Genomic DNA, 49,063 nt, shown 5'->3' on the forward strand with positions numbered 1-49,063 from the left:
AAGACAGGGAGGCACCTGTTTGAACTGAAAAAGACAGCATAATTTTTAAAATTTCAAAATACATATCAGGCCGATCTTTTGTCTAAGACAGAAGGCTTAGATAAGTGCGCTTTTTCAGCAGTACAAGTGCTGTAACGGTAGCCAAAGCAAGCAGATTCTGCTGAAAATGCACACAAAAAGTCCGTCGGCAGTTACGGTCGTTAGACCGTTACTGCGACGGAACCTTCTTTTTTTGCTGAAAATTCGTAGAATTTTTTATTCAAATGAAGGAAAATGGATGGTTTAATTCATTTTTAAGAAAATTTTTTTAAGAAATACTCAAAATTACCTTGATTTATGAAATAAAGAGGAGTATTATAACGATTGAAATTCTTATCAGAAGAGATGAAATCAATTTTGGTAATTGAATAAATTAATTTTTATAATTATTACAGGAGGAACAAAAAATGGCAGCAAAAATTTTTTATCAGGAAGATTGTGATTTATCTTTATTAGACGGAAAAAAAATTGCGATTATTGGATACGGCAGCCAGGGACATGCTCATGCGTTAAACTTAAAAGAATCTGGTTGTGATGTTATCGTTGGTCTTTATGAAGGAAGTAAATCCTGGGCAAAAGCTGAGAAGCAGGGATTAAAAGTTTATACAGCAGCAGAAGCTGCAAAACAGGCTGATATCATCATGATCTTAATCAACGATGAGAAACAGGCAAAACTTTACAAAGAAAGTATTGAGCCAAACCTTGAAGAAGGTAATATGTTAATGTTCGCTCATGGTTTCAACATTCACTTTGGATGTATCGTACCACCTGCAAATGTTGATGTAACAATGATCGCTCCTAAGGCTCCAGGTCATACAGTACGTTCTGAGTACTTAGCTGGAAAGGGAACACCTTGTCTTGTTGCTGTTGAGCAGGATTACACAGGTAAAGCTCAGGAACTTGCATTAGCTTATGGTGCTGGTATTGGTGGAGCAAGAGCAGGTCTTCTTGAAACAACATTCAGAACAGAGACAGAAACTGACTTATTCGGTGAGCAGGCAGTACTTTGTGGTGGTGTTTGTGCTCTTATGCAGGCTGGTTTCGAAACACTTTGCGAAGCTGGTTATGATCCACGTAATGCTTACTTCGAATGTATCCATGAGATGAAGTTAATCGTAGATTTAATCTACCAGTCAGGTTTTGCTGGAATGAGATATTCTATCTCTAATACAGCTGAGTACGGTGACTACATCACAGGTCCTAAGATCGTAACAGCTGAGACAAAGAAGGCAATGAAACAGATTCTTTCCGATATTCAGGATGGTACATTTGCAAAAGACTTCTTACTTGATATGTCTGATGCAGGATCTCAGGTACACTTCAAAGCTATGAGAAAGCTTGCTTCTGAGCATCCATCAGAAAAAGTTGGTGCAGAGATTCGTAAGCTGTATAGCTGGAGTGATGAAGATCAGCTCATCAACAACTAATTGAAATGTCACCTACATAGTTGCTGAATATTTTATAAAAATAGAAAGAAGGTTTTACTTCGGTAAGACCTTCTTTTTTTTGTTTACTTGTGTTATGATATTAAATAGTCTGCAATGTATTTGTAAATTCACTGCATGATTTAAAGTGCATTGTATAATGGCATATTGGAATAGGAAGCCATAAAACAGGGACATACTATATATGATTCTGAATAGTTGTAAATTATAAAAAGCAGGAGGAAGATAGCGAATGCTAAAAGAAACAGATTTTAAAAATTATTCCTTTATACAAAAGGAAGAAATAGAAGAGCTGAATGGATATGGCTATGTATTGGAACATAAGAAGACTGGGGCCAGAGTTCTTCTGGTAGAGAATGATGATACGAATAAGGTATTTAGTATTGCATTCCGTACTCCGCCGGCAGATGATACCGGAGTTGCTCATATTCTGGAACATTCCGTTTTATGTGGTTCAGACAAGTTCCCATCAAAAGATCCTTTTATTGAATTGGCAAAAGGATCGCTGAATACATTTTTAAATGCGATGACATATCCGGATAAGACGGTATATCCGATCGCAAGTTGTAATGATCAGGATTATCATAATCTAATGCATGTTTATCTTGATGCAGTCTTTCATCCTAATATTTATAAGAGAGATGAGATTCTTAAACAGGAAGGCTGGCATTATGAGATTGCTGACAGAGATGACGAACTGAAGTTTAATGGTGTTGTATATAATGAGATGAAGGGAGTATTTTCTTCGCCGGATGATGTTCTGGCAAGAAAGATTCAGGAAGCACTTTTAAAAGATACGCCATATGCATATGAGTCCGGTGGTGATCCGGATGCGATTCCTGAACTTACGAGAGAGAAGTTTTTAGATTTTCACAGTAAGTACTATCATCCATCGAACAGTTATATTTATCTTTACGGAAATGTTGATTTTGCAAAAGAACTGGAATTTATTGATGAAGAGTATTTAAGTCATTATGAAAAGAAAGTTGTTGATTCTGAAGTCGCACTACAGAAACCTTTCTTAACTCCGGAGACATTGAAAGATACCTACTCTGTTTCTGAAGAGGAAGAAGAGGGCGTGTATTTAAGTTATAATGTAGCTGCAGGGGACAGTTGCGATAATGAACGCGGACTTGCTATGCAGATTCTTGATTATGTACTCTTCACTATGCCTGGAGCACCGGTCAGAAAGAAGCTGATCGATGCTGGTCTTGGAAAAGATGTGGATAGTTATTATGATGGAGGAATTCAGCAGCCCTTATTTTCTATTATCGTAAAGAATGCCGGCAAAGGAAAGGAAGATTTGTTTATTCAGACCGTAGAGGAGGCTCTGAAGGAACAGGTGGAAAAAGGTCTTAATAAAAAGGCAATTTATTCTGCAATCAATAATTATGAATTTAAGTATAGAGAAGCTGATTTTGGACGTTTTCCTAAGGGATTGATCTATGGCCTCAATTTCTTAAACAGCTGGCTTTATGATGATGCCAAAGCGTTGGAGCTTGCGGATTCTTTGACTCCACTTGCTACGTTAAAAGAAAAAGTAGATACGGGTTATTTTGAACAGCTTATTAAAGAGAGTTTTTTAGATAACACACATAAAGCTTATGTATATCTGTATCCGGAAGAAGGCAAGAATGAACGTCTGGAAGAAGAATTAAAAGCGCAGCTTGCTAAGATGAAGAATAAATTAAATAGCAAGCAGTTAAATTATCTGATTGAAGATACGAAAAAGTTAAAAGAATTTCAGGAAACACCATCGACACAGGAAGAATTAGAAAAGATTCCTACTTTGAGCCTGAGTGACATCTCAAGAGAGGTGCGTCCGTTTAAAAATAAAGAGATGGTGATTGGAGATACAACAGCGGTTGTACATGAATATCATACGAATGGAATTGTTTATTCAGATTTTTGTTTTGATATGTTAGAACTTCCTGAGGAATTGATTCCATACGCAACATTATTGACAGAGATTTATCGTTATGTAGATACAGAGCATTTTTCTTATAATGATCTGGCAACAGAGATTAATTTGAAAATCGGAGGGCTGTCATTCCAGACAGGTATGAATGTACTTGTATGGAAAAAAGATGGATATCGTCCTTATTTCAGTATCCAGATGAAGTGTATGGAAGAACAGGTTGCTGATGGAATGGCTTTGCTTAAAGAAGTTCTCCTGAATTCAAAAGTAGATGATAAGAAGCGTTTAAAAGAGATTATTTCTGAACTTCGGACAAAGATGGATACGAGAATTCCGGCATCAGGTCATGTTTATGCGGCTAATCGTGCACTTTCTTACGTTGACCCGATGATGAAATATAAAGATACAGCAGAAGGAATCGGTTTTTATGAATTTATAAAGAAGCTTGATAAGAACTTTGATAGTAATGCAGAACTTCTGGTTAAACAGCTGGTGAGAGCCCAGATGTGCATTTTCCGTAAAGAGAATCTGACGCTGTCTCTCACAGGAGAATTTAATTTTAAGTCTCTTCTTGAGGGGGAAATGTTACAGTTTAACCGTATGCTTTACGAGATGCCTTGTGTAAAAGCAGTTCCGACGTTCAATATGGAGAAAAAGAATGAAGGATTTAAAACAGCAAGTAAGGTACAGTATGTAGCAAGCGGTGGCTGCTTTGAAAAGGAAGGACAAGAGTATACCGGAGCATTAAAAGTGTTAAAAACAATTTTTTCCTATGATTATCTTTGGGTGAATGTCCGCGTAACAGGTGGGGCATATGGATGTATGTGCAGCTTTTCCAGAAATGGATACGGTTTCTTTACTTCCTATAGAGATCCGAATTTATCAGCGACTCTTGATGTATATAAAAAGGCAGCAGAGTATGTAAGGAATTTTGAAGCAGGACAGCGTGATATGACAAAATATATTATCGGAACGATTAGTGGAATCGATCAGCCATTAGAACCGGCTGCATTAGGAGATCGTTCTTTTCATGCATACCAGTCCGGTGTTACAGTAGAGATGATTCAAAAGGAGAGGAATCAGGTTCTTGATGCTACGGAAGAAACGATTCGTTCTCTTGCAGGTTATATTGAGACAATGATGGATGCAGGAACAGTATGTGCGATTGGTAATGATCGCAAATTAGAAGAAGAAAAAGAATTATTTAAGCAGGTAAGCAGTCTGACACAATAGAGAGGGAAAAAGAAAATATGAACAGAGTTTTTAAATCAGGATTTGTAACTATTATTGGACGCCCAAATGTTGGAAAGTCTACGTTGATGAATCAGTTGATCGGCCAGAAGATCGCTATTACTTCGAGTAAGGCGCAGACAACGAGAAACAGGATTCAAACGGTATATACAAGCGAGGAAGGCCAGATTGTCTTCCTTGATACACCAGGAATTAATAAAGCAAAGAATAAGCTGGGAGATTATATGCTTATGGCTGCGGAGCGCACATTGAATGAGGTTGATCTGATTTTATGGTTAGTCGAGCCGACAACGTTTATTGGCGGAGGAGAACAGTATATTATCGAGAAGCTTCAGAATGTAAAGACACCGATTTTCCTTGTTATCAACAAAACGGATATCGCTTCAGAGGAAGAAGTGTTAAAGGCGATTGTTGCATATAAAGATCAGTGTAATTTTGCAGAAATTATTCCGGTAAGTGCGTTAGAAGGGAATAATACCGACGATCTGGTACACTCTATCTTTAACTATCTTCCAGAAGGACCGATGTACTATGATGAAGATACGATTACTGACCAGCCGGAACGACAGATCGTTGCAGAACTTGTCAGAGAAAAAGCGCTTCGTTTGTTAAGCCAGGAGATTCCGCATGGTATCGCTGTCGTTATTGAGAGAATGAAGAATAGAAAAGGCAGAGATATTGTAGATATTGAGGCGGTTATTGTTTGTGAAAGGGAATCTCATAAGCGGATCATCATCGGGAAAAAAGGTTCCATGATTAAAGAAATCGGTACACAGGCAAGAGAGGAAATGGAGAACCTGCTTGACACGAAGGTAAATTTAAAACTTTGGGTAAAGGTCAGAAAAGACTGGAGAGACAGTGATATCCTTCTTAAAAACTATGGATATAATAAGAAAGAACTGTAAAAGGCAGCGATGAGTGAACAGACGAAGGTGACAGGAATCATTCTGTCAGTTTACCCTGTTGGGGAGAATGACAGACGCCTTACGATTCTTACAAAGGAAAGAGGAAAGTTACAGGTATTTGCCAGAGGAAGCCGAAGACCAAAGCATCCGTTGTTTGGTGTAACACAGCCGCTTATATATTGTGAATTTATGGTTACAGATACAAGGAATTATACATATTTAAATTCTGCGGAATGTAAAGATTATTTTCATTTTTTAAAAGATAATTTAGAGGATATTTATTATAGTTCCTATTTTGCAGAAGTAGCAGAATATTTTACAATGGAAGGTCAGGATGAGAGAAATATACTGAATCTTTTATTTGTGACTTTCCTTGCAATGAAAAAGAAACTGATACCATTATCTTTGATACGAAGAATTTATGAATTAAAGATATTACAGTTTGCCGGATTTGGTCTTCAGTGTTTTCAATGCGTCCACTGTGGAAATGATGAGAATCTGCTCCGAATCTCATTTGAGGATGGCGGAATGCTTTGCAGCACGTGTGCAGCAAAAGGACAGGGAAGAGAAGTTTCTTCTTCTGTGCTTTATGTTTTACAATATGTATCCTCTGTTCCTTTAAATCAGCTCTATTCTTTTGGCTTGAAGGAAACGATAGAAAAAGAATTTGAGTGGGTAGTGAATCGCTATTTTACAATTCATGTCGAACATAAATTTAAGGCGGCAGAAATGCTTGCTATAGTATAAGCTCTATTCCTTAGACAGGAAAGTTCTGTCATTTTTAGATTAATCTTTTTTATGTCTGACAAAAAGGACTTGCATTGGCAGAAGAGACAGGGTAGAATAAAAGACGAGAATATATCGAATAAAGAAAATGAGGTAGAAATCATGGAAAAAACAATGGACAAGATTATTGCAGTTGCAAAAGCGAGAGGATTTGTATACCAGGGTTCTGAAATTTATGGCGGTCTGGCGAATACATGGGACTACGGAAATCTTGGCGTAGAATTAAAGAATAATGTTAAAAAAGCCTGGTGGAAGAAGTTCATTCAGGAAAGCCCTTATAACGTAGGTGTTGACTGTGCGATTCTGATGAATCCACAGACATGGGTTGCTTCCGGTCATCTCGGAGGATTCTCTGATCCGTTAATGGACTGTAAGGAGTGTAAAGAAAGATTTCGTGCAGATAAGATTATCGAAGACTTTGCACAGGAACATGATATTGAATTAGAGTCTTCTGTAGATGGATGGTCTCAGGAGAAGATGAAAGCGTTCATTGATGATAATAATGTACCATGTCCAAGCTGTGGAAAGCATAATTTTACAGATATCAGACAGTTTAATCTGATGTTTAAGACATTCCAGGGTGTTACAGAAGATGCAAAGAATACTGTTTATTTAAGACCGGAAACGGCACAGGGTATTTTTGTAAACTTTAAGAATGTAGCTCGTACTTCCCGTAAGAAGATTCCATTTGGTATCGGACAGATCGGTAAGTCATTCCGTAACGAGATTACACCAGGTAACTTTACTTTCCGTACAAGAGAGTTCGAGCAGATGGAGCTGGAGTTTTTCTGTAAGCCTGATACAGACTTAGAATGGTTTGCATACTGGAAAGACTTCTGTGTAAGCTGGTTAAAAGATTTAGGATTAAAAGATGAAGAATTAAGAATCAGAGATCATGATAAAGAAGAATTATCTTTCTATTCTAAAGCGACAAGTGACATTGAATTCTTATTCCCATTTGGATGGGGTGAGTTATGGGGAATTGCTGACCGTACAGATTATGACCTTACTTGTCATCAGGAAGTATCTAAAGTAGATCTTACTTACTTTGATGATGAAGAGAAGAAGAAGTATATTCCTTATGTTATTGAGCCATCATTAGGTGCAGATCGTGTAACCTTAGCATTCTTATGTGCTGCATATGATGAGGAAGAGATTAAAGATGGTGATGTGAGAAATGTTATGCATTTCCACCCGGCAATCGCACCTGTAAAGGTGGGTATCTTACCACTTTCTAAAAAGCTTAATGAAGGTGCTGAAAAGATTTACCATGAATTAAGTAAGCTTTATAACTGCGAATTTGATGACAGAGGAAACATCGGTAAGAGATATCGCCGTCAGGATGAGATTGGTACACCTTATTGTATTACTTATGATTTTGATTCAGTAGAAGATGGTGCGGTTACAGTACGTGATCGTGACACCATGGAACAGGAAAGAATTAAGATTGAAGATTTGAAGGATTACTTCGCTGAAAAATTCAATTATTAGTAAGAATTTTACGAAATATTCAGCGGGATAATTGGACGTCATCCCCCGCAAAAACCGGAACAACATACTGCCAATGGTTTTTGTGGGGGCTTTTTTGTGGGATATTTGAGATTGGATTAACAAAATTAAGTGAAAAGTAAGTCAATTGTTTAAAATATAGGAATTTAATTTATAAAGCCAAGTTGTTTTTGTCTAATTTCATGAAAGTGAAAAAAAACAGAAAAACTACTTGCATTTTTTAACAAATAGAGGTATTTTATATTTAGCAATTGCAAAAAGTAAATAATTCAATCTCGATGAGAACAATGGCGTTCGCGAATCACAAGGATTCTCGGGCGCTTTTTATATTTTTTAATCTTCGAGTAAAAATCAGTAATTGTCGATGAAAAGAATACACATGAAAGGATGTAATAATTATGAAAACAGATGTGAAGAAAATTTTTGGTTCCAATGTTTTTAATGATGCAGTAATGAAAGAAAGACTTCCTAAAGCTGCATATAAGAAGATGAAGGCTACCATTGATGCCGGTGCGGAACTTGACCCGGAAGTAGCTGATATTGTTGCACATGAGATGAAAGAATGGGCTCTCGAAAAAGGAGCAACACATTATACTCACTGGTTCCAGCCATTAACTGGTATTACTGCTGAGAAGCATGATGCATTTATAGATCCTCAGAGTGATGGAACAACTTTACTTCGTTTTTCCGGTAAAGAGCTGATCAAAGGTGAGCCGGATGCTTCTTCCTTCCCATCTGGTGGTTTAAGAGCAACATTTGAAGCAAGAGGATATACAGCATGGGATTGCACTTCACCTGCTTTCATTAAGGAAACACCACATTCAACTATTCTTTGTATTCCGACAGCATTCTGTTCTTATAAAGGAGAAGCTCTTGATAAGAAGACACCTCTTCTTCGTTCCATGCAGGCATTAGAGATACAGGTACTTCGAATTTTAAGATTATTTGGAAATAAAACAGCAAAACATGTTACAACATCCGTTGGACCGGAACAGGAATATTTCCTTGTTGATAAAGAAAAATTCTTAAAGAGAAAGGATTTAATCTTTACAGGAAGAACATTATTTGGTGCGATGCCTCCAAAAGGACAGGAGATGGACGACCATTATTTTGGTGTTATTCCAGAAAGAGTTCTTGGATTCATGGAGAAATTCAACGAGGAATTATGGAAGCTTGGTATTTCTGCAAAAACACAGCATAATGAAGTTGCACCAGCTCAGCATGAGATTGCTCCAATTTATGATCAGAACAACATTGCTACTGACCATAATCAGTTAGTAATGGAAACAGCACAGCGTGTTGCAGATGAATTAGGTCTGAAATGCCTCTTACATGAAAAACCATTTGCAGGAATTAATGGTTCTGGTAAACATAATAACTGGTCTATCTGTACAGATGAAGGGGAGAACCTCTTAGATCCAGGTGAAACACCACACGAAAATATGCAGTTCTTATTATTCCTTGCTGCAATTCTTCGTGCAGTAGATGAACACGCAGATTTACTTCGTCTTTCTGCTTCCACTCCAGGTAACGATCATCGTTTAGGAGCGAATGAAGCACCTCCTGCAATTATTTCTATCTTCTTAGGAGAACAGTTAGAGGACGTTGTAGAACAGTTCGTAGATAATGGAGAGGCTACAAGTTCTTTAGAGGGAGAAGAATATATCTCTGGCGTACATTCTCTTCCACATTTCCAGAAGGATGCTACTGACCGTAACAGAACATCCCCATTTGCTTTCACTGGTAATAAGTTTGAATTCCGTATGGTTGGTTCTACACAGTCTATCGCAGACCCGAATACAGTACTTAATACAATTGTTGCAGAAGTATTATCTGACATGGCAGATCGTCTGGAAGCATCTGATGACTTACCAATGGCTATTCATGACATGATCAAAGATACAATTGCAGCACATAACAGAATTATCTTTAATGGTAATGGCTACTCTGATGAATGGGTTGCTGAAGCTGAAAGAAGAGGACTTCCAAATATCAAATGTATGGTAGATGCTGTTCCTGCTTTAGTAAAAGAGGATGCCGTTGAAATCTTTGAAAAACATGGTGTATATACAAAGGCTGAGATGGAATCTCGTGCAGAAGTTATGTATGAGACATACGCTAAGACAATCAATATTGAAGCATTAACCATGATTGATATGGCAAAGAAACAGATTGTTCCTGCAACAATTAAGTATCAGACAAGCTTAGCAGAATCTGTTAATGCGATCAAGGCAGCAAGCAGTGCGGTAGATACTTCTGTACAGGAAGCATTAATGGCAGATATTTCTGTTAACTTAAAGGCGATGTACGGAGCTCTTGCACATCTTGAAGAAGTAACGAATAAAGCAGAAGAAATGGAAGAAGGTGCAGAACAGGGTCATTATTATCATGATGTTGTATTTGCAGCAATGGATGAGTTAAGAAAACCAGCAGATAAGCTTGAAATGTTAGTTGCAAAATCCGCATGGCCATTCCCAAGTTATGGTGATTTAATCTTTGAAGTTTAAGAAACAGTCTAAGAAATAAATTAAAAAACGAACCCCGAAGGTAGTATATCGTATCTTCGGGGTTCGTTTTTTCTTGATTTCCATCTTATGAATTAAATCATACGCTGGATTTCTTCCTCATAGTGTGCTATGATAATTCTCGATTGTATACGCAGTAAAATGAAGGAGCGTTAGAGATGAATTACATTTCTTTAATAGAAGAGTTAAAAAAAAGGGGCAGTGTTCCAGGGCTTGATGCCATTGAAGGTTTGTTAGAAGAACTTGGACATCCGGAAGATAATTTAAAGATTGTGCATATTGCCGGAACGAATGGAAAGGGCTCCATCTTTGCCTATCTTTCTTCTATATTAATAGCAGCAGGCTTTAAGGTTGGAAGATATATTTCTCCTACCATTTCCTGTTATGAAGAAAGATTCCAGATTAATGGGAAATATATTACAAAAGATAAGTTAGCGCGGTTATATAATATTGTAGAAGAAGCAATGAAAAGAGAAGAAGAAAAAACAGGTCTAAAACCAACTCTTTTTGAAGTGGAAACAGCCATTTCTTTCTTGTATTTTAAGGAAGAAGAAGTGGATTATGCACTAATCGAAGTTGGAATGGGTGGAAGAATGGATGCGACCAATGTAATCAGGCATCCAGAACTTACTGTTATTTCATCAATAAGCTATGATCATCAGGCATTTTTAGGTGATACTTTAGAAGAAATTTCCTGGCAAAAAGCCGGAATTATAAAAGAGAGCTGTCCGGTTGTTTTGTCTGAGAATTCGGATGAAGTTTGTAAAGTTATAGAGCAGGAAGCAAAGAAGAAAAGGGTGAAATGTATTGAGATAGAACCGACGGACTATGAGGTACTATCGGAGACCCCTTATGGAAGTACGTTTTTGTGGAAAGAACAAAGGTATGAGACAAAGCTTCCGGGGAGACATCAGGTTTCAAATGCGGTTACAGCACTTGCCGCATCCGAATATTTATTTCATAAAGATTATGAGAAAAATAATGCAAGGAAAGCTATTGCTAAAAAATTAGATGAGATGAATGTGAAATCAGCACAGCAGGGAGGTATTATCCGCACGTGCTGGCCGGGAAGATTAGAAGTTCTAAAAAAAGAACCCCTATTTTACAGAGATGGGGCGCACAATCCGGATGGAGCTAAGAAATTAGCTGCATTTTTACAAAAATATTTTACAAATAAGAAAATCATTTATATAATGGGAGTGTTAAAGGATAAAGAATATAAGAAAATGCTCCGATATCTTATGCCGATGGCAAAAGAAGTTTATGTATTTAAGCCAAACAATGAAAGAGGATTGTCAGCGCAGATTTTAGCAGATACGATAAAAGAAGTGGCAGATGTTTCTGTCACGATTGAATCAGATGTAAATGCAGCAGTTTTTCGGGCACTGGATACCGCTAAGCCAGATGATGTACTTGTGGCTTGTGGATCCCTTTCTTTTATGGAAGAAATGGAGGATATATTGTGAAAATAGGAAAGTACGAATTTGACCTTTTACATAAAGGGTATATCATGGGAATTTTAAATGTGACACCGGATTCTTTTTCAGATGGTGGAAAGTTTCAGTCTGTGGATCTTGCATTAAAGCAGGCAGAAAGAATGATAAATGAAGGAGCAGCTATTTTAGATATCGGTGGGGAATCTACAAGACCAGGACACAAAAAGATTACAGATCAGGAAGAGATAGAAAGAGTTGTACCGGTTATTGAAGCCATAAAAAAGAATTTTGATATTGCGATATCATTAGATACTTATAAATACGAAGTTTCTAAAGCAGGAATTGCTGCGGGAGCGGATATGATTAATGATATCTGGGGATTAAAATGGGATGAAAGGCTTGCGCCTCTGCTTGCGAAAGAAGATGTTGCCTGTTGTCTGATGCATAACAGAGATAATCATGAATATAAAGATTTTATTGAAGATTTTTGCTCAGATATAGAGGAAACTCTTGCTATCGCAAAAAAAGCAGGAATTAAGGAAGAAAGAATTGTTCTTGATCCGGGGGTAGGTTTTGGAAAGAACTTTGAACAGAATCTTTCTATTATGAAGCATATGGACGTTTTTTCAAGATGGGGGCTTCCGGTTCTTCTGGGCACTTCGAGAAAGTCTGTGATTGGTCTTGCTTTGGATTTACCGGTAGATCAAAGAGAAGAAGGAACTGCTGCAACAACGGTTCTTGGAAGAATGAAAGGTGCTTCTATTTTTCGTGTACATGATGTAAAGACAAATTACAGAGAAATGAAAATGATTGAGGCAATTCTGGAGGCAAAATAAATGGACGAGATAAGTGTAAAGAATCTGGAAGTCTTCTGTCACCATGGGGTGTACAAGGAAGAGAATGTTCTTGGACAGAAGTTTCTGGTAGATATTATATCTAAAGTGGATACAAGAGAAGCCGGGAAAACAGATGAACTTGCTCTGTCTGTAAGTTATGGAGATATCTGTCGGTGTGTTAAAAAAGAGATGACAAAGCAAAATGATAAGCTTTTAGAAAGAGTAGCTGAACGTCTTGCCGAATGTATTCTTTTACAATTTCCACAGATAAATGAAGTAGAGATTGAAGTGAAAAAGCCATGGGCGCCAGTATTAATGCATATGGACTATGCTTCCGTTAAAATTAAGAGGAGCTGGCATAAAGTATATATTGGTGTTGGTTCGAATCTTGGAGAGCGGGAAGAATATATGAAACTGGCAAAAGAACGGGTAAGTGGATTGCCCAAGACAAGAAATTTTAAGTCTGCTGCCATTATTGAGACGGAGCCTTATGGTTATACCGAGCAGGGAAAGTTCTTAAACACAGTATATTATATAGAAACCCTTTATACTCCGGAAGAGTTTCTTGACAAGCTTCACCAGATTGAGAATGAAGCAAACCGTAAAAGAGAAATCCACTGGGGACCAAGAACATTAGATCTTGATATCCTTTTATATGATAATCTAATAACGGAAGATGAAGAGTTAACCCTTCCACATCCGGAGATGACAAAGCGGCTTTTTGTATTAGAACCACTATGCATGTTATATCCAAGAGGAATACATCCGTTAGAACGAAGAAGATACGCAGATATTTTAGAGGACTTAAAAGGAAAAGAACAATAAAGGAAGCAGTTATAGAATGGACAAAGAAATAAGAAAAGTAGATGATATACGAGATGATATTAGTAAGATAGATTATCAAATTGCAGAACTGTTTGAGAAAAGAATGGGATTTGCGGCAGAATTGGCGCTTTCTAAAAAAGCCTTCGGCGAATCCATTTATAATAAAAATAAAGAAGATGAAAAGATGTCTGATATTACAAAGAACCGTTCTAACCCATTTGTCGTAAAAGGGTTGGAAGAAATTTTTATTCAGATGATGTCTATTAGTCGAAAGTATCAATATCATATGGTACATCAGAGAGACCGTTATATTGAAAATTATTTTACGGAAGTTCCGGAACTTGTTATGTTTCCGGACACAAGAGTGGTATATCCGGGTGTTCCAGGCTCTTTTTCAGAGATGGCATGCGAAAAGTTTTTCGGGGCAGATGTTGACCATTATGCAGTTGTTAATTTTAAAGATGTTGCAATGGCTTTAAATAACGGAGATGCAGATTACGGGGTACTCCCAATCGAGAATTCCTCCGCAGGAGATGTTACCGGCGTTTATGATATCCTGCTTGAGAATGATGTATGCATGGTGGGAGAAGTTTTTGTAAAAGTCGAGCACTGCCTTTTAGGCTGTCCCGGTAGCAAGATTAAAGATATAGAACTTGTTCTCTCTCATCCGCAGGGTTTGATGCAGTGTACTCCTTATTTAGAAAAGCTTGATGTAAAGAAAGTCAGTGTAGAAAATACTGCCATTGCAGCAGAAAGAGTAGCCAGAGAAAAGATTATGACACAGGCAGCAATCGCAAGCCGCCGTGCTGCAAAACTCTATGGTCTTGATATTTTAGATGCAGGTATTAATTTTGATAAAAATAATGTCACACGTTTTGTGATTCTTTCCAAAAAAAGACAATATACACAGAATGCAAACAAGATCAGTATTTCTTTTTCTCTGCTTCATGAGAGTGGAACACTTTATAATATATTATCTCATTTCTTATATAATGATTTGAACTTAAGTCATATTGAATCTGTTCCGTTGCCGGATCAGCAGTGGGAATATCGTTTTTATATTGATATCAGCGGGAACTTACATGACCCGGCAGTGAAAAATGCACTTCAGGGTGTTCGTACGGAAGTTGCAGATTTTAAAATTTTAGGAAACTATTAAACGGTCTATAAAAGGAGCATAGAGTACATGAGTGAAACAGTAAAAAATAAGCATGTGAAAAAGAAAAATCCTATAGGACTGGTTTTAAAGACAATAATTACAGTGTTTCTTCTTTTCCTCACCGGGTATGTATGTACTCATTTTATGGAATATCAAAAGAATGCGACAAATCAGGTAAATAAATATCGGATTGATCAGGTCTGCCAGTTGTCATCCAATTCTATAGTGAGTCAGAAATTTGTGGCAAAGCATAAGCATTTAAAAACAGTAAAAGTTTATTTTGGAAATGATTATTCCGGACAGGCAAAGGGAAAGGTAGTTCTTAATATTATTGATTTAAATACCGGAAAGAGTCTGGTGGAGCTTAAAAAGAATATCGGTGATCTGGTAAATAATGATTATACAGAGTTTAAGACGAACCTTCAGCTTACGAAAAAGAAAGAGTACAGTATTCAGCTTACGACAAGTGGAGCAGAATCTGGAAAAGAACCATTAGTATTTCAGTGGACAACAAAAGAGAGTGGTTTTCGCGGTAAATTAAAGATTAATCAGGAAGAACAGGGCAAATACCTTGTTTCTAAATTATATTATCCGGTAACAATTTATCGGCAGTGGGCAGGAATCTGTGTAATGATGGCATTAGTGCTTTTCCTTTTATGGTTTGCATTACCGGCTCCGGAGGCAGCAAAAAAAGTAATAGGACAGATTTTATTTTTTGCTGCACCCCTATTTACATTCTGGTTTGTGGAACGATTTACAGATAATCCAATCCTTCGAATGAGACAGGCGGAGTTCTGGTTGAATATACTGGTGTATTATCTCTTTTTTGGATTATTATATCTTATATTTAATTCAAGAAAAGTATCCGTTACGGTTGGAAGCATTTTGTGGTGTATTATCGGGATTGCCAATTACTATGTATTAAGCTTTAAAGGAGCGCCGATTGTTCCGTCAGATATTATGTCAGCACAGACGGCAGCGAACGTGGCGGAAAATTACACATACAGCATACAGCCAATTTTTGTATGGAATGTTTTATTCCTGCTATTGTATCTGGCTGTATTATGGCGTTGTCCGTCTTCAAAGAAGCTGACCTGGAAAAAGCGTATTGTTATGCTGGTAGTAATTGGTCTGCTTAGTTCTATACTCGGACATTTTGTCATAGAACAAAAAACATTAAAAAGCTTTGGAATTAAAAATAATGTGTGGGATCAGAAAAAAGGATATGCTAAAAACGGTCTGTTTTTTGGTTTTGTTTTAAATATGAACTCACTTGTACAGGAAAAACCTTCAGATTATTCTGTGGAAGCAGCACAAGACATTGCAGAAAAATATGAAGAGAAGTTTGCAAATGATGATTCTGGAAAGAAGAAAGGCCGTCTTCAAACTGCTGATGGGACAAAGCCAAATGTTATCGGCATTATGAATGAGGCATTTTCTGATTTGAGTGTTATTAACGAATTTTCTACAAATGAAGATTATATGCCATATATTCACAGTTTAAAGAAAAATACGATTAAAGGTTCTTTATACATGTCAATCTTTGGTTCAGGAACCTGTAATTCTGAGTTTGAATTTTTGACAGGGAACAGTATGTCTTTCTTGCAGAATGGAATTATCGCTTACACGCAGGTTGTAAAGGCAAAACTTCCTAATATGACATATCTTTTAAAAGGACAGGGATACAAAGGCAATCTGGCACTTCATCCATATCTTGCTTCCGGATGGAATCGTGTGCAGGTCTATGATTATATGGGATTTGATCATTTCTATTCGGAAACCGATTTTAAAAATCCGAAAATGTTCCGAAAATATATATCCGATAAGTCTGATTTTAAAAAGATAGAAGAATTATATGAGAACCGTACAGAGAAAGAGGAACCATTCTATCTATTTAATGTCACGATGCAGAACCATGGAGGATTTGACAAGACATATACGAATTTTCATAATGATATCCAGATTACTGACAGCCATAAAAATGAGCAGGCTGAACAGTATCTGTCTCTTGTGAAAAAAACAGATAACGCTTTTAAACAGTTGACAAACTATTTTTCAAAAGTAAAAGAACCTACGATCATTGTTATGTTTGGCGATCATCAGCCGGCTGTGCAGAGTAGTTTTTATGACAGCTTGTTTGGAAAGAATGCCGGAAGCCTTACAAATGAAGAACTCATGAATAAGTACAGAACGCCATTTATTATTTGGGCAAACTATGATATAAAAGAAACAACAATTGATAAGATGAGTGCCAATTATTTAAGCGCCTATATAATGAAAGAAGCGGGCTTAGAGACCAGCCCTTATCAGAAGTTTTTATTAAAACTTCGTAAAAAACTTCCTGTTCTTACGGCAATGGGATGCTTTGATAAGAATGGAAAATATTATGAGTCTGCGTTAGAATCGCCTTATAGCGATATGGTAAAAGAGTATCAGATATTACAATATAATAATTTAATCGATACAAAACATACAGTGGATTCTTTCTTTTATCTGGATGAAAAACAGAAAAAATAGAAAGGGAAAGAATTGAAGGCAGAATCTGTTTTATGATACGGAAAAGGAGGCGCAAATGAGAGTGAGTCCATATGTAGCGATTGTGATAGGTTCTAAAAATATGCTTATGAAAGTATATGAAATTTCTGCTGCAAAAGGAATTCGTACGATAGATGAGATCCGTTATGAATATGAACTTGGAAAAGAAGCGTATTTTACAAGAAAGATCACTTTTGCTCAGATTGAAGAAATATGCAGTGTATTAGAACAGTTTCAACAGAGAATGAAAGAGTATGACGTTACAGAATTTCATTGTTATGCAACAAGTGCGATTCGAAATGCTAAAAATCAGGTATCTGTTCTGAATCAGATTAAGGTTCGTACAGGAATTGACGTTATCATGCTCAGCAATTCAGAACTCCGTTTTCTTATGTATAAGGGAATACAGGTGTTAAAGCTGGATTTCAATAAGATTATTGAAAAGAATACCGCAATTTTAGATATTGGATCAGGTAGTGTACAGATATCCTTGTTTGATAAACAGGTGCTTTACATGACACAGAACCTTGATATTGGTACAGCGAAGGTGCGGGAATTCTCAGAATCTGTTGGAAATAATGTACTGGATTACATTTCTGTATTGGAAGAATATATTCAATATGAAGTAGATATGTTTAAGAGTGGCTACTTAAAAGATAAGGATATTAAGAATGTCATTGCCATCGGGGATGAAATCAAGAATATTAATCGTCTTGTGCCGGAACTCCATCTTGAGGATACGATGAGTTACGAGCAGATTCAGTATATTTATAAAAAGATTAAAAAGGCATCCTATCAGGATATTGCTATAAAGTATGGACTTTCTATGGAAGATGCGCGGATGGTACTTCCGTCAGTTCTCGTTTATAAAACATTTTTAGAACGATCAAAGGCAGACACGATTTATATCTGTTCTACGAATTTGTGTGACGGCAGTGTGGTAGATTATGCGCAAAAAATGAAAAAGATAAAAGTTTCGCATGATTTCTATCAGGATATTATCGCTTCAGCCAGATATATTGGTAAGCGGTATCGTTACAGTAAGATTCATGCACAGTATATCGCGGAACTTGCATTGGAAATATTTGATAAAACAAAAAGGTTTCATGGACTTACACAAAGAGACCGGCTGATTCTTGAAATCTCAGCAATTCTTCATGATATTGGAAAATATGTAAATCTAAATGATCCGGGAAAGAATGGATATCAGTTAATCATGTCCACAGAAATCATGGGACTCTCCCACCGGGAAAGGGAAGAAATTGCAAATATTGTTCTCTATAATACGCAGGAACTACCGGATACGGATGAGCTTGAAACCGCTTTTTGGAGAGAAGAATATCTTCGTATTGCCAAACTTTCTTCTATTTTGAGGCTGGCAAATGCTTTGGATCGTGGACATAAGCAAAAGTTTGAAAATTGTTCTATGATGAGAAAAGGACAAGAACTGATTATCACATTAGAAACGAATCAGGATATTACACTCGAGATTACCCGATTTTCTAAAAAAGCGGAGTTGTTTAGCGAATTTACAGGCATCACACCAGTATTGAAGCAGCGGAGAGCATTATAGGGGAGGTAGAATATGAACAAAAGCGTTTTTGATCAACCAGATAACTTTACAAACAGAGAATTAAGTTGGCTGGAATTTAATCAGCGTATTCTTGGAGAAGCAAGAGACCGCAAAAATCCCTTGTTTGAGCGAATGAAGTTTTTAAGTATCACTGCCTCTAACCTGGATGAATTTTTTATGGTACGTATCGCATCTTTAAAAGATATGGTGAATGCAGGATATCAGAAGAAAGATATTGCCGGAATGACTGCGCAGGAACAGTTACGTGCACTTAATGAAAAAATGCAGGCATTTTGTGAGAAACAATATACAACTTATAATCGTGCATTGTTACCGAAACTTTCGGAGGAAGGGTTGGAAATTATTTCTTTTTCGGAACTCTCAGAAAAAGAAATGGACTTTCTCGAAGAATATTTTCACAAAAATATATATCCGGTTCTTACACCGATGGCGATTGATTCTTCAAGACCGTTTCCTTTAATCCAGAATAAAACATTGAATATTGCCGCATTGATAAAAAGCCGCAATAAAGATAAAAAGGAAAAGAAAGAATATGATATCGCGACAGTGCAGGTACCTTCTGTTCTTCCAAGAGTAATTCTTCTTCCCCAGAAAGATGGACCAAAGAGAAAATGCAGAGTCATTTTATTGGAAAATGTAATAGAACATTATTTAGATGTCCTGTTCCTCAATCACGAGATTATCTGTTCAGCGCCTTACCGTATTATGAGAAATGCGGATTTATCAATTGACGAAGATGATGCGGAAGATTTATTAAAAGAAATCGAGAAGTCGTTAAAAATGCGACAGTGGGGAGAAGTTATTAAGTTTGAATATGAAGAGCGTATGGATAAACGTCTTGTAAAGTATTTAAAAAAGCAGTTTAAAGTTCATTCCTGTGATATGTACGCATTTAATGGACCGCTTGACCTTACTTTTCTTATGAAATGTTATGGGATTGAAGGGTTTGAAGACTTAAAAGAGGCTCCTTATATCCCACAGAAAAATAAAAAGCTGCGGGCAGATAAAAATATATTTAATCAGATTCGAAAAGGCGATGTATTGCTGCATCATCCTTATGAGAGTTTTGATCCAATCGTTGCTTTTATTAAACAGGCCGCTGAAGACGAAAACGTTCTTGCTATTAAACAGACACTTTATCGTGTCAGTGGACATTCCCCTATTATAGCAGCACTTGCACAGGCTGCCGAGAATGGAAAGCAGGTTACAGTATTAGTAGAATTAAAGGCTCGATTTGATGAAGAGAATAACATTAACTGGGCGAGAAAACTGGAAAAAGCGGGATGTCATGTTATTTATGGATTGGTTGGATTAAAGACACATTGTAAAATTGCGCTTGTTGTACGAAGAGAAGCAGATGGAATTCGCCGTTATGTGCATCTTGGAACAGGAAATTATAACGATTCTACGGCAAAGCTTTATACAGATACCGGTATGTTCACATGCAGAAATGCTGTAGGTGAAGATGCTACAGCAGTATTTAATATGTTAAGCGGCTATTCTGAACCTGCAAACTGGAATCAGTTGATCGTAGCGCCTATCTGGATGAAAAAGCGTTTTCTTGAGATGATCGCCAGGGAAACACAGAATGCAAAGGAAGGAAAGCCGGCAAGGATTATTGCAAAATGCAATTCTCTTTGTGACCGCAAAATTATTCTCGCATTATACGAGGCTTCCTGTGCCGGAGTACAGATTGACTTAATTGTACGTGGAATCTGTTGTCTTGTTGCAGGAAAGCCGGGAGTTAGTGAAAATATCAGAGTACGTTCTATCGTAGGTACATTTCTCGAACATGCAAGAATTTTCTATTTTTATAATGATGGAAATGAAGAAGTGTATATGGGAAGTGCCGACTGGATGCCTAGAAATCTTGACAGACGAGTAGAAATTGTCTTTCCGGTTGAAGCACCGGATTTAAAAGAAAAGGCAAAACATATACTGGATGTACAGCTTCGGGATACATTAAAGGCACATTGTCTTTTAGAAGATGGTACGTACCGAAAAGTAGATCGACGTGGAAAAGAAGCAGTGGAAGCACAGAAAACGTTTTGTGAAGAAGCGATAGCCGCTGCAAATGAATCAAAAGAAAAAGTACGCAAAAAGCGTACATTTGACCCACTATTTTCACCGCAGGAGGCAGAATGAAGAATTATAAAAGAGTAGTGCTGTTGCTGTGTATCATGCTTTTAACAGGGGCACTTGCAGGGTGTGGATGGAGTAAAAAGGGAAAAGATAAATCTGAAAATAGTACGAAATCTTCTGAAGATAAGGCTGTGGATGAGATTACTCTTGATGGAATGGTTTCCGATGCCCTTTCTAAGATGACATTAAAAGAAAAAATCGGTCAGTTGTTTGTTGTCTGTACAGACTCCCTTGATTTTAATGCAGAAACAGAAGTAACAGAGAAGATGAGAAAGAATCTTGAGGAATATAAACCGGGTGGGGTAATCTTTTTTTCTTATAATTTAAAAAATCGTACCCAGGTAAAAGAAATGATTTCAGATATGCAGAAAACCGCAGAAATCCCATTATTTACAGCGGTAGATGAGGAAGGTGGTTCCGTCGCAAGAATTGCGAACTCTAAAAATATGCAAACGACAAAGTTTCCGTCTATGGCAGAAATCGGAAAGACCGGAGACAGCAAAAATGCATATCACGTAGGGGAAACCATTGGAAAAGAAATTTATGAACTGGGATTTAATCTGGATTTTGCACCAGTCGCAGATATTAATACAAATGCTGAAAATACCGAGATAGGAAATAGAAGTTTTGGTTCTGAGCCCAAAACGGTAGCTGATATGGTCTCTCAGGAAGTGAAAGGATTACAGGCACAGGGAGTAAGTGCTACATTGAAGCATTTTCCGGGACAGGGACAGTGCGGAGAAGATACACATAAAGGATATGTAGAGCTGAATGCAACCATTGACCAATTGCGTGATGTGGAATTTCTTCCGTTTAAATCGGGAATTTCTGCTGGTGCGGATATGGTTATGATATCTCATGTAGCGGTAAGCCAGATTACGGGAAAAGAAACACCGGCATCCCTGACAAAGCTTATGGTAACTGATATATTAAGAGAAGAGCTGCAGTTTGATAATGTCATTATTACCGATGCTATGAATATGAAAGTTATTACAAAGTTTTATGATGCAGACCAGGCTGCTGTCATGGCAATCGAAGCAGGAAACGATATGATTCTTATGCCAGATAATTTTGAGCAGGCATTTGAAGGTGTTTTAGAAGCAGTTAAAGATGGAACTTTATCAGAGAGTCAGATTGATGAGGCGGCAGGTCGTGTCCTTTCTGTAAAGATTAAAAGAGGGATTCTTCCTGAAAGTTCAAAGTTGTTTCGGCATAATGAAGGAAAGTAATCTGTAGGATTCATAAAAAATACTATATAAAATATACGAAAAATTTGTGAATGGTTCTGAATTATGAGAAATGGCTTGTATAGACCCTTATTTTATGTTAGTATACAATCGTTTTAATATGCTAATTAAATTAATTCACTAATGAAATTATGGAGGAAGAAAATGGCGTTTGATATGGAAGAACAGTTTTCTGAAGAATGTGTGGATTCTGGAATTCACGAAGAGTGCGGAGTGTTTGGAGCATATGATTTTGATGGCAATGATATCGCTTCAACGGTGTATTATGGGTTGTTTGCTCTGCAGCACAGAGGACAGGAAAGCTGTGGTATTGCAGTTTCGGATACCAACGGTCCTAAGAAGAACATTCAGGTTCATAAAGGAATGGGCCTTGTCAACGAAGTGTTTAACAGTGAGAACCTTGAGAAGTTAAAGGGGAATATCAGTGTAGGTCATGTCAGATATTCAACCGCAGGTTCAAGTACCAGAGAGAATGCACAGCCATTAGTACTGAATTATTATAAAGGTACGCTTGCGCTTGCGCATAACGGTAATCTAGTGAATGCTCTCGAACTTCGTCAAGAGCTTGAAAGAACAGGCGCTATTTTTCAGACAACAATTGACTCTGAAGTAATTGCGTATCATGTGGCAAAGGAAAGAATTTTTGCTGCAACAGCAGAGGAAGCAGTATTAGCAGCAATGCGTAAGTTAAAGGGTGCCTATTCTCTTATCGTAATGAGTCCGCGAAAGCTGATCGGTGCAAGAGATCCATTTGGTTTCCGCCCACTTTGTATCGGAAAAAGAGATAATACATATTTCCTTACTTCAGAAACCTGTGCTCTTGATACAGTTGGTGCAGAATTTGTAAGAGATGTAGAACCAGGAGAAGTAGTTACTCTGACTCCGAAGGGAATTGAGTCTAACAAAGAACTTTGTTTTAAAGATCCATCGAAGCAGGCAAGATGTATTTTTGAATATATTTATTTTGCAAGACCAGATGCAGTAATTGATGGCGTTGGTGTGTATGCCAGTCGTATTAAAGCTGGAAAGTTCCTTGCAATGGATTCGCCAGTAGATGCAGATATGGTTGTTGGTGTTCCAGAATCAGGTAATCCGGCAGCACAGGGTTATGCCATGGAATCAGGGATTCCTTACGGAACAGCTTTCATTAAGAACTCTTATGTTGGAAGAACCTTTATCAAGCCGAAACAGAGTATGCGTGAGAGTAGTGTACAGGTAAAGTTGAACGTATTGAAGGATGCCGTAAAAGGAAAGAGAATTGTCATGATCGATGATTCTATCGTACGTGGAACAACTTGCCGACGTATTGTTCGTATGTTAAAGGATGCGGGAGCCAAAGAAGTTCATGTAAGAATCAGTTCTCCTCCATTTTTACATCCTTGTTATTTTGGAACAGATATCCCGTCAGAAGATCAGCTTGTTGCATATGGCAAGACTCTGGATGAAATTTGTGAAAGTATTGAAGCAGATACATTAGCTTACCTTCATATGGATCGTTTAAAAGAGTTAAACGAGGGATTACCATACTGTGATGCCTGCTTCAGTGGAAATTATCCAATCGAGCCACCGACACAGGACATCAGAGGAGAACAGGGTTAAAGAGTTCCAAAATCATCATAGAAGTAGTGAATGAAAATATAGATTCTATTTTATAATTTAGAATATAAAGAGAAGAAAAGCGATAACAATTAAGTTACCACAGGAGGTAAAAACAATGTACGACAAATATCAGAGCCCTCTTTCAGAAAGATATGCCAGCAAAGAAATGCAGTATATTTTCTCTCCAGACAAAAAGTTTAAAACATGGAGAAAGCTTTGGATTGCGTTGGCAGAAACAGAATATGAATTAGGTCTTTCCAGCGTGACAAAGGAGCAGATCGAGGAACTGAAGGCACATGCCGATGATATTAACTTTGATGTTGCAAAAGCAAGAGAAAAGGAAGTGCGCCACGATGTTATGTCCCATGTATATGCATATGGTGTGCAGTGTCCAAATGCAAAAGGAATCATTCATCTTGGAGCAACATCCTGCTATGTAGGTGATAATACAGATATTATCGTTATGACAGAGGCTCTTAAGTTAGTAAGAAACAAGCTGGTTAACGTAATCGCAGAGCTTTCCGGCTTTGCTATGAAGTATAAAGATCTTCCTACACTCGCATTTACACATTTTCAGCCGGCACAGCCAACAACTGTTGGTAAGAGAGCAACGTTATGGTTACATGATCTTATGCTTGACTTAGAAGATTTAGATTATGTTATCAGTACAATGAAGCTTTTAGGTTCTAAAGGAACAACGGGAACACAGGCAAGTTTCTTAGAATTATTTAACGGGGATCATGAGACAATCCGTAAAATTGATGGAAAGATTGCAGAGAAGATGGGATTTGATGCATGTTATCCTGTTTCCGGACAGACATATTCCCGTAAGGTTGACAGTCGTGTATTGAACGTACTTTCCGGAATCGCACAGTCTGCACATAAATTCTCTAATGATATTCGTCTTTTACAGCATTTAAAAGAAATCGAAGAGCCATTTGAGAAGCATCAGATCGGTTCTTCCGCTATGGCATATAAGAGAAATCCAATGAGAAGTGAGCGAATTGCTTCTCTGGCGAATTATGTAATGTCTGATACAATGAATCCTGCGCTTGTGGCATCCACACAGTGGTTTGAACGAACACTGGATGATTCTGCAAACAAACGTCTTTCTGTACCGGAAGGATTCCTTGCTATCGATGGTATTCTCGATCTTTATCTTAATGTTGTAGATGGTCTTGTAGTATATCCAAAGGTAATCGAAGCACATCTTATGAGAGAACTTCCATTTATGGCAACAGAGAATATCATGATGGATGCAGTAAAGGCCGGCGGAGACCGTCAGGAACTTCATGAAAGAATTCGTCAGCATTCCATGGCAGCAGGACGTGTTGTTAAGGAAGAAGGAAAAGATAATGATCTTCTTGAAAGAATTGCGGCAGACCCAGCATTTGGAATGACAATGGATCAGCTTCAGGCAATTATGAAACCAGAGAACTTTGTAGGAAGAGCTCCGGAACAAACAGAGGAGTTTGTCAGCGAATATGTTAAGCCTGTGCTTGATGAGAATAAAGATATTCTTGGAATGAAAGCAGAGATTAATGTGTAAACTTCGCATTGACATGCTATAAAGAAATACGTATAATACTAAGGGTTATCGGTAACGATAACCCTTAAATTATGTGAGAATGAAGTAACAGGAGAAGGAACCCTTAAAGTTGGAAAGGTGGTTGTCAGTTGAATAACAAAGATACAAAAGAAACAAATGTGCTTGCGCAAGCATCGATATTGATGGTTGCAGGCATTATAACAAGAATTATAGGGGTATTATACCGAAGTCCATTAACAAGTGTTATTGGAGATGAAGGAAACGGATATTATGGTATTGCAGTGAATATTTATACGATGATATTATTAGTATCTTCTTATAGTATTCCGATGGCAGTTTCTAAGGTTGTCTCATCTAAATTAGCAGTACACCAGTATCGTAATGCACATAAAGTATTTAAATGTGCCCTTATGTATGTTTTGGTTGTAGGAGGGATTGCCAGTCTCATTACATTCTTTGGCGCTTCCATATTAATTCCTTCGAATCAGCCCAAAGCAATTCCTGTTCTTAGAATTTTAGCGCCAACCATTTTTTTCTCTGGATTTTTAGGGGTATTCCGAGGATATTTTCAGGCACATGGAACAATGGTTCCGACCTCTCTTTCTCAGATTATTGAACAGGTAGCGAATGCCGTCATCAGTATTGGAGCAGCTCTTTTATTCATCCATATATTTGCAGGAGGAGACGCAGATAAAGTTCCAGTATTTGGTGCGATGGGAAGTGCAGCGGGTATCGGTGCGGGAGTAATTACCGGACTGTTATTTATGCTGTTTATTTATTCCTGTAATAAAAAGTATTTTAGAAAAGAGATACAGAAGGATAGTTCTGGCGTAGATAGTTCTTACAGAGATATTTTTAAAATTATCTTTTTAATGGTCACTCCAGTGATCTTAAGTACATTTGTATATAATATCAGTACGGTTGTTGATCAGACATTATTTATGGATGTTATGGGATTTAAAAAGATGAATTCCCGAATTGCAGCATCTTTATATGGTGTATTTCAGACAAAATATACAGTTCTTATTAATATGCCTGTCGCTATCGCCAATTCTATGTCTACGGCAATGATTCCGGCGATTTCTTCAAGCTATGCACTGGAGAATTATAAAAAATGTAATACACATGTAAAGGAAGCTATTCATTTTACAATGATTATCAGCATTCCGGCAGCAATCGGGATGGGAGCGCTTGCTTATCCAATCATGGAAGTTTTATTTCCTCAAAAGGCAACGATTGATTTGGCGGTAAGTATTTTACGTGTGGGATGTATCAGTATTATTTTTTATGCACTTTCTACAGTAAGTAATGGTGTTTTGCAGGGAATCGGAAAAGTAAACATTCCTCTTCGGAATGCAGCCATCGCTCTTTTCCTGCATGTGGTGGTGCTTGCTCCACTGTTATACTTTACAGATTTGGATTTATATGCCCTTGTGCTTGCTACGATGTTCTATGCATTCCTTATGTGTTTACTGAATAATTTAAGTGTGCGTAAGTATCTGGGATATCGTCAGGAAATGAAAAAGACATTTATTATTCCAGTAATCTGCTCTGCGATAATGGGTATTTTATGTTATATTTTCTACCAGGGTATTTATCTGATCTTATCAGGAGTACTGGGAAGTTTTATTCATTTAAGGATATTGGTATTTATCTGTCTTATGATTTCTGTGGTATTTGCAGTTATCGTATATTTTGTTCTGGAATTAAAGTTAAAGGGAATTACAGAAGCAGAGCTTCGAAAGTTTCCAAAAGGACAGCTGCTTGTCAGAATGGCAAAGAAAAGTAATTTATTGTAATTAGAATTATTCTTTACTTATAAAAGAAAGTAAGTTATAATGAAATGTGTTTGGGCACTGGGTCAGGCCATGCCCATAAAATACTAAGTTTTTAAAGCTGGGAGGAATGAGCTCATGGTAAAAGCAATTGTAGGCGCAAACTGGGGAGACGAAGGTAAAGGTAAGATTACTGATATGCTCGCACAGGATTCTGATATTATTATCCGTTTTCAGGGTGGCGCCAATGCAGGCCATACAATTATAAATGATTATGGAAAGTTTGCACTCCACACATTACCATCAGGTATTTTCTACGATCATACAACAAGTATCATCGGTAATGGAGTAGCATTGAACATACCTGTACTTTTTAACGAGTTAAAGGAAATAACTTCTAAGGGAGTACCTGAACCTAAGATTTTAATTTCTGATCGTGCACAGATCGTAATGCCGTATCATATTCTTTTTGATGAATATGAGGAAGAGCGTTTAGCTGGTAAGTCATTTGGTTCTACAAAGTCCGGAATCGCACCATTTTATTCTGATAAGTATGCTAAAGTAGGTTTTCAGGTAAGTGAATTATTTGAAGAAGAGGCAGAACTGAAAGAGAAGATTGAGCGTGTAATCGTACAGAAGAATATTTTATTAGAGCACCTTTATCATAAACCGTTAATTGATACAGATGAATTGTATAATACATTAATGGAATATAAAGAGATGATTGCTCCTTATGTATGCAATGTATCTGCTTACTTAGATAAGGCAATCAAAGAAGGCAAGAATATTTTATTAGAAGGACAGTTAGGAACATTAAAAGATCCTGATCATGGAATTTATCCAATGGTAACATCTTCTTCTACCTTAGCTGCATATGGAGCAATCGGAGCAGGTATCCCTCCATATGAGATCAAGAAGGTTGTCACTGTTTGTAAGGCATACAGCAGTGCTGTAGGAGCAGGTGCGTTTGTAAGTGAAATCTTTGGTGATGAAGCACAGGAACTTCGTGTTCGCGGTGGTGATGGCGGAGAATTTGGAGCTACAACCGGAAGACCAAGAAGAATGGGCTGGTTTGACTGCGTTGCTTCTAAGTACGGATGCCGCCTTCAGGGAACAACAGATGTTGCATTTACAGTAGTTGATGTACTTGGATATCTTGATGAGATTCCTGTATGTACAGGTTATGAGATTGACGGAGAAGTAACAACAGAATTCCCTGTAACAAACCAGTTAGAGAAGGCAAAACCTGTGTTAGAAGTACTTCCGGGATGGAAGTGTGATATCCGCGGAATTAAGAAATACGAAGATTTACCGGAGAATTGCCGTAAATATATTGAATTCGTAGAAGAACATATTGGATATCCAATCACTATGGTTTCTAACGGTCCTGGAAGAGATGATATCATCTATCATGGATTTGAGAAATAATACGGATACCAAAGGAGGTAATTCATGAAGATCCTGACAATTGCAATTCCGAGTTACAATTCTATGGATTATATGCGAAACTGTATTGAAAGTCTTCTTCCTGGTGGAGAAGATGTGGAAATATTGATTGTTGATGATGGTTCAAAAGATGATACTCCTGCGATCGCGGATGAATACCAGGAGAAATATCCTGGTATTGTACGTGCGATTCATCAGGAAAACGGTGGTCATGGAGAGGCAGTGAATGCTGGGCTCCGTAACGCGACCGGTTTCTTTTATAAAGTAGTAGATAGTGATGACTGGGTAGATGCGGAATCTTATCAGAAGATACTTGCCTTTTTAAAAGAGGCGATAAAGGAAGAAGAACCGCTAGATATGCTTCTTTCTAATTATGTATATGAAAAGGTAGGAGCGAAGCATAAAAAAGTGATTCAGTATCATTCTATCCTGCCGGAGAATCGTTATTTTGGATGGGATGAGATTGGACATTTCCATGCCAGTCAGAATATTTTGATGCATTCGGTAATTTACCGTACAGAGCTGCTGAGAAGTTTTCATTTTGAATTACCAAAACATACATTTTATGTAGATAATATTTTTGTGTACTGGCCATTGCCATACGTAAAGAAGATGTATTATCTTGATGTGGATTTTTATCGATATTTTATTGGACGCGATGACCAGTCTGTTAATGAAACGGTCATGATTTCAAGAATCGATCAGCAGATTCGGGTGAATGAGATTATGATTGATCTTTATGCGAAGCATGAAAGTACATTTTCCTGCCCGCAGCTTAAAGAGTATATGCTCCATTATCTTGAAACGATTCAGATGGTGACATCTGTACTTTTGATGAAGATGAATACACCGGAATCAGAGAAGATGAGAGATGATTTGTGGCATTATCTGGAAGAAAAATCTCCAGAAGGCTATAAGGCATTGAAAAGTTCGGTTCTTGGAAAGATTTCTAAGTCCCACAATAAGCTGAGTCATAAGCTCACGATGGGAGGATATAAGATTGCTCAGAAATGGATCGGATTTAACTAAAAAGTCTTATAAGAATGATATTTTTCTGATATTATTCTTTCTAATCATCGGGCTGGGAACATTTTCTTTTATGCAGCTACATGGTAAGAGTGGAGCCTTGGTAAAGGTTCGTGTGAATAATAAAGAATTTGGAAGCTATTCTTTAAATAAAAATCAGACGATTCGTATTGAAGAAGATGACTGGGAGAATATTCTTGAGATAAAGAATGGAAAGGCCAGTATGATAAAAGCCGACTGTCCTGATAAGATTTGTGTAAATCATGCCGCAATCAGTAAAAAAGGTGAGACTATTGTTTGTCTGCCTCATAAAGTTGTTATTGAAGTGGTCGACCAAGATGGAACACAGAAAGAGAATCAGATAGATATTATCAGCAAGTAATTTAAATTGATATAATTTATTATTTAACAATGATATACTATGTTGGACACAATATTGTTCTATTTCAAATACAGTATTGTAAAACTACACAAAATAATACTCGAACAATCCGATAAAAGCGAATTTTGTTTGTGTATATTAAGGAAAATGACAAAGTTACCAATCGTTAAAAAGATGACGATTCTTGATTTTGTCATTTTTTTCTTATATTATATAGAATGAATTTTATATCAAATTTGAAATGCTTTTGTAAGAATCTATGCGAAAACTTACGATATTGTGCATGAACTATTTGGTTTAAAAAATTTTAGAAAGAAGGTAAAAAAATGGGACTACTAACATTTAAAGGTGGCCTTCATCCGTATGATGGTAAAGAGTTAAGTAAAGATAAACCAATTACTGAATATTTACCACAGGGAGAGCTGGTATACCCTTTAAGTCAGCACATTGGTGCTCCTGCCGTTGCCTGTGTAAAGAAAGGTGACAGAGTATTAGTCGGTCAGAAAATCGCGGAGGCTGGAGGATTTGTTTCTGCCAACATCTATAGCTCTGTTTCTGGAACGGTAAAGAAGATTGAACCTAGAATGACAGTTTCCGGTAATAAGGTAAACGCTGTTGTTGTAGAGAATGATGGCGAGTATGAAACTGTTTCTTTTCAACCAGTAACAGAAAAAACAAATGAAGCAATTATCAATGCAGTAAAAGAAGCGGGTATTGTCGGACTTGGCGGTGCCGGTTTCCCTACGCATGTAAAGCTGTCTCCAAAGGAACCGGACAAAATTGATACGATCATTATTAATGCTGCAGAATGTGAGCCATACATCACTGCAGATTATCGTTGTATGATGGAAATTCCTGAACAGCTTATTTCTGGTCTTAATATTATGCTTTCTTTATTCCCGAAAGCAAAAGGTGTTATCGGTATTGAAGATAATAAGCCAGAAGCGATTGCTAAGTTGACAGAAATGTGTAAAAGTGAAAGCCGTATTGAAGTAGCAGCATTAAAGACAAAGTATCCACAGGGTGCAGAGCGTTCTTTAATTTATGCTGTGACAGGTCGTGCAATTAATTCCTCTATGCTTCCGGCAGATGCAGGATGTATCGTAGATAATGTTGCAACAGCAATTGCCATTCATGAGGCAATTACCCTTGGAAAACCTCTTTACGAGAGAGTGGTAACAGTAACGGGAGATGCCATTAAAAATCCTGGTAACTTCAAGGTGAAAAATGGAACAAATGCAGCAGAATTAGTAGAAGCAGCCGGTGGATTTAAGTCTCAGCCAGAGAAAGTGATTTCTGGTGGTCCTATGATGGGTATGGCCTTATCTACATTGGATGTTCCTTGCGCAAAAACGTTCTCTTCTCTTTTATGTTTTACAAAAGACGAAGTTGCCGCATGTGAACCAAGTAACTGTATTCGCTGTGGTCGTTGTATTTCTGTATGTCCTGCAGGTCTTATGCCTACAAAGCTTTCAGAGATCGCAGATCATGGAGATTTTGCATTATTTGACGAGCTGAACGGATGTGAATGTGTTGAATGTGGATGCTGTTCTTACATCTGCCCGGCAAAGAGAAGATTAACCCAGTCTATGAAGACAGGGCGTCGTGAAGCGATGGCTCTTCGTAGAAAGAAGAAATAGCATAAGGAGAGGTGAAAAAATGAACGAACAATTTTATAACGTGTCAGCCAATCCTCATGTAAGGGATAAGGCTTCTACACATAGCATTATGCTCGATGTAATTATTGCTCTTCTTCCAGCTACTTTATTTGGTTTCTGGAATTTTGGAGTAAAAGCAATTATCAACACAGTAATCTGTGTTGCTGTCTGCGTACTTGCAGAATATGTATGGCAGCGTTGTATGCACCAGAAAGTAACTGTTAAAGATTTCAGTGCAGCACTTACCGGTTTATTATTAGCATTAAACCTTCCACCGGAAGTACCATTCTGGATTCCGGTTATCGGTGGATTATTTGCGATTATTGTTGTAAAACAGCTTTTTGGCGGTCTGGGTCAGAACTTTATGAACCCTGCACTTGGAGCACGTTGTTTCTTATTAATTTCTTTTGCGGGAATTATGACAGATTTCTCTTATAAGGGATTTGGCGGAAGCTTTGATGCAACAACAAGTGCTACCCCTCTTGCAGCTTTAAAGGCAGGAGAAGCTGTAAACTTAAAGGCAATGTTCCTTGGTAATACCGCTGGTACAATTGGTGAGACTTCTGCTATCTTATTAATTCTTGGTGGAATTTATCTGATTGCAAAGAAAATCATAAGCTGGAGAATTCCTGTATGTTATATTGTAACACTTGGTATCTTTGTTCTTCTTTTTGGCGGACAGGGATTCGATATGACATATCTCGCAGAGCAGTTGTGTGGTGGCGGATTAATGCTTGGTGCATTTTTCATGGCAACAGACTATGTTACATCCCCTATTACACCAAAGGGACAGCTTATATTTGGTATCTTACTTGGTATTCTGACAGGAATCTTCCGTTTATTCGGTGGTTCTGCAGAGGGCGTATCTTATGCGATCATCTTCTGTAACCTGTTAGTGCCATTAATTGAAAAAGTTACAACTCCTACCGCATTTGGAAAAGGAGGTAAAAAATAATGAACGCTTTAATAAAAGATGCTTTAAAACTCGTTATTATTACCGTCGTTGCAGGTCTTGTTCTCGGTGCAGTATATGGAATCACAAAGGGACCGATTGCTGATCAGGAAGCAAAGGCACAGATGGAAGCTTATAAAACAGTATTTCCAAAGGCAAGTGACTTTAAAGAAGTTGATGGATTTTCCGAAGAAGCAGCTTCTAAGATTATTGCAGCAAACGAGAATCCAATTGAAGGACATGACAGTGATGTTATTTCTTCCGCAGTAGAAGCAGTAGATGCTTCTGGGGAGGCACTTGGTTATATTTTCAATATTACAACCTCTAAGGGATATGGTGGAGACATCCAGCTTACTGTTGGTATCCAGTCTGATGGAACGGTAAGTGGATATTCTGTACTCTCTATCAGTGAGACAGCAGGTCTTGGTATGAAAGCCAAGGATGATCCTAGCTGGGGTAAACAGTTTGCAGGAAAGAAAGTAGAATCTTTCTCCGTTGTAAAAGACGGTTCTGGTTCCGGTGATGACGCGAAAATCGATGCCATTTCCGGTGCGACTATCACAAGTAAAGCAGTTACTGGTGCTATGAATAGCTGTCTTGCTTATTTCCAGTCATTAGAAGGAGGTAACTAAGATGAAAAATAATAGCGCTTTAGAAAGACTTTATAATGGTATTATTAAAGAAAACCCTACTTTAGTTCTTATTTTAGGTATGTGTCCTACACTTGCGGTAACAACATCCGCAATCAACGGTGCAGGTATGGGACTTTCCACAACAGTAGTATTAATGTTTTCTAATATGATTATCTCTATTCTCCGTAATTTTATTCCGGATAGAGTTCGTATTCCTGGATACATTGTAATTATTGCATCCTTAGTTACAGTAGTACAGTTCCTTTTACAGGGATATGTACCAGCGTTAAATGATGCTCTTGGTGTATATATTCCGTTAATTGTAGTTAACTGTATTATCTTAGGACGTGCAGAGTCTTATGCAAGTAAAAACGGTCCTGTTTCTTCCTTCTTTGATGGTCTTGGAATGGGTCTTGGATTTACACTGTCCCTTACTATTTTAGGTGCATTTCGTGAATTACTTGGTGCAGGAACAATTTTTGGAAAAACTGTTTTGGCAGAATCTTTCTATACACCGATCACTATTTTCATTCTTGCACCTGGTGCATTCTTTGTACTTGCCTGCTTAGTAGCTGCAAGAAACAAGATTATGAACCGCAAAGTAAAGAATGGCGAAATGGAAGAGATCCCTGCAGGATGTGGTGACTGCTCTTCCTGTGGTAATACCTGCTGTTCAAGTAAGAGTTTCTTTGATATGTCCGTAGACAATAAAAAAGAAGAAACAAAAACTGCTTCTGATGAGAAAGCAGAGAATAAATAGAAAGGGGAAGGATTATGAAAGAATTAATATTATTGATTATCAGTGCAGCTATCGTTAATAACGTTGTACTGAGCCAGTTTTTAGGATTATGTCCTTTCCTCGGAGTATCCAAAAAGGTAGAGACTGCCGGTGGAATGGGAGCAGCTGTAATTTTTGTTATCACAATTGCTTCTTTAGTGACATCATTAATTTATAAATTTATTCTTGCAACACTTGGGTTAACTTATTTGCAGACGATCGTTTTTATCCTTGTTATTGCAGCTCTTGTACAGTTCGTAGAGATGTTTTTAAAGAAATCTATGCCAGCTTTGTATGAATCTCTGGGTGTATATCTTCCTCTGATCACAACAAACTGTGCTGTACTTGGTGTAGCTTTAAACTCTGTACAGTATGGATATAATATTTTACAGTCTGTAGTTTATGGTTTTGGTATTTCTGTCGGATTTACAATTGCTATTGTTATCCTGGCTGGAATTCGTGAAAAAATGGAATACAACGACATTCCAGAGTCCTGGCAGGGAATGCCTATCGTAATGGTAACAGCAGGACTTATGTCTATTGCATTCTTTGGTTTTTCAGGAATCATTTAATTAGGAGGAATAAAAATGAGTATAAGTGGAATTATTCTTGCGGCAGTAGTTGTCGGCGGAACCGGACTTGTTATTTCCATTCTCCTGGGCATTGCTTCCGAGAAATTTAAAGTGCCGGTAGACGAAAAAGAGGTTGCTGTAAGAGAGTGCCTTCCGGGAAACAACTGTGGTGGTTGTGGTTTTGCCGGATGTGATGCCCTCGCTAAGGCAATTGCAGCCGGAGACGCTCCGGTAGGTGCATGTCCGGTAGGCGGACAGCCAGTAGCAGATAAAATTGCTTCAATCATGGGTGTAGAAGCGGATGCAGGTGAAAAACAGGTTGCATTTGTAAAATGTGCAGGTACCTGTGATAAAGCAAAGTCTAAATATAAATATTCAGGAAATGAAGACTGTGTTTCTGCCATGAGTGTACCTGGTGGCGGACCAAAAGCCTGCAGTTTTGGATGTACAGGCTTTGGAAGCTGTGTGAAAGTTTGTGACTTCGATGCCATTCATGTAATTAACGGTGTTGCAGTAGTGGATAAGGAAAAATGTGTTGCTTGTGGTAAATGTGTTGCAACTTGTCCAAAGTCTTTAATTGAGCTTGTTCCATATGCAGCTCCTCACAAAGTACAGTGCAGTTCCAAAGAATTTGGTAAAGCAGTAAAAGAAGTATGTTCAGCAGGATGTATCGGATGTAAGATGTGTACTCGTGTCTGTGAAGCAGATGCAATTACTGTTGAAAATAATATTGCTAAAATTGATTACAGTAAATGTACCGGATGTGGAAAGTGTGCAGAGAAATGTCCTGCAAAGATTATTCTTTAGTCCGTATAGATCAGACTATAGTCTAGATAAAATGTAAGAAATTTAATAAAAACGAAAGAAAAGATGATTTCTCTTAACGAAAATGCAAGAGAAATCATCTTTTTTTCTTCACATTTTTCCTGTATAGTAGTTTGGAAAAGAAATCTGCTGTTGAAGCAGACAAGCTAGGAGGCTTTCGTATGGCTTATCAGAAATTTACTGGAACCTATCAAAGTTCAGATCATATAAACAGAATACATTATTATATTTACGAACCAGAAACAGATCTTAGAGCAATTATACAGATCGTGCATGATTTTGGAGATTGTATAGAACGGAATGAAAGTTTTATCCGCTTTTTTACTGATCATGGAATTATGGTGTGTGGATGCGATCATATTGGACATGGACGTTCTTCCAAGAAAGAAGACTATGGATATTTTGGTGAAAAGAATGGATGGGCTTATCTGATAAAAAATACAAAAAAGTTAACACATTACATGAAAAAGGAATATCCGGATGTTCCGTATTTTATATATGGGCATGGCATGGGTTCGTTGATCGTCCGAATGGATTGTATTCATGAAAAGGGAATCAATGGTGTAATTTTATCTGGAACTAGCGGAAGACAGAAATATTGCCGCAGAAGGCTTTTATTTATCGCAATATTAAAGCGGATTCTGGGAGCACAATATAAAAGTGTTTATCTTCAAAAAGATTTAGAAAAGCGTTTGAACCATCATTTTCTAAGAGAGAGGGATAATTGTTCGTGGCTTGTAGAAGATGAAAAAGAACGAAAGAACTGTTCAAGAATTTACGAAGAATACGTCCCGATTACTGTAGCAGCTTATGAAGATATCTTAAAAATGCTTGCACTTGTTTCTTCTAAAAAGTGGTACCGCTCTGTAAATATAGAGATTCCGATCATGCTGATTGGAGGACAGGAAGATCCGATAGGTAACTTTGGAAAAGGGATTGAAGAAGTACACCGCTATCTGGAAGATAGCTGCCATCGAGTGGAAATGCGGCTTTATAAAGGAATGCGGCATAATATTTGTGATGAAGTAAGGAAAGAAGCCGTATATATAGATATTTTGCAGTGGATGAAGCTGCATCTTAATGAACAATATGAGATATAAAAAGAACATTCAAGTCGAGCAGCCGCGAGACTTGGCGCGTGATTCTGGTCAGCGTAAGCTGACATATTCTTTATAGAATCACTGCGCATCCTCGCGGAGCGTTTATCTCAGTCGGAGATTGGACTCCCACTGAGACAAATTTGCTGTCACTCACCACCTGAAGGGGGTGGGAGTCTTCTCGACTGAGATAAAAGTCATGAAAATAGAATTATTAAAAAAAGCCCTCATAGAATAAAAGAAAGGGCTTTTTTATGCGTTTTTGGGAACTTGGAAATAAAGATGTGATTAACTGTAAAAATGGTCACCGCCTTGGTTGTGTGGGAGATTTAGAAATTGATGTATGCAGATTTTGTGTTACAGATATTTATGTGCCTACAGGTGGAAAATATTGCGGATGTATTGGAAAGAAATCGGAATATCGAATTCCGGTTGGAGCAGTAATCCGAGTGGGAGTTGATAGTATTCTTGTCGATATCGATGAAAAGAAATGTCTTGTAAAATAATAGGTTTTCTGTTATAATAGTCGGCACAATAAATGAAATTATAAAAGCTAGAATACTGGAGGATAAGATATGAAGTGCCCATTTTGTGGATTGGATAATACCCGTGTAATCGATTCAAGACCTGCAGATGATAATTCATCCATACGACGGCGAAGACTTTGCGATGAATGTGGAAAGCGATTTACTACATACGAACGAGTAGAGATTATGCCTCTCACAGTGATAAAGAAAGATAAAACAAGAGAACCTTACGATCGTTCTAAGATTATGTCAGGAATTTTACGTGCCTGCCATAAGAGGCCGATATCTGTAGAACAGATTGAACAGATGGTGAATCAGATTGAGAATGAACTGTTTAATTTAGAATATAAAGAGATTGAAAGTAAACAGATTGGAGAAGTTGTTATGGAGCATCTAAAGACTCTCGAACAGGTAGCATATGTACGTTTTGCTTCGGTATATCGTGAGTTTAAGGATGTAGGAACTTTTATGAATGAGTTAAAGAAGATGTTAGATAGTGGAGAGAACATCCAGAAGTAATAATATTGATAAGCAGAACAGGTATTTGAGAAAGTATTCTCGATACCTGTTTTTTGTTTTAAAAAAAGTTCCGCAAGGATATGTTAGGAGTCTGCCTCTGTTCCATACTTTTGTAAATGAAAAAAATTATTGCAAATATGGAAAATATATGCTATAAATAACCTATAATTACAAAATATTACTGAATATACAATAATAGAAAGTAGGATAGAGTGGAATGGTAGCAGAAGTTTTTAGTGGAATGATACAGGGGATAGAGGGGCAGATTGTACAGATACAGGCAGATATTAGTAATGGACTTCCTAATTTTTATATGACAGGATATTTATCAAACGAAGTAAAGGAATCAAAGGAACGGGTTCGTACAGCACTTCATAATATAGGAATCGCATTGCCACCGAAAAGAATATCAGTTAATTTTGCGCCGGCAGATTTTCGTAAGTGTGGGACTTTTTTTGATCTTGCCGTTGCAGTAGCAATTCTTCTTGCAATGAATCTGATCCCGGAAACATATGTAAAGAATACATTATTTATTGGAGAATTATCATTGAATGGACAGATTCGACCGATATCCGGTGTATTGCCAATCGTTGTTTCCGCTGTAAAGAGTGGAATAGATCGGTGTATCGTTGCGAAAGAGAATATAGAGGAGGCAGCATTTGTAGATCAGATGGAAGTTGTTAGCTTTCAAAGTCTTGAAGAACTTTATTCTTACTTACGCCATGGGTATATAGTAGACAGACATTCAGGTGAGATTACGCAGCAGAAAGAGGCTGACATTAGAGGAATAGTACGTGTAGATGAGAGTATAACAGATAACGCTGCACTGAATTTAGGGGAATGGAATCAGATAACAGATTTTTCTGAAGTGAAAGGACAGAGCATGGCAAAAAGAGCGATGGAAATTGCAGCAGCCGGTTATCATAATTTAATGTTGGGCGGACCACCTGGTGTAGGGAAGACGATGCTGGCATCCTGTATATCAGGAATTATGCCACAGATGACAAAAGAAGAGATGATTGATACGACCATGATCTATAGTGCAAAGGGACTCTTAAAGGAACGTTTTACTTTAATAAATAAACGACCGTTTCGTGCACCGTCCCTTGCAATTACTGCAGCCGGAATGTTTGGAGGAGGAATTGTTCCAAAGCCGGGAGAAATTTCTCTGGCGCATCATGGAGTCCTTTTTCTAGATGAATTTCCTGAATATGCAAGAGAGATAATAGAAATGTTTCGTATTCCTCTTGAGAATCATGCTATTTCAGTTATCAGACAAGAGAGAACTTTAATATTTCCGGCGGATTTTCTTTTTATTATAGCAGCGAATGCATGTCCTTGTGGGTACTATCCCATGGATAAATGCCGTTGTACAAGCAGGCAGATTCTCCGATATCAAAATAGAATCAGCGGACCAATACTTGACCGTATGGATTTATTTGTACGATGTGAGGAGATTGGATATGATGTACTGACCGCATCCTCTAAAGAAGAATCTTCTTCCTCTATTCAAAAAAGAGTTTCCGCTGCATGGGTAATACAAAAGGAACGCTTTGCGGAAAGTTCTACGATATTTAACGGACGCATGACAAAAAGCGAAGTAGAACAGTATTGCCAGTTAGATGCAGAGGGACAAAGACTTATGAAGAAAGCATATTCTGCTTTTTCCCTTACCGGACGTTCTTATTTTAAGATTTTAAAAACTGCAAGAACAATAGCGGATTTAGAACAAAGTCTGGATATAAGAGCCAGACATTTGGAAGAAGCGTTATATTTTCGTCAGAAAGAAAAGGGGAATTTGAATGAAAGATAATGATTTTTATTGGTATTGGTTTGCTAATATTCCTGGGATAGGACTGAAAACACGAAAGAAGCTTCTTGAGTATTTTGCACATCCAAGGTATGTTTATGAAGCTTCAGATTCTGAGATAAAAGTATTTCTTACAAAAAGACAGTGGGAAAGGTTTCCGTTTTCTAAAAACCGGGAGAAATCAGAAAAAGAAGTTCAAAGGTTACAGGAAGAGGGAATTTTTTTTATTCACAGAGAATCTCCTGAGTATGCGGAACGATTAAAACAACTATATATGCCACCAGATTTATTATATTATAAAGGAAGGTTTCCTGATTTCTCAAAGCCTGTTCTGGCAATGGTAGGGGCAAGAAAAGCTACTATATATGGAAGAAATATGGCGAGGGAATTTGCTTCTGAATTAACTGGATACGGTATTCAGATTATCAGTGGGATGGCGGCAGGAGTAGACACATCAAGCCATTTAGGTGCATTGGATGCAGGTGGTTATACCGCAGGAATTCTTGGTGGGGGAATTGATAGTATTTATCCGAGAGAGAATTTTAACTTATATCAGAAAGTTTGTAGAACAGGAGGAATCATATCAGAATATAATGTTGGAATTCCTTCACAAAAAGGAATGTTTCCTATGCGAAATCGTATTATCAGCGGAATGGCTGATGGAGTTTTTGTTGTGGAAGCAGGAGAAAGAAGTGGGTCATTGATTACCGCAGATCAGGGATTAGAACAAGGAAAAGATATATTCGCACTTCCAGGCAGAATTACGGATCGTTACAGTCAAGGTTGTAATTATCTGATTAGTCAGGGGGCTACTCTGGTACGTTCCCCAGAAGATATCGCAGAAATTATAGTGAAAGAGGAAAAAATAGGAAATACAAGGCCGAATATGGAGAAAAAAGAAAGTGAGAATTTTAAATTGCAAAAATTTTTTTGTGAGAATAAAAATGAAGAAAAGATATTCAATCTCATAGATAAAGTTCGACCGGTAACTTTTGAAAATCTTTTGGAAAATAGCGATTTTTCTGCCTTTGAGTTACAACATATTCTCATGAAATTTGAATTAAAAAACATAATTTATCAAATAGAACAAAATGTATACTTGAGGAAAATCTAATTTTTTCTGCTTGCGCGGCAAAACGAAATAGTGTATGATGTATAATTGTTTTATGAAATAGTAAATTTATTGGTGATAAAAAACAATAAATTGCAATATAATATTTAAAAGTTAGGAGTGTTTTGGGGAATGTCAGCAAATTTAGTTATTGTTGAATCGCCGGCCAAGGCTAAAACAATTCAGAAATTTCTGGGGAAGTCATACAAAGTTGTCGCATCGAACGGACATGTAAGAGATTTACCAAAAAGTACGATGGGCATTGATGTTGATAATGATTTTGAGCCGAAATATATTACGATTCGTGGGAAGGGAGATATTCTTGCTCAACTTCGTAAGGAAGTAAAGAAAGCAGACAAAGTATATCTTGCAACTGACCCGGACCGTGAGGGAGAGGCGATTTCATGGCATTTATATCATGCATTAAAATTGGAGAATAAAAAATGCAGTAGGATCACATTTAATGAGATTACAAAAGATGCCGTAAAGAAATCTATTAAGAATTCCCGCGATATTGATATGAATCTTGTAGATGCACAGCAGGCAAGGAGAGTATTAGACCGTATTGTGGGATATAAGATCAGTCCGATTCTCTGGTCTAAGATTAAGAGAGGGTTATCGGCAGGTCGCGTTCAATCTGTTGCATTGCGTATTATCTGCGACAGAGAACAAGAGATTGATGAGTTCATCTCGCAGGAATATTGGAGTCTGTCAGCTGATATTCTCGTGCCTGGAGCAAAGAAACCTCTGGAGGCACACTTTACCGGAGATAAAAATGGAAAGGTTGAACTCCATTCTCAAAAAGAAGTTGAAGAGTTAGTAAACAAACTGAAAAATGAAAAGTTTGAAGTACTTTCTGTAAAGAATGGAGAGAGAAGAAAGAAACCACCACTTCCATTTACAACAAGTACATTACAGCAGGAAGCATCAAAACGTTTGAATATGTCTACACAAAAGACAATGCGGCTTGCGCAGGAACTCTATGAAGGTGTGAATTTAAAAGGAAAAGGAAGTATTGGTCTTATTACTTACTTAAGAACAGATTCGACACGTATTTCAGAAGAAGCAGATGCAAACTGCCGGGAGTATATCGGACAGCAGTACGGAGAAGAGTTTGTTGGGGATAAAAAGTCAGTAAAGACAACAAAGACCGGAAAGATTCAGGATGCACACGAAGCGATTCGTCCAACGGACAGCAGCCTTTCTCCGGCGATGATCAAAGAGCAGCTTCCAAGAGATCTATTCCGTCTTTATCAGCTAATCTGGACAAGATTTGTGGCAAGCAGAATGGCAGAAGCGGTATACGAGACGACATCTGTTAAGATTGAAGCAGGAGAATATCATTTTAATGTTGCGGCTTCCCGAGTAAAGTTTGACGGTTTTATGACGGTATATAGTTACGATACTGAAAAGTCTACAATGAATGCTGCCATGAAAAAGATTACAAAAGATACAGAAATCACACTTTCAGAATTAAAACCTCAGCAGCATTTCACACAGCCGCCGGCACATTTTACAGAGGCTTCTCTTGTAAAGACATTAGAAGAATTAGGAATTGGTCGTCCAAGTACGTATGCACCGACAATTACTACTCTTCTGGCACGAAGATATATTGTAAAAGAGAATAAAAATCTTTATATTACAGAACTTGGTGAAGCGGTGAATGATATGATGGAAGATGGCTTCCCGACAATTGTTGATGTAAACTTTACTGCAAATATGGAATCTCTTTTAGATAGTGTTGAAGAGGGAAAAGTAAAGTGGAAGACCGTCGTGGAAAACTTCTACCCTGATATGATACAGGCAGTTGAGAAAGCGGAAAAGGAATTAGAAGAAGTAAAGATTGCAGATGAAGTATCTGAAGAAGTCTGTGAAGAATGTGGAAGGAACATGGTCGTAAAATACGGTCCACATGGAAAGTTCCTTGCATGCCCGGGATTCCCGGATTGTCGTAATACAAAACCATACTATGAGAAGATTGGTGTAAGCTGTCCAAAGTGTGGAAAAGATATTGTTCTCAAAAAGACAAAGAAGGGCAGAAAGTATTACGGTTGTATCAATAATCCGGAATGTGATTTTATGAGCTGGCAAAAGCCGTCGGCTGTTCGATGTAAAGAATGTGGCGGATATATGGTAGAAAAAGGGAAAAAGCTTGTATGCGCTGATAAAGAATGTGGTTATGTTACAGACAAGGAAGAGGAAAAGTAATTTATCTGCTTTTGAATAAAAAAAGAGAACTTTAGAAAGAGTATAGGTTTGTAGCTGTAAAGATCGTTGCTGCAGGAAGAATAGGATAAGTAATTTTACTGTAGCAGCTATCTTTATGGATATGAAGCTATACTTTTTTTCTTTCATATATCCAATTTATAGAATTAAATTATTTTAATTGTACAAACTTCTAAATTAATTTAAAAAAGTACTAAAAATATTAGATAATACCGTTGAGATTGGCGGGAAGATATGTTAAACTTATCAAAGATAAAGAATTGTCTGTTAATTTTGACAGTTAGGATGGAGGTATTTATGAGTGTTCAATTGCTTGATAAGACAAGAAAAATAAATAAATTATTGCACAATAATAATTCGCATAAAGTAGTATTTAATGATATCTGTGAAGTCTTGAGTAATATTTTATTATCTAATGTGCTGGTAATCAGTAGAAAAGGTAAAGTACTTGGAATCAAGAATCGACAGGATATTGAAGTGATTGATGAGTTGATCAATAACGAAGTTGGCGGGTACGTTGATACACTTCTTAATGAACGTTTATTAGGTGTACTTTCTACAAAAGAGAATGTAAACCTCGAAACACTTGGTTTTGAACATACAGAAACAGATCGTTATCAGGCAATTATTACTCCGATTGATATTGCAGGAGAAAGATTGGGAACAGTATTTATGTACAGAAAAGAACATCATTATGAAATTGATGATATTATTCTTGTTGAATATGGGACAACCGTTGTCGGTCTTGAAATGATGCGTTCTGTTAATGAGGAGAATGCAGAAGAAACCCGTAAGGTTTCCATTGTGAAGTCTGCCATCTCCACGTTATCATTTTCAGAGTTAGAAGCAATTCAACATATTTTTGATGAATTAGATGGATCGGAAGGGATTCTTGTTGCCAGCAAGATTGCTGACAGAGTGGGAATTACCAGATCTGTTATAGTGAATGCACTTCGAAAGTTTGAAAGTGCCGGTGTTATTGAGTCACGTTCTTCCGGTATGAAAGGAACTTATATTAAAGTGCTTAACGATGTGGTCTTTGACGAATTAAAGAAGATGAAACATTAATTGCATTTTAAATAATGTTCGCATATACGATGGAGGATAAAGAATGAGAGCGGATAATTATAAAATAACACAATATTCTGTCAGCAGTATCCTGGGATATGTCGAAAATTCTCAAATTGCTATTCCGGAAATACAAAGACCATTTGTATGGAAGGGAGAAGAAGTAAGGGCTTTGATTGATTCTTTATATGAGGGATATCCTATAGGATATTTGATTGTATGGCAGAATTCCCAAGTTCGTGTACGCAACTTTGGAAAAGGCGGAACAAAGAAAATACTGATTGATGGACAGCAGAGAGTCACAGCTTTAATGGCGGCACTTCTTGGAAAAGAAGTATTAGATGAGCAATATCAATCCCATCGGATCCGGATTGCATTTAATCCATTAGCCGGTAAAGGAGAAGAACGATTTGCCGTCTGTGATACGAAGCATGAAGAAGATAGCAGATGGATTCCTGATATTTCGATATTCTTTAGAAGAGACTTTTCTTTCCGACAGTTTGAAAAAGAATATAAAGAGGCGAATCCAGATGAAGATTTTACACCGTTAGAAGAATCTGTAGATACATTAAAAGAAATTGTAAAACATCAGGTTGGTGTAATTGAATTATCATTCCTTTTAGATATTGATGTTGTTTCAGAAATATTTATTCGTATTAATTTACAGGGAAAGCCTTTGAATCAGGAAGACTTCGTTATGTCTAAAATTTCTGTCAATGAACAGTATGGCGGTGATTACATAAGGAATTGTATTGACTATTTTTGCCATTTATTACGTGAACCATCTTTTTATCAGGTGTTGCAGCAAAATGAGACAGAATTTTTTAATTCAGAATATGGAAAAGCACTGACCTGGTGCCAGAATGAAGAACAAAGTTTATATATTCCATCCTACGCTGATGTTTTAAAAGTTGTACTAATTTCTTATTTTGGAAAGACAAGAATCGGTGATCTGGTACATCTTTTATCAGGAAGAGATGGAGAGAAAAAAATCTTTTCTAAAAAAGAAATTTCAAAAAAAGTTTCCGAAGAAGCTTTTGAAAAACTTGGTGCCGGAGTAAAAGCGTTTGTATGTGAAGAGAACTTTCAGGGATTCCAGAAAGCATTAAAAAAAGCGGGATATAGTTGTAGTCGTTTACTATATTCTCAGTCCGTTTTAAATTATTGCTATGCGATGTACCTGCTAATGTACCGTCAGGGAATCGGAGAAAAAGAAAGAGAATCTCTTCTTTCAAAATGGATAACGATGGCGATGATTACCGGACATTATCAAAGCGGTGGAGAGAGTACCGTACAAAAAGATTATGCCAACGCGCAGGAAGAAGGTTTTGCTTCTTACTTAGCACAGATTGAAGAACTAAAACTTACAGATGAATTTTATAACAATATTTTACCGGAGAAGTTTACATCAACAACAGCACGTACAGCACCGTTTCTTGCGTATGTGGCTACACAGTGTGCAAGAGGCGTGCATTCTCTTTACAGCGATGTGACAATTGAAGAACTTTATAAAAATAAAACAGAATCTTATCAGATTCTTCCGAAAGCTTATCTGGCAAAATGCGGATATAAAACAAGGGAAATTTATGGACAGGTTGCCAATCTTACTTACATTTCTAAAGAAACAAAAGATATTATTAGGAAAAAGTCCCCTGTAGATTATAAAGTGGATCTGGAAAAAGCAATCGGCATAGAGAAGATTTGTACATCATTAAAAGAAAATGGTCTCACAGAAACTATATTTACTGCCAATGAAACAGATGTAATACAGATCTTAGCCGATCGACGCAGACAGATGGCATCAGAAATCAGAGATTTTTATAAAACATTATAATTTTTTCTTGCAAAACCTTATAATATATGATATACTTCGTTCGGTAAATTAAGTAAAAAACACGTTGCCGGATTCTGTCGGTCGAAGTGCCTGTAAGAAAGGTGGCTGAGGAATAAGAAAGCAGCGGAAGAACAAACAAAAAGGAGATTTGACATGAGTGTAATTTCAATGAAACAGTTACTCGAAGCAGGTGTTCATTTTGGACATCAGACAAGAAGATGGAACCCTAAAATGGCTCCTTACATCTACACAGAGCGTAATGGCATCTACATTATCGACTTACAGAAGTCTGTAGGTAAGGTTGACGAAGCGTACAACGCTATTAGAGACTGTGTTGCTAACGGTGGAAAGATTCTTTTCGTTGGTACTAAAAAACAGGCTCAGGATTCTATCAAGAACGAAGCTGAGAGATGTGGAATGTACTATGTAAACCAGAGATGGTTAGGTGGTATGCTCACAAACTTCAAAACAATTCAGAGCCGTATTGCCCAGTTAAAGAAAATCGAAGCTATGGAGGCAGACGGAACATTTGATGTACTTCCTAAGAAAGAAGTAATTAACCTGAAGAAACAGCAGGAAAAATTAGAGAAGAACTTAGGTGGTATTAAAGAGATGCAGGATATTCCTGATATGATCTTTGTTGTAGATCCTAGAAAAGAAAGAATCTGTATTCAGGAAGCAGAAACTCTTGGTATTCCTTTAGTTGGTATCTGCGATACAAACTGTGATCCTGAAGAATTAGATTACGTAATTCCAGGTAACGATGATGCTATTCGTGCAGTTAAATTAATCGTTTCCAAGATGGCAGATGCTGTAATCGAAGGAAATCAGGGACAGGATGCAGAAGTAGCAGAGGAAGAAGCTGCTGAAGAAGCAGAAGCTTAATTCTGTTTGCAATATTGCCTCAGCCTGCACCGTTAGTACAGGCCGGGGCATTTTTGTGCAAAATCTATATGACCACATAAAAGAGATGAATTTGGAGGAATCGAAATGGCTATTACAGCAAAACAGGTAAAAGAGTTACGTGAGATGACAGGTGCCGGAATGATGGATTGTAAGAAAGCTCTTACAGCTACAGAAGGCGATTTTGATAAAGCAATTGAATTTTTAAGAGAAAAAGGTCTTGCAACTGCTGAAAAGAAAGCAGGACGTGTTGCAGCAGAAGGTCTTGTTAAAGTTATCGTATCTGATGACAAGAAGAAAGCTGTTGCAGTAGAAGTTAATGCTGAAACAGACTTCGTTGCAAAGAACGAAAAGTTCCAGGCTTATGTTGCACAGGTTGCAGAACAGGCAATGGAAACAGAAACAACAGATATCGATGCATTCTTAGCTGAAACATGGAAATTTGATGAGACTAAGACTGTAAACGAAGCATTAGCAGGACAGATCGCTATCATCGGAGAGAACATGAACATCCGTAGATTCCAGCAGGTAAAAGAAGATGCAGGATTTGTAGCTTCTTATACACATATGGGTGGAAAGATTGGTGTTTTAGTAGACGTTGTAACAGATGTTGTAAATGATGCAATCGAAGAGATGGCTAAAAACGTATGTATGCAGGTTGCAGCTTTAAATCCTAAGTATACAGACCGTTCTGAAGTTGATCAGGATTATCTTGCAAAAGAAGAAGAAATCCTTACAGCAGCAGCTAAGAATGAAAAACCAGACGCTAACGATAAGATCATCACAGGTATGGTTAAAGGACGTCTTAACAAAGAATTAAAAGAAATCTGCTTAATGGATCAGGTATACGTAAAAGCTGAAGACGGAAAACAGTCCGTATCCAAATATGTTGAGGAAGTAGCTAAAGCTAACAATGCTAAAATTGCTATCAAAGGTTTCGTTCGTATGGAAACTGGAGAAGGAATCGAAAAGAAAGAAGAGGACTTCGCAGCAGAAGTAGCAGCTCAGATGGCTGGTAAATAATTCTTTAAATTATTAATATTGTAAATTAAATCGGAATTTATAAAGGCTCTGAAAGCTTCATAAACACTTTATTTTCTAGTGATTATGAGGGTTTCGGAGCCTTTTTTCCATAGAAAAAAGGAAATGACGAAAGTAAAAATGAAAAAATGACTATTGAAATTCAGTTGACATATTTGTGGTGGTAAGTTAATATAATAGTAACAACAGGCAACATGAGTGTCTGTCAAGCGTTGAAGTAAGGTGTTGTGTCAGAGGGCAGTGCCTTACCAGCTTTATAAGGGTTTAGCATTTACCACAATCTGGCTAGGGAGCAAAAGCTCCCAAAAGAAAATGCTGAGAGGCTCTGCCAAGTGCAGGGCCTTTCTTAATTTTATTATGAAATAAAGGGAGTTGCGGAAAATATAGATGAGAACAGTTGTTGATTGTGTATCATCATTTATTCCTCTCTTATCAACAGAGTATGAAATTGTTCTGGGAAGAAAAAATGTTGCGGTTAAACTTATAATAACGTTTGATAAGAAGGACTGTTTTCATTTGATGGGATTACAATATCTTACGGATAGACCAGAGTTAAGACGTGATAGAGGAAAAATATTTGATGAAATTCAGAACGGTATTATAAAAAGGGAAAATATAGAGTCTTCGGATTTCTATCATAAAATACAAGACAGAGTGCATTTTCTTCCGCTGCTTGAGAAAATGCTTGATAGTAATGATACGGTTTTTAAGTATAATAAAAAGGCGAATGTCTATTCTATGATAAAAGCGGATTATCTGATGAAAAATCATATGGAAGGAAAAAATTTATTTTTGTTTTTATCTAATGCAAGAGATGACAGTTATTTTTGTCGTTCTTTTTTCCCAGAGGAGAAAATGGATTATACAAAGAATCAAGCTTCATGGACTCTCTTATATAAGAAAAAAAGAAATCTTATTGATGGGTCAGAACATATATTATACGACAGATTGAAAAAAGATGTAAAATAGCAAGGGGCTGTCCTGAAAACATAGTTTAGCATCGATTGGAGCGGAACGTAGAGTCGTAATCCCCATCAAGTTGCAAGGCGGACAAAATCCAGGAGGATTTTTGTCTGACATTGCGAAACTTGTTCTAAGAATGTTTGCTCCTATATATAAGCCGATTTTAAGAAAAAAAGAAAGTAATAGTATATATCTGTGATTTTTTTGAAAAAGGCAGTTGATGATTTAATTCTTATGTGCTAATTTAATCATAGACCGTAGGAAGGCATGGGTAATGCCCGAATCCAAATATTCCATTGGCGGGTAGGCAGCTAAGAAGAAATAGCTGCCTGTTTTACTATGTGAGCGGAAATGCTGTAAAGGAACAGAAACTTCCTGACGCACGCTAAAAAATAGGAATGTTTGTTATATACAGAATATGTGGAGGCTCCGAAAGTTTTATAATTACTTTATTTTCTAGTTGTTATGAAAGTTTCGGAGTCTTTTTCTATTGTTATTGACCTCTTAAAATAGCGTAATAATGATTAGCTTGCGTGTCTCTGGATTGTTCTGTATACTGTCATTAGTTTACAGAAAGAAAAAAGTCTCAGAGCACCTTCCCTGGAAAGTCGTGTACTC

The 49,063-nt window shown here is 37.3% G+C and carries 37 protein-coding genes; all 37 read left to right on the forward strand.

Annotation, left to right across the window (positions count from 1 at the left end; all coding sequences use genetic code 11):
- Positions 1 to 446: 446 nt before the first annotated feature.
- On the forward strand, positions 447 to 1,466 hold the full coding sequence (ilvC, locus tag FYJ25_RS10440) for a ketol-acid reductoisomerase (RefSeq protein WP_147608650.1): 1,020 nt from the start codon (positions 447 to 449) through the stop codon (positions 1,464 to 1,466).
- A gap of 250 nt (positions 1,467 to 1,716) precedes the next feature.
- A complete protein-coding gene (locus tag FYJ25_RS10445) occupies positions 1,717 to 4,635 on the forward strand; it encodes an insulinase family protein (protein ID WP_154581270.1) in 2,919 nt (972 codons plus the stop codon).
- Between the two features lie 17 nt (positions 4,636 to 4,652).
- On the forward strand, positions 4,653 to 5,558 hold the full coding sequence (gene era, locus FYJ25_RS10450; protein WP_021907901.1) for a GTPase Era: 906 nt from the start codon (positions 4,653 to 4,655) through the stop codon (positions 5,556 to 5,558).
- A gap of 9 nt (positions 5,559 to 5,567) precedes the next feature.
- Positions 5,568 to 6,305, forward strand: a complete 738-nt coding sequence (gene recO, locus FYJ25_RS10455; RefSeq protein ID WP_154581271.1) for a DNA repair protein RecO — start codon at positions 5,568 to 5,570, stop codon at positions 6,303 to 6,305.
- A 141-nt stretch (positions 6,306 to 6,446) separates the two neighbouring features.
- Complete coding sequence (locus FYJ25_RS10460) at positions 6,447 to 7,835, forward strand: glycine--tRNA ligase (RefSeq protein ID WP_154581272.1); 1,389 nt, start codon at positions 6,447 to 6,449, stop codon at positions 7,833 to 7,835.
- Positions 7,836 to 8,251: 416 nt separating this feature from the next.
- Positions 8,252 to 10,360: a glutamine synthetase III family protein gene (locus FYJ25_RS10465; protein WP_154581273.1), complete on the forward strand. Its 2,109-nt coding sequence runs from the start codon at positions 8,252 to 8,254 to the stop codon at positions 10,358 to 10,360.
- A 176-nt stretch (positions 10,361 to 10,536) separates the two neighbouring features.
- On the forward strand, positions 10,537 to 11,844 hold the full coding sequence (locus FYJ25_RS10470; RefSeq protein ID WP_154581274.1) for a bifunctional folylpolyglutamate synthase/dihydrofolate synthase: 1,308 nt from the start codon (positions 10,537 to 10,539) through the stop codon (positions 11,842 to 11,844).
- Entirely contained in the window at positions 11,841 to 12,650 is an 810-nt protein-coding gene (gene folP, locus FYJ25_RS10475; protein ID WP_216411815.1) for a dihydropteroate synthase, read from the forward strand. The genes FYJ25_RS10470 and folP overlap by 4 nt, the downstream gene beginning before the upstream one ends.
- Positions 12,651 to 13,475 (forward strand): 2-amino-4-hydroxy-6-hydroxymethyldihydropteridine diphosphokinase, encoded by an 825-nt coding sequence (folK, locus tag FYJ25_RS10480; protein ID WP_147607890.1) that lies wholly within the window; start codon positions 12,651 to 12,653, stop codon positions 13,473 to 13,475. It abuts the gene before it with no gap.
- 16 nt (positions 13,476 to 13,491) lie between these two features.
- A complete protein-coding gene (locus tag FYJ25_RS10485) occupies positions 13,492 to 14,634 on the forward strand; it encodes a bifunctional chorismate mutase/prephenate dehydratase (protein WP_021907908.1) in 1,143 nt (380 codons plus the stop codon).
- A 27-nt stretch (positions 14,635 to 14,661) separates the two neighbouring features.
- Positions 14,662 to 17,151, forward strand: a complete 2,490-nt coding sequence (locus tag FYJ25_RS10490) for a sulfatase-like hydrolase/transferase (RefSeq protein ID WP_154581275.1) — start codon at positions 14,662 to 14,664, stop codon at positions 17,149 to 17,151.
- Positions 17,152 to 17,206: 55 nt separating this feature from the next.
- Entirely contained in the window at positions 17,207 to 18,742 is a 1,536-nt protein-coding gene (locus FYJ25_RS10495; RefSeq protein WP_154581276.1) for a Ppx/GppA phosphatase family protein, read from the forward strand.
- 12 nt (positions 18,743 to 18,754) lie between these two features.
- Positions 18,755 to 20,908, forward strand: coding sequence for an RNA degradosome polyphosphate kinase (locus tag FYJ25_RS10500; RefSeq protein ID WP_154581277.1), 2,154 nt, complete (start codon positions 18,755 to 18,757; stop codon positions 20,906 to 20,908).
- Positions 20,905 to 22,134, forward strand: a complete 1,230-nt coding sequence (locus FYJ25_RS10505) for a glycoside hydrolase family 3 protein (protein ID WP_154581278.1) — start codon at positions 20,905 to 20,907, stop codon at positions 22,132 to 22,134. The genes FYJ25_RS10500 and FYJ25_RS10505 overlap by 4 nt, the downstream gene beginning before the upstream one ends.
- A 162-nt stretch (positions 22,135 to 22,296) precedes the next feature.
- Entirely contained in the window at positions 22,297 to 23,751 is a 1,455-nt protein-coding gene (gene purF, locus FYJ25_RS10510; protein ID WP_242970682.1) for an amidophosphoribosyltransferase, read from the forward strand.
- Between the two features lie 115 nt (positions 23,752 to 23,866).
- A complete protein-coding gene (gene purB, locus FYJ25_RS10515) occupies positions 23,867 to 25,300 on the forward strand; it encodes an adenylosuccinate lyase (RefSeq protein ID WP_154581279.1) in 1,434 nt (477 codons plus the stop codon).
- Positions 25,301 to 25,428: 128 nt separating this feature from the next.
- Positions 25,429 to 27,099, forward strand: coding sequence for a putative polysaccharide biosynthesis protein (locus FYJ25_RS10520; protein ID WP_154581280.1), 1,671 nt, complete (start codon positions 25,429 to 25,431; stop codon positions 27,097 to 27,099).
- A 114-nt stretch (positions 27,100 to 27,213) separates the two neighbouring features.
- Positions 27,214 to 28,503, forward strand: a complete 1,290-nt coding sequence (locus FYJ25_RS10525; protein ID WP_096239884.1) for an adenylosuccinate synthase — start codon at positions 27,214 to 27,216, stop codon at positions 28,501 to 28,503.
- 24 nt (positions 28,504 to 28,527) lie between these two features.
- On the forward strand, positions 28,528 to 29,550 hold the full coding sequence (locus FYJ25_RS10530) for a glycosyltransferase family 2 protein (RefSeq protein WP_096239886.1): 1,023 nt from the start codon (positions 28,528 to 28,530) through the stop codon (positions 29,548 to 29,550).
- On the forward strand, positions 29,522 to 29,929 hold the full coding sequence (locus FYJ25_RS10535) for a NusG domain II-containing protein (RefSeq protein WP_154581281.1): 408 nt from the start codon (positions 29,522 to 29,524) through the stop codon (positions 29,927 to 29,929). The genes FYJ25_RS10530 and FYJ25_RS10535 overlap by 29 nt, the downstream gene beginning before the upstream one ends.
- A gap of 326 nt (positions 29,930 to 30,255) precedes the next feature.
- Entirely contained in the window at positions 30,256 to 31,569 is a 1,314-nt protein-coding gene (rsxC, locus tag FYJ25_RS10540) for an electron transport complex subunit RsxC (RefSeq protein ID WP_021907919.1), read from the forward strand.
- Between the two features lie 19 nt (positions 31,570 to 31,588).
- A complete protein-coding gene (locus FYJ25_RS10545; RefSeq protein ID WP_096239891.1) occupies positions 31,589 to 32,542 on the forward strand; it encodes an RnfABCDGE type electron transport complex subunit D in 954 nt (317 codons plus the stop codon).
- Positions 32,542 to 33,171 carry an RnfABCDGE type electron transport complex subunit G gene (locus FYJ25_RS10550; RefSeq protein WP_021907921.1) on the forward strand — a complete coding sequence of 210 codons (630 nt, stop codon included), beginning with the start codon at positions 32,542 to 32,544 and terminating at the stop codon, positions 33,169 to 33,171. Before FYJ25_RS10545 ends, FYJ25_RS10550 begins: the two co-directional genes overlap by 1 nt.
- Before the next feature lies 1 nt (position 33,172).
- Positions 33,173 to 33,931 (forward strand): electron transport complex subunit RsxE, encoded by a 759-nt coding sequence (gene rsxE, locus FYJ25_RS10555; protein ID WP_021907922.1) that lies wholly within the window; start codon positions 33,173 to 33,175, stop codon positions 33,929 to 33,931.
- Between the two features lie 14 nt (positions 33,932 to 33,945).
- Positions 33,946 to 34,521 (forward strand): electron transport complex subunit RsxA, encoded by a 576-nt coding sequence (rsxA, locus tag FYJ25_RS10560; RefSeq protein WP_021907923.1) that lies wholly within the window; start codon positions 33,946 to 33,948, stop codon positions 34,519 to 34,521.
- Between the two features lie 15 nt (positions 34,522 to 34,536).
- Positions 34,537 to 35,328 (forward strand): RnfABCDGE type electron transport complex subunit B, encoded by a 792-nt coding sequence (locus FYJ25_RS10565; RefSeq protein WP_021907924.1) that lies wholly within the window; start codon positions 34,537 to 34,539, stop codon positions 35,326 to 35,328.
- Positions 35,329 to 35,507: 179 nt separating this feature from the next.
- Positions 35,508 to 36,446, forward strand: a complete 939-nt coding sequence (locus FYJ25_RS10570) for an alpha/beta hydrolase (RefSeq protein ID WP_154581282.1) — start codon at positions 35,508 to 35,510, stop codon at positions 36,444 to 36,446.
- Positions 36,447 to 36,697: 251 nt separating this feature from the next.
- Positions 36,698 to 36,949: a YlmC/YmxH family sporulation protein gene (locus FYJ25_RS10575; protein WP_021907926.1), complete on the forward strand. Its 252-nt coding sequence runs from the start codon at positions 36,698 to 36,700 to the stop codon at positions 36,947 to 36,949.
- Between the two features lie 69 nt (positions 36,950 to 37,018).
- Positions 37,019 to 37,489, forward strand: a complete 471-nt coding sequence (gene nrdR / locus FYJ25_RS10580) for a transcriptional regulator NrdR (protein WP_021907927.1) — start codon at positions 37,019 to 37,021, stop codon at positions 37,487 to 37,489.
- Between the two features lie 217 nt (positions 37,490 to 37,706).
- The gene (locus FYJ25_RS10585) at positions 37,707 to 39,302 is read left to right on the forward strand and encodes a YifB family Mg chelatase-like AAA ATPase (protein ID WP_154581283.1); all 1,596 of its coding nucleotides are present in this window, start codon (positions 37,707 to 37,709) and stop codon (positions 39,300 to 39,302) included.
- Positions 39,292 to 40,413 (forward strand): DNA-processing protein DprA, encoded by a 1,122-nt coding sequence (dprA, locus tag FYJ25_RS10590; protein ID WP_154581284.1) that lies wholly within the window; start codon positions 39,292 to 39,294, stop codon positions 40,411 to 40,413. Before FYJ25_RS10585 ends, dprA begins: the two co-directional genes overlap by 11 nt.
- 129 nt (positions 40,414 to 40,542) lie before the next feature.
- Positions 40,543 to 42,618: a type I DNA topoisomerase gene (topA, locus tag FYJ25_RS10595; RefSeq protein WP_021907930.1), complete on the forward strand. Its 2,076-nt coding sequence runs from the start codon at positions 40,543 to 40,545 to the stop codon at positions 42,616 to 42,618.
- Between the two features lie 315 nt (positions 42,619 to 42,933).
- On the forward strand, positions 42,934 to 43,704 hold the full coding sequence (gene codY / locus FYJ25_RS10600; protein WP_096239898.1) for a GTP-sensing pleiotropic transcriptional regulator CodY: 771 nt from the start codon (positions 42,934 to 42,936) through the stop codon (positions 43,702 to 43,704).
- Positions 43,705 to 43,747: 43 nt separating this feature from the next.
- Positions 43,748 to 45,538 carry a GmrSD restriction endonuclease domain-containing protein gene (locus tag FYJ25_RS10605; RefSeq protein WP_154581285.1) on the forward strand — a complete coding sequence of 597 codons (1,791 nt, stop codon included), beginning with the start codon at positions 43,748 to 43,750 and terminating at the stop codon, positions 45,536 to 45,538.
- Between the two features lie 153 nt (positions 45,539 to 45,691).
- Entirely contained in the window at positions 45,692 to 46,423 is a 732-nt protein-coding gene (gene rpsB / locus FYJ25_RS10610; protein WP_021907933.1) for a 30S ribosomal protein S2, read from the forward strand.
- A gap of 105 nt (positions 46,424 to 46,528) precedes the next feature.
- On the forward strand, positions 46,529 to 47,464 hold the full coding sequence (tsf, locus tag FYJ25_RS10615; protein WP_096239902.1) for a translation elongation factor Ts: 936 nt from the start codon (positions 46,529 to 46,531) through the stop codon (positions 47,462 to 47,464).
- 405 nt (positions 47,465 to 47,869) lie between these two features.
- Positions 47,870 to 48,451 (forward strand): PBECR4 domain-containing protein, encoded by a 582-nt coding sequence (locus FYJ25_RS10620; RefSeq protein WP_096239904.1) that lies wholly within the window; start codon positions 47,870 to 47,872, stop codon positions 48,449 to 48,451.
- Positions 48,452 to 49,063 lie beyond the last annotated feature (612 nt).

The organism is Anaerobutyricum soehngenii (genome assembly GCF_009697165.1).
Lineage (GTDB): Bacteria > Bacillota > Clostridia > Lachnospirales > Lachnospiraceae > Anaerobutyricum > Anaerobutyricum soehngenii.

Coding starts and splice junctions, on each gene's coding strand:
- ilvC (WP_147608650.1), top strand. CDS start 447: ATGGCAGCAAAAATTTTTTATCAGGAAGATTGTGATTTATCTTTATTA.
- FYJ25_RS10445 (WP_154581270.1), top strand. CDS start 1,717: ATGCTAAAAGAAACAGATTTTAAAAATTATTCCTTTATACAAAAGGAA.
- era (WP_021907901.1), top strand. CDS start 4,653: ATGAACAGAGTTTTTAAATCAGGATTTGTAACTATTATTGGACGCCCA.
- recO (WP_154581271.1), top strand. CDS start 5,568: ATGAGTGAACAGACGAAGGTGACAGGAATCATTCTGTCAGTTTACCCT.
- FYJ25_RS10460 (WP_154581272.1), top strand. CDS start 6,447: ATGGAAAAAACAATGGACAAGATTATTGCAGTTGCAAAAGCGAGAGGA.
- FYJ25_RS10465 (WP_154581273.1), top strand. CDS start 8,252: ATGAAAACAGATGTGAAGAAAATTTTTGGTTCCAATGTTTTTAATGAT.
- FYJ25_RS10470 (WP_154581274.1), top strand. CDS start 10,537: ATGAATTACATTTCTTTAATAGAAGAGTTAAAAAAAAGGGGCAGTGTT.
- folK (WP_147607890.1), top strand. CDS start 12,651: ATGGACGAGATAAGTGTAAAGAATCTGGAAGTCTTCTGTCACCATGGG.
- FYJ25_RS10485 (WP_021907908.1), top strand. CDS start 13,492: ATGGACAAAGAAATAAGAAAAGTAGATGATATACGAGATGATATTAGT.
- FYJ25_RS10490 (WP_154581275.1), top strand. CDS start 14,662: ATGAGTGAAACAGTAAAAAATAAGCATGTGAAAAAGAAAAATCCTATA.
- FYJ25_RS10495 (WP_154581276.1), top strand. CDS start 17,207: ATGAGAGTGAGTCCATATGTAGCGATTGTGATAGGTTCTAAAAATATG.
- FYJ25_RS10500 (WP_154581277.1), top strand. CDS start 18,755: ATGAACAAAAGCGTTTTTGATCAACCAGATAACTTTACAAACAGAGAA.
- FYJ25_RS10505 (WP_154581278.1), top strand. CDS start 20,905: ATGAAGAATTATAAAAGAGTAGTGCTGTTGCTGTGTATCATGCTTTTA.
- purF (WP_242970682.1), top strand. CDS start 22,297: ATGGCGTTTGATATGGAAGAACAGTTTTCTGAAGAATGTGTGGATTCT.
- purB (WP_154581279.1), top strand. CDS start 23,867: ATGTACGACAAATATCAGAGCCCTCTTTCAGAAAGATATGCCAGCAAA.
- FYJ25_RS10525 (WP_096239884.1), top strand. CDS start 27,214: ATGGTAAAAGCAATTGTAGGCGCAAACTGGGGAGACGAAGGTAAAGGT.
- FYJ25_RS10530 (WP_096239886.1), top strand. CDS start 28,528: ATGAAGATCCTGACAATTGCAATTCCGAGTTACAATTCTATGGATTAT.
- rsxC (WP_021907919.1), top strand. CDS start 30,256: ATGGGACTACTAACATTTAAAGGTGGCCTTCATCCGTATGATGGTAAA.
- FYJ25_RS10545 (WP_096239891.1), top strand. CDS start 31,589: ATGAACGAACAATTTTATAACGTGTCAGCCAATCCTCATGTAAGGGAT.
- FYJ25_RS10550 (WP_021907921.1), top strand. CDS start 32,542: ATGAACGCTTTAATAAAAGATGCTTTAAAACTCGTTATTATTACCGTC.
- rsxE (WP_021907922.1), top strand. CDS start 33,173: ATGAAAAATAATAGCGCTTTAGAAAGACTTTATAATGGTATTATTAAA.
- rsxA (WP_021907923.1), top strand. CDS start 33,946: ATGAAAGAATTAATATTATTGATTATCAGTGCAGCTATCGTTAATAAC.
- FYJ25_RS10565 (WP_021907924.1), top strand. CDS start 34,537: ATGAGTATAAGTGGAATTATTCTTGCGGCAGTAGTTGTCGGCGGAACC.
- FYJ25_RS10570 (WP_154581282.1), top strand. CDS start 35,508: ATGGCTTATCAGAAATTTACTGGAACCTATCAAAGTTCAGATCATATA.
- FYJ25_RS10575 (WP_021907926.1), top strand. CDS start 36,698: ATGCGTTTTTGGGAACTTGGAAATAAAGATGTGATTAACTGTAAAAAT.
- nrdR (WP_021907927.1), top strand. CDS start 37,019: ATGAAGTGCCCATTTTGTGGATTGGATAATACCCGTGTAATCGATTCA.
- FYJ25_RS10585 (WP_154581283.1), top strand. CDS start 37,707: ATGGTAGCAGAAGTTTTTAGTGGAATGATACAGGGGATAGAGGGGCAG.
- dprA (WP_154581284.1), top strand. CDS start 39,292: ATGAAAGATAATGATTTTTATTGGTATTGGTTTGCTAATATTCCTGGG.
- topA (WP_021907930.1), top strand. CDS start 40,543: ATGTCAGCAAATTTAGTTATTGTTGAATCGCCGGCCAAGGCTAAAACA.
- codY (WP_096239898.1), top strand. CDS start 42,934: ATGAGTGTTCAATTGCTTGATAAGACAAGAAAAATAAATAAATTATTG.
- FYJ25_RS10605 (WP_154581285.1), top strand. CDS start 43,748: ATGAGAGCGGATAATTATAAAATAACACAATATTCTGTCAGCAGTATC.
- rpsB (WP_021907933.1), top strand. CDS start 45,692: ATGAGTGTAATTTCAATGAAACAGTTACTCGAAGCAGGTGTTCATTTT.
- tsf (WP_096239902.1), top strand. CDS start 46,529: ATGGCTATTACAGCAAAACAGGTAAAAGAGTTACGTGAGATGACAGGT.
- FYJ25_RS10620 (WP_096239904.1), top strand. CDS start 47,870: ATGAGAACAGTTGTTGATTGTGTATCATCATTTATTCCTCTCTTATCA.